A 57,671-nucleotide genomic window follows, 5' to 3' on the forward strand; every position below is an offset into this window, starting at 1 on the left:
AGGTCTGGATCATGGCGGAGCCGCCGGACGTGAGCACGTAGGCGTCCATGGTCAGCAGCGCCTTGAAGACCTTCGGCTCCACGTTGTAGATCTTGAGGTCCGGCTGCTCCGGCCCCGGCAGACCCATGTCGGCCACCAGCGCGGTCAGCCCGGCCCCGGTGGGCACGTTGAAGCCGCCGTCGATGTCACCGCCGCTGTAGCCCTTGCAGTAGAGGGCGGCCTCGGCGATGGTCCGCATGTTCACGTTGCTGGAATCCCGACCGACCGGACCGTACGCCTTCAGGTCCGCCCAGGTCGTGGGCCCGAAGTTGTCGGACAGCGCGGTGATGCCGAGTTCGTGCTGAAGTGCCCGGGTGAGGCAGTAAATCGTCTCCCATCCGGTCATTCCGTTCTCGGTGCACGGGTTGTACCCGGAAACACCCGAATACGTCGCGTTGACCCATTGCTGAGCCTTGAGAACCATTTGATCCACAGAGCGGCCCTTCTGATTGTCGATGTCCTGGCGTCTGCGAACAATTCGGGCGGACATGTGCACACCGGACGGTCCGGCGACACTCGAAGCAGCGAGGAAGACACCCCGCGCTCACAGGAGGTGCCCTCGCGCCACCTTCCGCGCAGCCCGAGCGCCGCCCCGTAGCCCCGCCGTCCCGGGTGCGTGCGCGGCGACGGCTACGGCGCCTCGCCGCGCCGCCAGGGCAAATGAATGGTCAATCTTTAATCATTCTTTGTTGAGCCATGAGGAATACCCGAAGCTTTTTCCTCATCACCATGCCCATTGAATTTATCTGTGAATCGGCTGTGGTCGGAGAAGTCTCCGATTCGCATCCCGAATGGCTCGAACGAAAATCACCCTACGACATCGCGGGTTCTCTTCGTAGCGATCAGGGGCAGCAATATCGGGCCTCCGTCTCCGATATGCCGAATTCCGCACGGCTTTGTCCCTGTTGCGACAGCGGTTCGCCGAACGCGCGTCGGCGACACGGCTCTCAAGGGGGAGATGGCGACGCGGGCGGAATGCCCGGGAGGACGGAGGGGACGAAGGGGATGAAGAGAAGGGCCGGGGCCGCCAGGACGGCGGCGCCGACCCGTGGGGGCACCGGGCGGCAGGGCGCCTTCAGGAGCCCTGGCCCAGCATGTCCAGCACCAGGGGGACGAGTTCGTCCAGGTCGGCCCCGGCGAGCGCCCCCAGGGTGCCGCCGTGGCGGCACAGCACGATGCCCACGAACGCAGCCACCGCCAACTCCGCCCGCAACCGGGGCCGGTCCAGTCCCTCGCGGGCGAAGCGCTCGCACAACGGGTCCACCAGCCGCCACTGAAGCTGCTCCAGGGCGGCGTCCCGGACGTTCGGCTCCTTCAGCGGGTCGACCGCCGAGCGGAAGATCGGCCCCGGGCCGCGAAGGTCCACACCGCTCACCAACCCGCGGTTGCGCTCGGGTTCCAGCAGGTCGGCCGGCCGGACCCCCGCACGGTCCAGGTCGAGCACCGCGAGGTAGAGCTGCGCCTTGCCCCCGAAGTAACGGGCGATCAGGGCCGGGTCCACACCGGCACGCTCACCGATCTCCCGCGTCGTACTGCGGTCGAAGCCGCGTTCGGAGAACAGGCCGGCAGCCGCCTCCAGCAGCAACTGGCGACTGCGGGCGGCGTCCCGCCGTCTGCCCTCGCTCACCGGAGGGGTCCGCCCGGTACAGCGGTCACGCTGTCCTCGGCGCCCTCGGCGTCCGCGATGCTCTCTTCCATCAACAGTTCCTCGTCCACGGTCCCGGCGCTCGCCCCGGACTCCCCTGCCCCGACCCGTCCGGGCAGGACGATCGTAACGATCCCGGCGACCACCCAGATCGCACAGCCCAGCCAGGCGGCGGCCTGGTAGCCGCTGTCCGTCGGCAGGATCCGGCCCGGGGCGGTGTGCGCCTCCAGGACGACGGCGCTGACGACGCTGCCGGTGGTGTAACCGATGGTGCGCACCACCTGGTTGAAGCTGATGGCGCTGCCGGTCTCGTGCGCGGGCACGGCGTTGACGATCAGGCCGGGCATCACGGCGAAGGTGCACCCGACTCCGAGTCCGGCGACGCCCATGATCACGAAGAGCTCCCACAGGCTGCCCCGGGCGCACAGGAACAGCACCATCGACACCAGCGAGATCCCGCAGCCGATCGGCAGCACCGCCGCCGTGGACGTCCGCCGGACCAGCAGCGGAACCAGCTTGTTGGAGGCCACGCTGGCGGCCGAGAAGGGCAGCAGCACCAGCCCGGTCACCAGGACCGACGTGCCGAAGCCATAGCCGGTGGAGGCCGGCGTCTGAGCGAAGCGGGTGATCAGCGACATCATCATGTACATCGCCACACCCGCGATGAGGCCGGCGACGTTCGCGGTCAGCACCGACCGGTTGCGCAGGGTCCGCAGGTCCACCAGGGGGTGGGCGGTACGCAGTTCGTGGAAGCCCCAGCCGGCCAGGAGCAGCAGCGCGAAGACCACCAGGCCCAGCACCCGGGCCGAGGTCCAGCCCCAGACCTCGCCCTCGCTCAGCGCGAGCAGCAGCGAGGCCAGTCCGACGGCGAGCATCGCCGCCCCGGGGGCGTCCAGGGGCCGCTTTTCCCGGCCGCCCGCCTGCGGTACGACCAGGGCGGCGGCCAGCAGGGCGAGGCCGCTGATGACGGCACCGAACCAGAAGGCGGCGTGGACGCCGATGGTCTGGGTGATCAGGCCGGTGAGCGGATAGCCGAGTCCGACGCCCGCCACGGTGGTGATGGAGAGCATCGCCACCGCGGAGCGCGACCGCCCTCCCGGCAGGGCGTCGCGCGCGGTGGCGATGGCCAGCGGGACGAGACCGAGGCCCACTCCCTGCATCCCGCGCCCGGTGACCAGGAAGCCGAAGCCGAGGGGAAGCGCGGCCAGCACGCTGCCCGCCAGCACCATCACGAGGGCTCCCAGCACCACCCGCCGCCGGTGGGGGCCGTCGCCCATGCGCCCCATCACGGGGGTGGCTATGGAGCCGACGAGCAGGGTGACCGTGAGCGACCACTGGGCGTCGGACAGGGACACGTGGTCCACCTCGGCGATGGTCGGCACCAGCGGGGCCCCGAGGCTGCTGATCACCGCGACCACCGTGCCGATGAACACCAGCACCGGGACCAGGGCCCGTTGCCGAAGGCCGACGGTTGTGTGTGGGGCATTCATCGGCGCGCTCTCCCGGGATCGTCATCAAGTGATGTCTTCAGATGATGACATGTGCCCACGGTCGGCCGTGAGCCGACGACCGCCACCACCGCCCGCCGCCACCACGGGGCCTTGCGGCGTAGGCCCCCGTCGAGCCCTGAAGCCACCCGCATCGCGCCAAGAAGCGGAAGCAGGGAGCCCTCGTTGCGAGGAGGGAGTCGGGAGCGATGGCACGCGCCGCTTCGGGCAAGAGCCGACGACCGCCGGAAAGGAGAGGGGAGCGCGCGGATCGCTCTTCCCCCATGGCGGGAACGGATCTCCCACGACCCGCCCATCACCCCTGCGCGACGCGGGAGTTTGTCCGCCTGGTCCCGGGCGACCGCACGGCCGGCCTCGGTCCGGACCCACCCGCTCCGTCCGCCCGGAACCGCAGTCATGAGCCGTCAGGCCTCGCCCTGGACCTTCGGACACCTCCGCCGCCACGCCTTCGCGGGGTGTCCACCGCACGCGAAATGGCCCCAGACACCACGAATCCCCAGGTCAGAACGATTCTGCCTGGGGACGCTGGGTGGGGCGGGTGGGACTCGAACCCACGGCCGACGGATTATGAGTCCGCTGCTCTAACCGGCTGAGCTACCGCCCCGTTTCGGCGTGGCGCGTACAAGTGTGCGCGCCGTCTGCCGCAGCATAGCCGGTCATACGATCTCTCGCTCCGGCTGGTCCACATCGCTTGATCTTGAGGACCGCGCTGCGTGCTGCCCGGTTCCGGACGGCCGGAAAGCGACCCGAACGTGTGACGGGCGAGGCGGCGGAGAGGCTCCGGACGGCCGGAGAGTGACGAGGACCACAACCCGGAAGCGGGATGGGCCCACAACGCGGAAGAGGACCCCGAAGGGTCCTCTTCCGTTGGCTCCCCCGACTGGACTCGAACCAGTAACCCTCCGGTTAACAGCCGAATGCTCTGCCAATTGAGCTACAGGGGACCGCGCTCCCCCGACTGGACTCGAACCAGTAACCTGCCGGTTAACAGCCGGCTGCTCTGCCAATTGAGCTACAGGGGATTGCTGCGTTGCCTCGAAATCGTACCTGCCTGGCTACTGCCGAGCGGCGCGCGTTCGCTGCGACACATACATTAGCGCAAGCAGGGGGGTGCTTCGCCAATCGGTATGTCCCGGGGTGATCTCGGGTGCCTCCGGGTAGGCGGGGAGCAGACGTCCCACGCAGGGAACGCGTCCCGTGCAGGGGACGTCCCGGGCAGTGAACGTCCCACGCAGAGAACGCCTCACGCAGCGAACGCAGAACGAAGGGTGACTGCCATGCGGTACCGGCTCACGTTCATCGCCGGCCTCGCTCTCGGCTACGTGCTCGGCACGCGGGCCGGCCGGGAGCGCTACGAGCAGCTGAAGAAGTCCGCCCGGCAGGTCGCCGAGAACCCCGCCGTGCGCAACACCGTGGAGTCCGCCGCGCAGAGCGGCCGGGAGTACGCGGGGAAGGCGTACCACTCGGTGAGCGAGATGGTCGGCGAGAAGGTCGAGGGCCGGGTGCCCGCCTCGGTGGCCGACCGGGTGCGGTCGCTCCGGGAGCGCGCCGGGCACAACGGCGTCGAGGACGACTGGGGTACCACCAACACCTGACCCGCCCCGCGCCACACGGCCCACCGCCTCGGGTCCCCGCACACCGCGGGGGCCCGAGGCGGTTGCGGGAAAGCCCACGCGATGCGGCAGAATCCGTACATGGGCATAGTCGCCGGCTTGGACAGTTCCGCCGCCTTCACGCACATCGTCGTCTGCGACACGGACACGGGTGCCGTGCTGCGGCAGGGGTACGCCGCACATCCGGTCGAACCGAAGGCCGCGGAGGTCGATCCGCAGGCGTGGCTCCTCTCCCTCGGTGAGGCGGCCTCCGGCGGGCTGCTCGAAAACGTCGAGGCGATCGGGGTCGCCGCGCAGCAGCACGGGCTGGTGGCGCTGGACCGGCAGGGCAACCCGGTCCGTCCGGCGCTGGTGGGCAACGACCGGCGGGCGCAGGTCGCCGCGGCGGATCTGATCGACGGGCTCGGCGGGCGGCAGCCCTGGGCCGAGGCGGTCGGGGCCGTACCGCAGGCTTCGCAGCCGGTGGCGAAGCTGCGGTGGCTGGCGCGTACCGAGCCGGAGAACGCGAAGCGCGTGGCCGCCGTGCTCCAGCCGCACGACTGGCTGGTGTGGCAGCTGCTCGGCCGTCCCGCCCGGCGGACCACCGACCGGGGCGGCGCCTCCGGTACGGGGTACTGGTCGGCGCGCACTTCTTCCTACCGGCCCGACCTCGTGGAGCTCGCGCTCGGCCACCAGGCCGCGCTGCCCGAGGTGCTCGGCCCGTCCGACGCTGCCGGGACGACCCCCGAGGGGCTGCTGATCTCCGCCGGTACCGGCGAGACGATGGCGGCGTCGTTCGGGCTCGGGGTGGCGGCCGGGGACGCCGTGGTGTCGCTGGGGGCCTCCGGTTCCGTGATGGCGGTGCACCACGAGGCGCTGGCCGACCCGGGCGGGATGATCACCTCCTTCGCCGACGCGACCGGGATGCACCTGCCGGTGGTGCACACCTCCAACGCGGTACGGGCCCTGCGCGGGACCGCCGACATGCTGGGGCTCGACGGTGGGCTGGAGGAGTTGTCGGCGCTGGCGCTGAAGTCGACGCCCGGCTCCTCGGGGCTCGTACTCCTGCCGTACCTGGAGGGTGAGCGGACCCCGCAGCTGCCGCACGCGGCGGGCACGCTCTGCGGGCTGCGGCGCGAGTCGATGAAGCCGGAGCACCTGGCGCGGGCCGCGTTCGAGGGGATGCTCTGCTCGCTGGCCGACGCGCTCGACGTGCTGCGGCGGCGCGGGGTGCACGTGCGGCGGGTGTTCCTGCTGGGCGCGGCGGCCGAGCTGCCCGCCGTCCGGGCGATGGCTCCGGCGCTCTTCGGTACGCAGGTCGTCGTGCCGCAGCCCGCGCAGTACGCGGCGCTGGGCGCGGCCCGGCAGGCGGCGTGGGCGCTGGGGGTCTCGCAGGGCCGGCTCGACCCTGCCTCTCCCCCGGCCTGGCAGGGTGCGGCGGCGCAGGTGCTGGAGCCGGGCGAGGAGCTGCCGGTGGGGCGGGCGGTGCGTCAGCAGTACGAGGCGACGCGCGACCAGATCCACCCGGGGGCGTTCGCGTCCGACGGGCCGGGCGCGGAGGCCGGTACGGACTGACGGCGGTCGTGAGCCCCGCGCGCGCTTCTTGACCTCTGTTTGGGGAAATCCGTTCGTCCCTTCGGAGGGCGGCACGGCAAGATGGTTCGGCCTCTGCCGTCGCCGACCCGAGAGACACGCGTGCTCATAAAACTGCTCAGGTCCTTCCTGGGCCCCTACCGAAGGCCGATCCTGCTGCTGGTGTTCCTCCAGCTCCTGCAGACCTGTGCCTCGCTCTACCTGCCCAGCCTGAACGCCGACATCATCGACAACGGTGTCGTGCAGGGCGACACGGGCTACATCCTGGAGTACGGCGGTGTGATGATCGCCGTCAGCGTCGTCCAGGTCGTCTGCAACATCGGCGCCGTCTACTTCGGGGCGCGGACCGCCTCCTCGCTCGGCCGTGACCTGCGGGCCTCGGTCTTCGACCGGGTGCAGTCGTTCTCGGCCCGTGAGGTCGCCCGGTTCGGGGCCCCCTCGCTGATCACCCGTACGACCAACGACGTCCAGCAGATCCAGATGCTGGTCCTGATGAGCTTCACGCTGATGGTGTCCGCGCCGATCATGTGCGTCGGCGGGATCATCATGGCGCTCGGCCAGGACGTGCCGCTCTCCTCCGTGCTGCTGGCCGTGGTGCCGCTGCTCGGGATCGCGGTGAGCCTGATCGTCCGGAAGATGCGTCCGCTGTTCCGCACGATGCAGAAGCGGCTCGACACGGTGAACCGGGTGCTGCGCGAGCAGATCTCCGGCAACCGCGTGATCCGCGCCTTCGTGCGCGACGGGTACGAGGTGGAGCGGTTCCGGGGTGCGAACACGGAGCTGACCGACGTGGCGGTCTCCACGGGCCGGCTGATGGCGCTGATGTTCCCGACCGTGATGACGGTGGTGAACGTGTCGTCGATCGCGGTGGTGTGGTTCGGCGCGCACCGGATCGACAGCGGCGGGATGCAGATCGGCGCGCTGACGGCGTTCCTGTCCTATCTGATGCAGATCGTCATGTCCGTCATGATGGCCACCTTCATGTTCATGATGGTGCCGCGCGCCGAGGTGTGCGCGGAGCGCATCGACGAGGTCCTGGAGACCGAGTCCAGCGTGGTGCCGCCGGTCGCCCCGGTGACGGAGCTGCGCCGCCACGGCCATCTGGAGCTGCGGGGTGCGGAGTTCCGCTATCCGGGCGCCGAGGAGTCGGTGCTGCGCGCGGTGGACCTGGTGGCCCGGCCCGGCGAGACGACCGCGATCATCGGGTCGACGGGCAGCGGGAAGTCGACGCTCCTCGGGCTCGTGCCGCGGCTGTTCGACGTGACGGAGGGCGAGGTTCTCGTCGACGGCACGGACGTGCGGACGCTGGACCCGGCGCTGCTGGCGAAGACGGTGAGCCTGGTCCCGCAGAAGCCGTACCTCTTCTCGGGGACGGTGGCGTCGAACCTGCGGTACGGGAACCCGGACGCGACCGACGAGGAGCTGTGGCACGCGCTGGAGGTGGCGCAGGCCAAGGAGTTCGTGGAGCGGCTGGACAACGGCCTGAACTCGGCGATCGCGCAGGGCGGCACCAATGTCTCGGGCGGTCAGCGGCAGCGTCTGGCCATCGCGCGGACCCTGGTGCGCAAGCCGGAGATCTACCTCTTCGACGACTCGTTCTCGGCGCTCGACTACGCGACCGACGCGGCGCTGCGCGCGGCGCTCGGGCGGGAGACGGCGGGGGCGACGGTGGTGATCGTCGCGCAGCGGGTGTCGACCATCCGCGACGCCGACCGGATTCTCGTCCTGGACGAGGGCCGGGTGGTGGGCACGGGTACCCATCGCGAGCTGATGGACGGCAATGAGACGTACCGGGAGATCGTTCTCTCCCAGCTGACGGAAGCGGAGGCGGCGTAATGGCCGGGCCGGGCGGACGGATGATGGCCGGGGCGCCCGCGAGCAAGTCCGCGGACTTCAAGGGGTCGGCGAAGCGGTTGCTGGGGCGGTTCAGCGCGGAGAAGTCCTCGCTGTACCTGATGCTCTGCGCGGGTGTGCTGAGCGTGGGGCTGTCGGTGGTCGGGCCGAAGATCCTGGGCGCGGCGACGGACCTGATCTTCGGCGGGGTCGTCGGGCGGAGCATGCCCGAGGGCACAACGAAGGCGCAGGCGATCCAGGCGCTGCGGGACAAGGGCGACGGCGCGATGGCGGACCTGCTCTCCGGGGTGGACTTCACGCCGGGGCAGGGCATCGACTTCACCGCGGTGGGCCATGTGCTCCTTGCGGTGCTGGCGGTCTACGTCGGTGCCGGGCTGCTGATGCTGGCGTCGACGCGGCTGTCGATCCGGATGATCAACCGGGTGGTGTTCCGGCTCCGCGAGGATCTCCAGGCGAAGCTGTCGCGGCTGCCGCTGTCGTACTTCGACCAGAAGCAGCGCGGTGAGGTGCTGAGCCGGGCGACCAACGACATCGACAACATCTCGCAGACGCTCCAGCAGACGATGGGGCAGCTGATCAACTCGCTGCTGACGATCGTCGGCGTGCTGGTGATGATGTTCTGGATCTCGCCGCTGCTGGCGCTGGTGGCGCTGGTCACGGTGCCGCTGTCGGTGGTCGTGGCGTCGCGGGTGGGCAAGCGTTCGCAGCCGCAGTTCGTGCAGCAGTGGAAGGTGACCGGCAAGCTCAACGCCCACATCGAGGAGATGTACACCGGGCACAGCCTGGTGAAGGTCTTCGGGCGCCAGGACGAGTCGGCGCAGCGGTTCGCGGAGGAGAACGAAGCCCTCCACGAGGCCGCGTTCAAGGCGCAGTTCAACAGCGGCATCATGCAGCCGCTGATGATGTTCGTGTCGAACCTGAACTACGTGCTGGTCGCGGTCGTCGGCGGGCTGCGGGTGGCGTCTGGTTCGCTGTCGATCGGTGACGTGCAGGCGTTCATCCAGTACTCGCGGCAGTTCTCGATGCCGCTGACGCAGGTCGCGTCGATGGCGAACCTGCTGCAGTCCGGTGTCGCGTCGGCCGAGCGGGTCTTCGAGCTGCTGGACGCCGACGAGCAGGAGGCGGATCCGGTGGACGCGGAGCGCCCCGCCGAGCTGCTGGGCAGTGTGCGGCTGGAGAACGTGTCGTTCCGCTACGACCCGGAGAAGCCGCTCATCGAGGATCTGTCGCTGACCGTGGAGCCGGGGCAGACGGTGGCCATCGTGGGGCCGACGGGTGCGGGCAAGACCACGCTGGTCAACCTGCTGATGCGGTTCTACGAGGTGACCGGCGGCCGGATCGTGCTGGACGGCGTGGACGTGGCGCGGATGTCGCGCGACGAGCTGCGGTCCGGGATAGGGATGGTCCTCCAGGACACCTGGCTGTTCGGCGGTTCGATCGCGGAGAACATCGCGTACGGCGCCGCGCGCGAGGTCACCCGGGAGGAGATCGAGGAGGCGGCCCGCGCCGCCCACGCGGACCGGTTCGTCCGTACCCTCCCCGAGGGGTACGACACGGTCATCGACGACGAGGGCACCGGGGTCAGCGCGGGTGAGAAGCAGCTGATCACCATCGCGCGGGCGTTCCTGTCCGACCCGGTGATCCTCGTCCTCGACGAGGCGACCAGCTCGGTGGACACCCGTACCGAGGTGCTGATCCAGAAGGCGATGGCGCGCCTCGCGCACGGGCGGACCAGCTTCGTGATCGCGCACAGGCTCTCCACTATCCGGGACGCCGACGTGATCCTGGTGATGGAGAACGGTTCGATCGTGGAGCAGGGTTCGCACGACGAGCTGCTGACCGCCAAGGGCGCCTACGCGCGGCTGTACGCGGCGCAGTTCGCCGAGGCGCTGGCCGAGGTCGACTGAGGGGCGTACGGCTCCGGGGGCGCTCCTGGACGGTCCGCACGGCCGTCCCGGGGCGCCCTCCGGCGTTTCGTGGGGGCCGGGGCCGGGGCCCGGGTGGCTCAGTCGAGGTAGCCGCGGAGCTGTTCGGCGTAGGCGTGGCCGCGGAGCCGGGCGAGGGTCTTGGCCTCGATCTGGCGGATGCGCTCGCGGGTCACGCCGAAGAGGGTGCCGATCTCCTCCAGGGTGCGGGAGCGCCCGTCGTCGAGGCCGTAGCGGAGCCGGACGACCCGGCGTTCGCGTTCGCCGAGGGTGGAGAGCACGGCTTCGAGGTGTTCGCGCAGCAGCAGGAAGGACGCCGACTCGGCGGGTGAGGCGGCGTCGCCGTCCTCGATGAGGTCGCCGAGGCAGGCGTCGTCCTCCTCGCCGACCGGGGCGTGCAGGGAGACGGGTTCCTGGGCGAGCCGCAGGACCTCGCGGACGCGTTCGGCGCTGAGTCCGAGTTCGGCGCCGACCTCCTCGGCGGCGGGCTCGTGGCCGCGTTCCTGGAGCAGCCGGCGGCGTACCCGCACGACGCGGTTGATCTGCTCCACGACGTGGACCGGGACGCGGATGGTGCGGGCCTGGTCGGCGAGGGCGCGGGACATCGCCTGGCGGATCCACCAGGTCGCGTAGGTGGAGAACTTGTAGCCCCGGGTGTAGTCGAACTTCTCGACGGCCCGGATGAGTCCGAGGTTCCCCTCCTGGACCAGGTCGAGCAGGGTGAGGCCGCGTCCGACATAGCGTTTGGCGACGGACACGACGAGCCGGAGGTTGGCCTCGATGAGGCGGCGTTTGGCGTTGCGGCCGAGGACGGTGAGCAGGTCGAGGTCGTGGGCGAGCCGGGAGTCGGGGCGGGGGCCGGTGGCGAGGCGTTCCTCGGCGAAGAGCCCGGCCTCGACGCGGCGGGCCAGTTCCACCTCCTCCGCGGCGGTGAGCAGCGGGACGCGGCCGATCTCCCGGAGGTACTGGCGCAGCAGGTCCGATCCGGTCCCGGTGTGCTCGGTGGTCCGGCCCGGGGGTGCGGCGGGTGCGGTCTCCTCGTCGTCCTGCTCCTCCAGCACGGCGTCGGGGGGCGCGGGCGGCCGGGCCCCGCTCTCCGGATGGTGCGCGGCCCTGCTCTGCGGGGGAATCCCGGGGGCGTACGCGGGGGTGTGCACGGGGGCGTGGTCCGTCGTACTCGTCACGGTCCGGGTCTGCACGGGGGCGACCTCCAGGTGATCGCTGCCGGAACGCGGGGACGGGGTCCGCCCTCGGTGGGCCGACGCGCTCCGATGACTCAGGCACCGCCGTCCAGTGTGGCGTACGGCACAACACCGCCACGAGGGGCGTGCGGCGGTTTTTTCGGTGCTGTCGTCCCGCCTGCGCGCCGGGGGGCCCGAGCGGTCGCGGGCGCGCCGGGGGTCTGTCAGAGCGCGTCGGCGCCGTGGCTGCGGAGCGCCTGGGCGTACTGCTGGAGGACCCAGACCTCGTTCTGCGCGGCGGCGAGGTGGTCGGGGGCGACCTGGGAGCCGAGGCGGGCGAGGCCGCTGTTGACGTCGGCGATCCGGCGGTCCACGGCGCGCAGCCGGACCTGGACGAGCTGCATGCCCGCGTAGGTCTCGTCGATGGACTTGCCGTGGAAGACCTCGACGGCGAGCTCGGTGACGAGCTTGCGCACCGAGTCGTGCGGGGTGGCCTCCAGGACGGCGGCCAGGTAGTCGCGGGGTTCGGCGACGCCCTGTTCCGCGCCGCCCGCCTCGGCGATGCACTCGCGCACCGCCGCGTAGGGCGGGGCGGTGAACTCGTCGGAGCCGTACGCGTCGAAGGCGGGCGAGACCAGGGCGGGCTTCTGGAGGGCCAGCTTGAGGAGCTCGCGTTCGGTGCGGTGGGCGGGGCTGCGGAGGTTGAGCGCGGGGCCGGAGGGGGCGACGGAGACGGGCGCCACGTCCTGGTGCCGGGCGCCGGGGCGGGCCGGCTTGCCGCCGTTGCCCTGGCGGCCTCCGTCGCCGCCCCGGCCGCGCGCCCACTGGGCGAGCTGGTGGACGCGGTGGACGACGTACTCCTGGTCGAGGATGCCGACGAGCCCGGCGAGCTGGACGGCCACCTCGCGCTGGACGCTGCTCGTCTTGATCTTCGCGACGACGGGCGCGGCCTCGTCCAGGGCGGCGGCGCGGCCGGCCGGGGTCTCCAGGTCGTAGCGCGCGACGATCTGGCGGAGCGCGAACTCGAAGAGCGGGGTGCGGGGTTCGACGAGGTCGCGGACGGCGTCGTCGCCCTTGACCAGGCGCAGGTCGCACGGGTCCATGTTGTCGGGCGCGATGGCGATGTAGGTCTCGGCGGCGAACTTCTGGTCGTCCTCGAAGGCGCGCAGGGCGGCCTTCTGGCCGGCGGCGTCGCCGTCGAAGGTGAAGATCACGCGGGCGCTGCCGTTGTCCATCAGGAGGCGGCGCAGGATCTTGATGTGGTCGTTGCCGAAGGCGGTGCCGCAGGTGGCGATGGCGGTGGTGACGCCGGCCAGGTGGCAGGCCATGACGTCGGTGTAGCCCTCGACGACGACGGCGCGGCTGGCCTTGGCGATGTCCTTCTTGGCGAGGTCGATGCCGTAGAGGACCTGCGACTTCTTGTAGATCGGGGTCTCGGGGGTGTTCAGGTACTTCGGGCCGTTGTCGTCGTCGCGCAGCTTGCGCGCGCCGAAGCCGACGATCTCCCCGGCGGTGTCGCTGATGGGCCACATCAGCCGGCCCCGGAACCGGTCGATCGGGCCGCGCCTGCCGTCCTGGGAGAGGCCGGAGGTGATGAGTTCCTTGTCGCTGAAGCCCTTGCCGCGCAGGTAGCGGGTGAGGTGGTCCCATCCGGCGGGGCTGTAGCCGACGCCGAAGTGGGCGGCGGCGGCCTGGTCGAAGCCGCGCTCGGCGAGGAACTTCCGGCCGATCTCGGCCTCGGGTCCGTCGAGCTGCTCGACGTAGAACTTCGCGGCGGCCTGGTGGGCCTCGATCAGCCGGATGCGTTCGCCGCGCTGGTGGGAGGGGTTGTAGCCGCCCTCCTCGTAGCGCAGGGTGATGCCCGCCTTCGCGGCGAGGCGCTCGACCGTCTCGGAGAAGGTGAGGTGGTCGATCTTCATCACGAACGCGAGGGTGTCGCCGCCCTCCTGGCAGCCGAAGCAGTGGAACAGACCCTTGGAGGGGCTGACCTGGAAGGAGGGGGACTTCTCGTCGTGGAAGGGGCAGAGTCCCTTGAGGTTTCCGCCGCCCGCGTTCTTGAGCTGGAGGTATTCGGACACGACGGAGTCGATCGGGACCGCGTCCCGTACCGCCTTCACGTCGTCGTCATTGATCCTGCCAGCCACGGGAGAAGTCTACGGGGGCGCGAGGGGTTGCTGCCCTGGCCGGGAGGCGCGGGCGCGGAAGGGGCCCTTCCTCGGGCGCGGAAGGGCCCCTTTCGCTACGGGCGGAGGGCACCGTCGCGCGGGCGGGGGACGCCCGTGCGCGCGCATGTGCGCCGGGCGCTTGACGGTGGCATGTCCCGTACACGGAGGTGCGGCACGTCTTCGGGTACGGGACGGGGGCCCGGACGGGTCCGGGAGGCCGCAGCGGCGGTCAGAGCAGGGATTCGAGCGGCACCGAGGGGTCGGCCAGGGCGTCCGGGTCGTGCTGGGAGCGGGCGGTGATCAGCGCCTGGACGGTCTCCGTGACGTCCCACACGTTGACGTTCATCCCGGCCAGCACGCGGCGGTCCCGCAGCCAGAAGGCGAGGAACTCGCGCTTGCGCGCGTCGCCCCGGATGACGACCTGGTCGTAGCTGCCGGGCGGCGCCCACCCCGAGTATTCGAGGCCCAGGTCGTACTGGTCGGAGAAGAAGTACGGCACCCGGTCGTAGCTCACCTCCTGGCCGAGCATCGCGCGCGCGGCGGCCGGGCCGCCGTTCAGGGCGTTGGCCCAGTGCTCGACGCGCAGCCGGGTGCCGAAGAGCGGGTGTTCGACCGAGGCGACGTCCCCGGCGGCGTAGATGTGCGGGTCGGAGGTGCGCAGCGAGGCGTCCACGGCGATGCCGCCGCCGTGCGCCCGGTCGGCGAGCTCCAGCCCGGCGGCCTCGGCGATGCCGGTGCGCGGGGCGGCGCCGATCGCGGCGAGCACGTGGTGGGCGGGGTGCTCCTCCCCGTCGTCGGTGCGCGCGGCGAGCACCACGCCGTCCTGGCCGACGATCTCGGTGAGGCGGGCGCCGAAGTGGAAGCGGACGCCGTGGTCGCTGTGCAGGTCGGTGAAGATCTGGCCCAGCTCGGGGCCGACGACGCCGTGCAGCGGGGTCGGCTCGGACTCCACGACGGTGACTTCGGCGCCGTAGCCGCGGGCCGCCGCCGCGACCTCCAGGCCGATCCAGCCTGCCCCGGCGATCACCAGGTGGCCGTTGTCCCGGCCGAGGGCGGAGAGCACACCGCGCAGCCGGTCGGCGTGGGCGAGGCGGCGCAGGTGGTGGACGCCGACCAGGTCGGTGCCCGGGACGGGCAGACGGCGCGGTTCGGAGCCGGTGGCGAGGAGCAACTTGTCGTAGTGGATCACGGTGTTGTCGCCGAGCTGGACCGAACGGGCGTACCGGTCGACGGAGGTGACCGGCTGGCCGAGGTGGAGTTCCACGTCGGCACCCGCGTACCACGCCTTCTCCTGGACGAACACGCTGTCGCGGTCCGCCTTTCCGGCGAGGTACCCCTTGGAGAGCGGTGGCCGCTCGTAGGGGTGGTCGCGCTCGTCGCCGATCAGGATCACCCGGCCGTCGAACCCCTGCGAGCGGAGTTCCTCGGCCGCCTTCGCGCCGGCCAGTCCTCCGCCGACGATGACGAACGTCCTGTGTGCGTCCACCACTTGCTGCCTCCTCAGTGCGTACTGCGCGGCGCCCTCACCCTGCGAGCCTCCCGCACGGAGGGTGAGGGCGAAAGAGGGTGTGCCCCTCCTGGCGCATGTCCCACGGTTGCGGGCCCGGCTGTGTGCCAGCACATCATCCGCCCCGCCGCCGGGGGCCGACCGCCGCGCCCCGCAGGTCACGGCGCGTCAGGGGGCCTGCCCCGTGACGTACCTGTGCAGGGAGCGTGCCGAGGCGTCCGTGAGGGCGGCGATCTGGTCCACCAGGACGCGCTTGCGGGCACGGTCGTCGGGCGCGGTCTCGAACAGGGCGCGGAACTGGGGTTCCAGGACGTCCGGCGCGCAGGCGGTGAGCGCGGCGGCGAGTTCGGCGATGACGACGCGCTGGTCGGCGCGGATCGCCTCCTGTTCGGTGCGCTGCATGACGTACCGGACGGCGACGGCCTTGAGCACCGCGCACTCGGCGCGGACCTCGCGGGGGACGACGAGTTCGGCTCCGTACCGGGTGAGCCGGCCGGGACCGTGGACCTCGCGGGTCGCGGTCTCGGCGGCCTGGCAGAACCGGCCGATGAGCTGGCTGGTGGCGTCCTTCAGCCGGGCCTGCGCCACGGCCGAGCCGTCGTAGGCGTGCGGCCACCACTCCTGGCCGGTGAGCCGGTCCAGCGCCTCGGCGAGCTCCTCGGGGTCGGTGTCCGGCGGGACGTACCGGCCGATGGCCGCCGCCCAGATCGCCTCCCGCTCGGCCGGGTCGTGCAGGCGGGCGGGGACGAAGTGGCCCGCGTGCAGGCCGTCCTCGAAGTCGTGGACGGAGTACGCCACATCGTCGGACCAGTCCATCACCTGGGCCTCGAAGCAGGTCCGGCCGGGCGGGGCGCCCTCGCGGGCCCAGGAGAAGACCGGCAGGTCGTCCTCGTACACCCCGAACTTGGCCGATTTCGGGTCGGTGGGGTGTCCGCCGCGCGGCCAGGGGTACTTGGTCGCGGCGTCGAGCGCGGCCCGCGAGAGGTTGAGGCCGACGCTGGTGGGCTCGCCGGTGAGCGGGTCGCGGACGAACCGCTTCGGTTCCAGCCGGGTCAGCAGCCGCAGCGACTGGGCGTTGCCCTCGAAGCCGCCGCAGTCGGCGGCGAACTCGTTGAGGGCCTGTTCGCCGTTGTGGCCGAACGGCGGGTGGCCCAGGTCGTGCGCCAGGCAGGCCGTCTCCACCAGGTCCGGATCGCAGCCGAGGACCGCCCCCAGCTCCCGGCCGACCTGCGCGCACTCCAGGGAGTGGGTGAGCCGGGTGCGCGGACTGGCGTCCCAGCCCACGCCCCGGGTGCCGGGCGTGACGACCTGTGTCTTTCCGGCCAGTCTGCGCAGCGCGGCGGAGTGCAGCACGCGGGCGCGGTCGCGCTGGAAGGCGGTGCGGCCGGGGCGTTTGTCGGCCTCGGTGTCCCAGCGCTCGGTGTCGGAGGGGGCGTAGCCCGGGGGCGGGTAGTACGAGGGCGAGCCGGCAACGGGTGCCGCGGGGTGCGGCGTCGAGGACGTCGGCGCGGCCGGCCGGTCCGTGCCGGGCTCGCCCGGGTCCTTCTCGTCCCGCGCGTCCCGGTCCGTGCTGTCGGTGTGTCGCGTCCCGTGCTGGTGTGTCCCGTGCGTACCGATCTCGTGTGTCCCGTCCATGGTGACGACCATAACGACCGGATCCGGCAGTTGACCGGGATCGTGCGGGAAGGAACCGCACGGACGGGCGGGGCCGGAATCAGACGGACGCGAGCAGCGGTTCGCCGGCCCGCGGGCCGCCGGCCGCCGGAGCCGCGCCCCCGCACGCCTGGTCGTAGCGGTGCAGCAGCAGCCGGACCATCGCGGGGTGGTCGCCGAGCGGGGACGCCGCGATGCCCGGGGCGGCCTCCGCCGCCGCCGTCGCGAAGCGGCCCGGGGCGGTGAAGTACGAGGCCACGGCGGTGCGGTGGTGCCCCCGGGCGGTCAGCGCGTGGACCGCGACGGGCACCGTGGGCGTGGCGGCGGAGGCGTACGCGGGCACCACCGGGACCCCGCCCAGCCGCTCGGCGAGCAGGCGGGCGGTGCGCCGGGTGTCGGCGGCGGACTCGGGGTCGCGGGACCCCGCGGCGGCCAGCACGACGGCGTCCCCGCGCCCGGCGGCCCAGCCCGCTTCGACGAGCCGCCCGTACAACGCCTCCACCAGCAGCGGGTGGGGGCCGAGCGGGGCGGCGACGCGGGTACGGACGGCGGGTGCGGCGGCGGCGAGCGCGGGCAGGTCGTGCTTGACGTGGTAGCCCCGGCCGAGCAGCAGTGGTACGAGAACGGCGGAGCCGCCCGCGAGACCGGCGAGCGTACGCGGCAGCAGCGGTTCGTTCAGCTCGATGTGGCCGAGGCGCACGTCGAGGCCGGGGCGCGCCTCCCGTACCCGGTCGAGAAGTCGCGTCACCGTCCGGAGCGCCCGCGGGTCCCGGCTGCCGTGCGCCACGGCGACCAGGGCCGGGGAGCCGTGGGCCTCTTCGAAGGTGTCGCCCGTGGGGCGGGCGGAGGGCCGGGTGCGCTGCATGGGCCTGCGGGTTCCGTTCCGGGAGGCGACGGCGGGGGACGGCGGGGCGCCGGGGTGCGGGGGCGCCGGCACGCCTGGTGCCGAGGAGCCCGTACCGTCCTGGCGCCAGCCTGCCGGACCGAGGTTGCCTCTCCGTTGCCGCGAGGGGTCCCGGGTGTTTTCGCCGTCCTCACGGGCGCCCGTGGGCCGTTGTCAGCTCCTCGGTACGGGGGTGACACGGGCGGCGGGGGTGGTCGGAACGTGGGTGACGACCGGGGTGACCGTGAACTCCTCCCCCGCACCGGGCTCCCCCGTGCCGAAGGATCCCGCACCGAGGGACCCCGCGCCGACGGCTCCGTACAGCTGCTCCAGGACCACGCCGACGCCGTCCTCCTCGTGCGTGAGCGTGCGGTACGGGGCGGCGGCGAGGACGGCGGGGTGGGCGTTGGCCATGGCGTAGCCGGCTCCGGCCCAGCGGAGGATGTCCAGGTCGTTGGGCATGTCCCCGAAGGCGACGACGTCGGCGGCGGTGAGCCCGCGCTCCGCGCAGAGCAGCGACAGGGTGCCAGCCTTGGTGACTCCCGTGGCGCTGATCTCCAGCAGCCCGCGCCCGCCGGAGTGCGTGTACTGGGCGAGTCCGGGCGCCGCCCGCTCGACCGTCGCGAGCAGGGCGTCGGCCTCGGTCCGGTCCGACCAGGCGAGCAGCTTGGTGATGGGGTGTGTGCCGGTGCTCCAGAGGGCTTCCCGGGACGGGACGACGGACGCCCCCTCGTCGTCGCCGGAGAACCGCAGCAGGAAGGAGGGCTCGAAGAGAACCCGGTCACCGGTCTCGATCCCGAAGGAGATCTCCGGCAGTTCCGCCGCGAACCGGTCGGCGACGAGCCGGGCGGTGGGCAGGGCCAGCGGCCGGGAGGCGGTGACCGTACGGGTGGCGATGTCGTAGACGAGCGCGCCGTTGCTGCACACCGCCGTGCCGGTCAGCCCGGTCGACTCGGCGAGCCGGTCGAGGTACCTGGGCGGCCGGGCGGTGACCACGACGACCTCCGCACCGGCGTCCCGCGCGGTCCGCAGCGCGCGCAGGTTCCGGTCGGAGAGGCTGCCGTCACGTCGCAGGAGGGTTCCGTCGAGGTCGGTGGCGACCAGGCGTGGGGTTCTCATCGCACGATGCTAAGGGCTCCCGCGGTGGCGGAAAACGGGAGGACCCGCCCCCGGTGAGGGGCGGGTCCTCGCGTCGGTGTACCGAGTGCGTGCCGGTCAGCGCGTCACTTCAGGGCGGGCGGAGCCGCGCTCACCGAGGTGCCCCACGTCGAGGGCTCCGTGCCGACCTTGTAGGTCAGCTCGCGGGTGTCACGGATGTCGGCCGTGGTCAGGTAGGTCTTGGCGTACGAGCGGCCGTCGGCCTTCGCGGACTGGATGTAGCGCGCCGAGTCCGAGGTGCCCGGAGCCTTCACGGTGAGCTTGCCGTTCGGGTAGTAGCGCTTGTCCAGCGTCAGGTCCACCCGCTCGAAGACCGGGGTGGAGAGGCCCCACGTGTCGGTGCCCGGCTGGACCGGGAAGATCCCGATGGAGGAGAGGACGTTCCAGGCGGACATCGTGCCGAGGTCGTCGTTGCCCGTCATACCGGTCGGGGTGTCCGTGAAGAGAGTCAGCGCGGCGTGCACCACGTCGGTCGTCTTCCAGGGCTCGCCGGTCGAGAGGTAGGTGTACGGGGCGATCAGGTCGGGCTCGTTCTGCGGGTTGTACTTGTCCGCGTTGTAGTACGCGTACGGGCCGTTGACCCACGTCTCACGGGCGGTCTTCGCCGGGTCCTGGACCAGCTGGTCGTAGGCGAAGAAGGAGTCGAGGCGGGCGTTGGCGGACTGGGTGCCGCCGATCAGGTCGACCATGCCGGGCAGGTCCTGGGGGACGAGCCACTGGTACTGCCACGAGGTGCCCTCGTGGAAGCCCACGCTCTGCGCCGGGTCGACCGGGCCGGTGAAGGCGCCGGAGGCGTCACGGGCACGGAAGAAGCCGGTCGAACTGTCGAAGATCTTGCGGTAGTTCTGGGCCCGCTCGGTGTAGCGCGCGGCGTCGGCCTTGTGGCCGAGGTCCTTGGCCATCTGGCCGAGCATCGCGTCGGAGAGCGCGTACTCCAGGGTCGCGGAGGCGCCGTGGTCGTAGTCCGAGTCACCGGGCTTCACGTGCGCGCGGTTCGCGATGTACGGGGCGAAGCCGTTCTCCAGGTACTCCTTGTTGGCCTCGCGGCCCACCGGAGCGGAGTCGGCGGGCGGCACGCCGTCCGCGTTCTTCTTCAGCGCCTTGTACGCCTTCTCCTCGTACCCCTTGAGGAGGCCCTGCTGGTAGGCGTTGGTGAGGAACGGGGTGACCGGGTCACCGGTCATGATGTTCGTCTCGACCGTGCCGTAACCCCACTTGGGGAGCCAGCCGCTCTCTTCGTCGATCTTGATGACGGAGATCGCCATGTCGCGGGACTCGCTGGGCGCGAGCAGCGACAGCAGCTGCGCCTGGGTGCGGTAGGTGTCCCAGAGCGACCAGTTCTGGTAGTACGTGAAGCCCTTGGCCCGGTGGATCTTCTGGTCCCAGCCGGTGTAACGGCCGTCCACGTCGCTGCCCACGTTGGGCGCGAGGAACGAGCGGTACAGCGAGGAGTAGAAGGTCCGGCGGACGGTCTCGCTGCCGCCCTGCGCCTGGACGTCCTCGAGCCGGTCCTCCCACGCGGCCTGGGCGGCCTTCGCGACGTGGTCGTAACTACGGCCGCCCTCGGAGCGGAGGTTGAGGGCCGCGCCCTTGGCGTCCACGTAGGAGATCGCGGTCGTCGCCTCGACGGTGCGGTCCTTGGTGGTGTCGAACCGCAGGAAGGCGCCGTTGCGCTCACCGGCGGCGGTGGAGGACGTGGAGCCCTCGGTGACGACGTCGCCCTTCCACGTGCCGGAGACCTTGAACGGCCGGTCGAAGCGGGTGATCGTGTACACCGTGTACGGCTTGGTGTCCTGGCAGAAGCCGCTGCCGGTGATGGCGGTGCGCACGGTGCGGTTGTCGAGGATCTCGACCTTGGTGCTCACCGTCTTGTGCAGCGACTGGCCCGCGTTGATGAGGACGTTGGCCTTGTCGGTGGCGGGGAAGGTGTAACGCTGCACCCCGGTACGGGCGGTGGCGCTCAGCTCCGCCTTGATGCCGGACTTCAGGCCGACTTCGTACGTGCCGGGAGCGGCCTTCTCGTCGTCGTGGCTGAACTCGGCGGCGTAGACGGCGTTGTCCGTCGAGGTGATGTCGCCGGTCGTCGGGAGCACCGGGAGGTCGCCGCCGAGGCCGCAGCCCACACCGGAGATGTGCACGGTGGAGAAGCCCCGGATGTGGTTCTGGGAGTAGTCGTACCCGGTGTTGTGGCCGGTGTCGGGCGAGAACTGCACCATGCCGAACGGCACGGCCGCACCGGGGTAGGTGTTGCCCTCGTTCTCGGACCCGATGAACGGGTTGACGAGATCGGTGAGCCTGTCCTGACCGTGCCGGCCGGAGTCGGCCGCGGCCGGCGCGGCGACGGCTCCGCCGAGGAGCGCGGCCGTGGCAGCCGCCGTCCCCGCGCCACGCATCCAGTGGGTCCATCTCATGGAAAGAACGCCTCTTCCGACGTAGACAACGTTGTCATACCGCAGTGCGTGATCATTCTTGGCCGGTCTTCGTGTACTCGTCAAGGGTCGTGCACGGTGAACTCCCGGCGCGGCGGGCCGAGGAGCCTGCCACTACGAATCCGCAACGGGGGCGCAACGGAAGAACCGCCACGCCGTGCCCCCGCACGGCCCGGGCCTACCATCCGACGCACGAGGACCATCCCAAAAGGTCCCGGACAAGGGGGAGTTCGGTGCCGACGGTCTCTGCAAGGCCGGTCTTACGGCGGTGGGCACGCATGTGGGCGGTCGGCCTGGCCCTGGCCACGACCTCCGGGTGCGGCGCCGACGACGTGGCCGTCACCGGCATCTCCGTGACGACCGACGGCCGGCTGCTCGGCGTCATCGTGGTCTGCGAGGACCACATCGACAACGTGGGCCTCCTGGCCAAGACTTCCGACCCGCAGGGAGGAGTCCGCGTCGGCGAGTGGACCCCCGATCGACGCCTGGAGGCCGGGCTGACCACCTGGTCGCTCGACTCCCCCACCTCCGGCTGGACCACGGTCAGGGATCCTGGGCCACTCAAGGACGGCACCGTCTACACCCTCTTCGGATGGACCGAGGACCACCGCCTGGGGTCCGAGGACATCGACTTCACCACGGCCGACCGGGATCGGCTCATGCCCGGAAAGGTCCTCTACCAGGAGTACACGGAGGACGGCGAGGAGGCCGTCCGCTTCGCCGCGCTGTCGGAGTTCGAGGCCACGGCGTGCCGCCGCATCTGAGAAACCGGCCTCGCACCGGGACCCGAACCCCGCCCCGGCCACGGCTGGTTGGAGTATCGCGACCCGCTCGGAGCAACCCGTAGGCTTCGGCCATGGCTGATCGGTGGTACGTCCTGATCGAGGAGGACACCCGCGGGACACGGCGGGCGGACGGCGTCGAACTGAGGCTGCACCACTGGACGTTGGTCGCGAGTCACCCCGTGAGCGGGACGGAGTCGGACGCGCGCGCCGTCGCCGAGGACGCGGCGCTGCACTTCGTACCGGGCATCCTGGCCCGCCACGCCCGTCCCGGGGAAACCCCGGGCCGCAGCGCCTTCCTCGCGGGCGACGGCTCCTGGCTGGTCCACGTCCGCCAGAACCACCGCGCGTGCCACTTCCGCGTGACCACCGCCCGCCTCGTGCACACGCGGGAGGAGCGGCAGGCCCCGCCGAAGTCCCTGAAGGAGAAGGTCCGTCACGCCCTGGACGGCCCCGAGCCGCTGCCGGCCCCGTGGACGCCCCAAGGATGAGACCGCCCTCGGTCAGCGACCGGTGAGCACGTCGTCGACGACGGCGGAGAGGCTGTCGTCCATGGGCAGGCGGGTCATGGCGCGGCGTTCGATGTAGCGGTCCACGAGCCTGGCGTAGGAGAGGGAGACGCGGGAGTAGCGGTCGTAGACGGTGCCGGGGAAATCGGTGACGTCGTGGAAGTGGGCGGTCAGGCGCAAGAACGCACCGTGCAGCCGGGTGCGGTGGTGCGCGTTCTCCCGTTCGCCCCGGTCGCGGCGGACACCGAAGTTGGTCGGTTCCTTCACGCCGACGCCGTACTGGTCCTTGGAGATGTCCATGCCGAGGGTCTGGGCCACCCCGGCGGAGACGAAGGCCGCCCAGTCGCAGTCGTCGAAGGAGAGGCGGAAGTAGTACGCGATCAGGTGCAGGACGGGCAGGGTCTCGGCCGCGTAGGTCCGCACGACGCTCGCGCGCAGGACGTCCGGCTCACGGACGTACGCCTGGATGGCGTCGAGGTGGCCCGGCGGTGCCATGTCCGGTGCGGCGGTGGACCACTTCTCGTAGAACTGGATCCGCGCGCTGAACAGCGTCTCCTGGTAGGCGTGGGCGAGCCACCGCGCGTCCCGGTCGCCGCCGAGCGCCTTCACCCGGTCCAGCACCTCCCCCAGGCTCTCGTCCCCGAGCCGGTGCACGCCGCCCGCCACGTCCTGCGGCGGGACGACGACGTCGTCCAGGACCGCCATCGACGCCACGGCCTTGGCGATCGCGTGCCACAGCGGATCCCGGCGATAACCGGCGAGCCACAGGGCGAGCCACTGCACGGCGTCCCGGACGATGTACCGGTGCACGTCCTCCAGTGACGTGTCGCCCTTGCGCGTGCAGATCAGCTCCGCCGGTTCGGCCCCGGCCAGCCACGCCGAGAAGGCACGCCCCTGCGTACTGCCCCGGTACGCCTCGTCGGTGGCGTCGAGCAGCGCGAGGCGGTCCCGGCGGCACTCGCTCTCGATCTCCAGCAGCTCCGCCTTGTCCAGCGGCTCGGGCTCGGCCTCCGGGAGGAACCGGGTCAGGCCCCGCAGCTGAGCGTCCCGCGCCCGCGCGGTGCCGAACAGGTCGATCTCGCTCAGGTGGAACTCCAGCATCGACGCTCCTGGTCAGCTCGGGTCTCGCGGCGTGCTCGGGTCTCGCGGAGTGACGGACATCGGCAGGGCATCGGGGTGGATCTGCGCGTCCGCCACCGCCCGGACCCGGTGCCCCGGAGCGGGGTGCAGATGCCAGCGCGTGGTGACGGCGGAGAGCACGGCGAGCATCTCGGCCCAGGCGAAACCGTCGCCGATGCACTTCCTGTTACCGGCTCCGAAGGGCAGGAAGGAGGCGCGCGGGAGGCTCTTCTCCGGCCGGGTCAGCCACCGGTCGGGATCGAAGCGCAGCGGGTCGGGGAAGCAGGCGGGGTCGCGGTGGAGCGTCGCGGCGCTGTAGATCACCTCGGCCCCGCGCGGGAACGCGTACCGCCCGACGCGCACGGGCTCCAGGGCCCGCCGCCCCATGAACCACAGGGGCTGGTACAGGCGCAGCACCTCCTGGACGAACCGCGCGGTGTACGGCAGGGCGGCGGGGGTGACGGCGCCCGGCCCGGCCGCCCGGGCTTCGGCGCTCATCCGCTCGGCCATGTCCGGGTTGCGGGCGAGCACGTGCAGGGCCCACGACAGGGAGGTGGCCGTGGTCTCGACACCGGCGACGAGGAAGGTGAGCATCTCGTCGCACGCCTCCTCGTCCGACATGCCGCCCTCGTACGCGAGCATGAGCGCGAGAACGCCGTGGCTCTCCGGGTTGCTGCGGGCCTGCCGTACGGCCGATTCGGCGAGCCGGCGCAAAGCCGCCGCCGAGGCCAGGAACCTCCGCCGCCCCGGGGTCGGTACGACGGCGAGCGCCGGTGGCAGGATGGTGGCCCGGAGCACGCCCCGCACGAGGACCCCGAGGTCACCGCTGACGCGGGCGCCCAGATCCTCGATGGCCCGCCCGGTCCCCGACCCCTCGGCGAACGGGAAGAGCGTCGGCACCAGCATCGCGACGGCCAGCTCGCGCATCTCCCGCTCCATGGCCACGATCCGCCCCGTCGGCCAGCCGCCCACCCGGGCCCCGGCGACCTCCGCGAACGTGTCCGCGTACCGGGCGACCCGCTCCCGGTGGAACGCCGGCTGCACCATGCGCCTCTGCCGGAGGTGGAAGGGCCCGTCGGACGACGCCAGCCCGTTGCCCATGAACGGCCGGACCCGGTCGAACAGCGTGCCCTTGCTGAACTTCCCGCTCTGCGCCACCAGCACGTCGTGTATGGCGTCCGGGGCGTTCAGTACGTAGAACGGACGCCGCCCCAGTCTCATCTCCACGACGTCACCGCACCCCCGCAGCTCCTGCAGATACGCCGCTCGCCCCCGCGCCAGCCTGAGCAAGTGCCCGACCACCGGCGCTCCACCGGGCGCGAGAGGAACCCCGCCCGCCGCTGTCGCGTCCAATCCGATCCCTCCTCGCCCCAGGGGCTGTCCCACCAGGGATGCGGGACGGTCCTCAGCCATGCCCGAACACCGTAGCGATCACGAGGCCCCGGGGGACACAGACGATTCAGCCGATCACCGGCGTCGCTTTTCTGTCCCGGAGTTCCCGCTCGGCCGAGTCCGGGGGTTCCGGACGCCCGGGGCTCCGGGGCTCCGGGCCCGGGAGAAGTTCCCCGGGTGCAGAACCCCGGAGCGCGCTCGTTCGTCCCCTGGTGAGGGGGAGGTGGCACGAACGCCGTGCGCCGCTCATCAAGGGGAGTTCCATGCGACGACCGAGACTGCCGAGAGCCCTGACGCCACCGGGACTGCGGCGGGTGCTGCGGCGGGTGCTGCGGCGGGTGCTGCGGCGGGTGCTGCGGCCGAGCGCGTGGGCCGCGCGGCTGCCGCGTACCCGGCGCGGTCAACGGCGGGCGGTCCAGGGGCTGATGGTGGCGTGTGCGGTGGCGCTGGCGCCGATGACCTGGATGTACACCTCGGTCGAGGCGCGTGTACGGACCACGGCCGACGCTCCGGCCGAGGGCGTGGCCGTGGTGTTCGGGGCCGGGCTGTGGGACGGGAAGCCGTCCCCGTACCTCGCGCACCGGCTGGACGCGGCGGCCGAGTTGTACCGGGCCGGCAAGGTGAAGGTCCTCCTGGTGACCGGCGACAACAGCCGTGCGGAGTACGACGAGCCCGACGCGATGCGGGCCTACCTCACCGCGCACGGGGTGCCCGCCGCGCGGATCGTCCGGGACTACGCGGGCTTCGACTCGTGGGACTCCTGCGTGCGGGCGAAGAAGATCTTCGGGGTGGACCGCGCGGTCCTGGTGAGCCAGGGGTTCCACATCCGGCGGGCGGTCGCGCTCTGCCGGGCCGCCGGGATCGACGCGTACGGCGTCGGCGTCGACGAACCGCACGACGCCACCTGGTACTACGGCGGTACGCGGGAGGTCCTCGCGGCGGGCAAGGCGGTCCTGGACGCCGTCCTCCGACCCGACCCGCACTTCCTGGGCCCCAAGGAGACCGGTGTCGCGGACGCCCTGGCGGCGGCGCGGGGGTGAGGGTACGGCGCCGGAGGTGAGGGCGCGGCGCCCGGGGGCCCGCCCGGCTCGTGGGCGAACGGCTCGTGAGCGAACTGTGACCGCCGCGGGCGGTGTCGCCGCCGGAGGCGGCGCATGGGGGCTTGGCCCGGCGGGAATCACGGCTGGGTGAAGTCAACGGGGTACGGACGGAACGGGAACCGCGGGCGGCTGCCCGTCTGGTTACGGGGACTGGTCGTCCTCGCGGCCGGGTGGGGGGTCTTCCTCTGCGGTCAGCAGATCGCCGACGGGTACGCGGCGACCATGGACTACCGCGACGCGCCGCTCTGCGCGGCCGGGGGCGGCAGTACGGCCGGGAGCACGGCCGGGGGCACCGGCGAAGGCGGCGGGGACGCGTGCGTGCGGCGCGAGGCGGGCACGGTGCTCGACAGCCGGACGGGCGAGCGGTGCAGCTACGACGGCACCAGCGGGAGTTCCGGAGGCGGTACGACGACCTGCACGACGTACTACGACGTCAAGATCGAACGGCCCGCCCGCACCGACTGGTTGGCGGTGGACTCGGGGACGTACGACAAGGCACGGGCGGGCGACCCCGCCGAAGTCCGCTTGTGGCAGGGCGAGGTCGTCGGGCTGAAGGTGCTCGGTCACACCTTCTCGTACGAGCCGTCCTCGCAGAGCGGGGTCCTGTGGCAGCTGGCGGTGGGCTGTCTGGCCCTGGCGGTCGGCGTCTGGGCGGCGCTGAGCGGACGCCTCTTTGAGCTCTTCGCCTTCCACAGCTTCGGCCTGCTCTTCGTGGCCTTCGGGAGCGCCTGGCTCGGCTCCCTGGCCCTGTTCGGCGGGCACTGGCTGACCTGGGCGTTCGCGAGCGTATGGACGGGGTTCGCGGTGTTCTGGACCGTGGGCGCCCGGCGGATGAGGTGACGGCCGGGGGCTCGCGCCGTGCTTGACACGACGACGCGTTCCCTCCCCCGGACCGGCCCCTGAGGTGGTGTCCGCCCCCGTGCACACCGGGTAGAACGTGCGCGGCGCCGGGTCCGGCATGGCGTCCGGCACCGACCTGTCGGTGTGCTCGGCGTCGGCGGTGTACTGCTGGTTGCCGTCGTCCCGCTTCCTGTCGAGGCCCCCGGGGCCCCCGAGTCCCTCGACGTGCGCACCGTCTCGGCGGAGTCCGTTTCGATTTCACGGGCGAACTCCCGGACTCCCGGACTCCCGCACAACCATCTGTGATCCCGGCTCGTCACACGAGGCAGCCGGTGCACCAACTCCGGCCGACAGAAGGGGAAATACCAGATGCCATCAGTCCATCGGCGCGCCTGGTCCACAGTGCTCGCGCTCACGGCCGCCGCCTTGTTCGGAACGGTCCTGGCGGGGGCCCCGGTTCACGCCGAGGACGGGCCCGCGCTGAAGTTCACGGTGGTGCGCTCCGAGGTGGGGCTGCCACAGCCCGCCGACCGGTCGGACCCGCCGCAGATCAGCTGGGGGCTGAAGGGGGACACCGACGGCGGTACCGCCGAGGACGTGGTCGTCACCATCGACGCCTCCGGCATCTCCGCGTTCACGGACCTCGACTCCACCTGCGTGGGCGACATCTGCACGTGGCCCGCGCACGACATCGCCCCCGACGGGTACCACGGCGGCGTCCTGGACATGAACGCCAAGCCGGGCGCCCCGCTCGGGACCACGGGCACGGCGCGGCTCTTCGCGACCTCGTCGAACGCGACCGTCGAGGAGATGACCGTCAAGGTCACCGTCGGTGCGGTGGATCTCGCCGTCGAGAGGATTCCGGACACCGCGGACGTCGAGCCCGGTTCGACGCTGAACACCCCGATCAGGGTGTCCAACTCCGGTTCGCTCGTGGCCGACCAGGTGGATCTCACGCTCGCCACGACGCGCGGTCTGGGCTTCGCCCAGCAGTTCTCCAACTGCAGCTACGGAACGAGCACGGACATCCCCTCGGGACACGGGCAGTCCATGGACCGTGCGGTCTGCCACCTCACCACTCCGGTCGAACCGGGCAGGGCCTACCGCCTCTCGTCGCCCGTCGGGATCGCCGTGAAGCCCACCGCGCTCTACGAGTTCGTCGACTACGAGATCGCCGCCGTGTCCACCTCCGTGCCGAAAACGGCCGCATCCACCGGACCGGTGCTCGAACTCGTCGAGGACGGCACGCCGCCGGTCGTGCGGACCGATCACGCCCAGTGGCAGATCGGGGCGGACAACACGGCCGACATCGAGGTCACCGGTTCCACCGCCGACGTCGCCCCGGGCAACGAGGCCGAGCTGACCGCGACGGTGCGCAACAACGGACCGGCGGACTTCAACCTCGTGAACTCGGACGCCCAGATCGGCGTCCTGGTCGAGATCCCCGAGGGCACCACCGCCGTGACGATCCCGCCGGAGTGCGGGGTGTGGACGGGCGGCGGCACGGGCGAGCCCACGCCCGGCGCCCCGGAGTACATCTGCGCGGTGGAATCGCCGTTCACCGTGGGCGAGTCGCTGGAGCTGCCGTTCGCCGTGAAGGTCGGCGCGGACGCTCCGGCCACGACCTCCGGCAAGGTCACCGTCACCACGGTGTACGGGGGCGGTCTGGACGCCGACACCGAGAAGGCCAACAACACGGCGGAGCTCGTGGTGAAGACGTCCTCCTCGGCCACCGCCGGTCCCGCGCCCACCGCCACCGCCTCGGGCACGGACACCCAGAGCGCGGGGGTCCGGAACGCGTCCGCCGACGGCAAGGCCGGAGCCGGCCCGTCGGGCTCGCCGACCGCCTCGGGGACGCTGGCCTCGACGGGCAGCGGCTCCGCTCCGGCGCTCGCGGCGGCCGGTGCGCTGATGCTCCTCGCGGGCGGCGCGGTGGCCGTCACGGCCCGCAGGCGCCGGACCCGGCCGGGGAACACGGCCTGACCCACGCTGTCCGTGGCGGCAACCACCGGTCCCGCGACCGGTGGTTGCCGCCCTTGCCGTTCCCGGAGCGCCCACGGCCGGCCTGGTAACATAACGCCTGTAATAAAACATGCGTTACGCAAAGAGGTGCACGGAATGCCCAAGCAGGTCGACCACGAGGAACGGCGTGAGGCGATCTCGCAGGCGGTGTGGCAGGTCGTCTCGGAGAGCGGTCTGGAGGGGCTGACCCTGCGGGCGGTCGCGACCGCCGGGGGGTGCACGACCGGCATGGTCACGCACTACTTCCGCGACAAGAGGGCGCTGCTGGCCCACGCCAGGGCCCTGATGCACCGCCGCATGGCCGACCGCATCGACGCGCTCCCCGCCCCGTCCGACCCGCGCGCCGCGCTGTACGCCGTGGCCGAGCAGGCGCTGCCGCTGGACGAGGTGCGGCGCCGGGAGGCCGTGGTCTGGTCCCAGTTCCTGCTCACCACGCGCAACGATCCGGCGCTGTTCGGCGAGCACACGCGCAGCCACGCCTCCTGGATCGACCGGCTGACCGCTCTGACGCGCGCCGCCTGCCCGGAGGACCCGGAGGCAGCCGTACTCGACGTACGGGTACGCGCCCTGGTCGCCTGCGTGGACGGTCTCGCCCTGAACGCCGTGACCGATCCCGACGCCTATCCGCCGGAGCTCCAGCGCCAAGTCCTGAAGACCCAGCTCGACCTGGTGCTCGGCCGGCCCTCGGCCCGCCCCTCCCCCGCCTCCGAGCCCGCACCCGCCCCCGGGGCCGCCCGAAAGCCCGCAAAGGACTGCCGCACATGACGACCGACGACCTGACCGTCACCGCCGCCGAGCCCGACGACCCGAGGGTCCTGGCCCTCGTCCGCGACCTCGACGCCGATCTCGCCGCCCGCTACCCGGACGAACCCTGCACGGGCGGCGCCCACATCCACCCCGGCATACGTTTCCTCCTCGCCGAGGCGGACCGTCGGCCGGTCGGCTGCTGCGCCGTGCAGCCCTTCCCCGCCCCGGACACGGCGGCCGAACTCAAGCGGATGTACGTCGTCCCGCAGGCGCGCGGCCGGGGCATCGCCGCCCGCCTGCTGGCCGAGGCGGAGCGGGTCGCCGCCGCGCTCGGGCACGGCGAGATGCGGCTGGAGACGGCGGTGCACCAGCCCGAGGCCATCGCGCTCTACACGCGCGCCGCCTACGCGCCGATCCCCAACTACCCGCCCTACCAGCACAAGAAGCTCAGCCGCTGCTACGCGAAGCCCCTGCCGCTGCCCCGACCCCTGCCTCCCGGGGACTCCGCCGGGCCCGTCGCGGCCGGAGTCGCGGACGACCGTCCGCGACAGGCCGGGCCGTGACGGAACCGGCCGCCGTCAGCGGTGGGAGGCGCCCAGTGGGTCTCCGGCCTTGCGGACGACCTTGGCGATCCAGGCCATGGCCTCGGGGACGTCGTAGTTCCCGGCGTGCGGCTGGTTCCAGGCGAGCCGGTAGTCGACATCCTCGACCTGCCGGTCCGCTTCGAGCGCCCGGTCGAGGTTGACCGACACGATGAACGAGGTGTCCCGGTCGCGGGTTCCGGCGCGGACGTACCAGTGGGCGGCGGTGTCGGCGGCGGTGCCGACGAAGTCCATCGGGTCGACGAGGTGGATCTGGTCGTCCACGGTGGTGGTGCGCTTCGCGGTGTACTGGTCCCAGGTGAGGCCGGTGTCGTCGATGCCGCTGCCGTCGCCGGGGACGTCGTTGTGGTCCCAGCCGTACTCGGTGTAGTTCATGTACTTCTGGTCCGCCGGGCCGAAGAGGTTGGTCTCGGTGCCGCTGGTGGTGTTCCCGTTGACGCCCACGGCGTCGAAGGCGGGGGTCGTCTTCAGGGTGGCCTGGGAGACGACGAACGCGAGGTACTTCTTCATGTCGACCGAGCGCACCGTGCGGGTCGCGGTGTCGACGTCGATCCAGTCGTTGACGTACGACTTGGTCGTCGGCGTCCCGCCGGGGAATCCGCCGCCGGACTGGAGGTCGAAGGTGGCTCCCAGGGCCGGGATCGTGTTCGCCGGGTCGGCCTTCAGATAGGTCTCGGCGGAGCGGACGACCTCTTTCCTGATGGTGTCGATCATGTTCGCGGCGGTGAGCTTCGAGCCGTCGGGGTTGCGGAGGCCGAGGCTCTTCTCGTACGCGGGGAACTGGGCGGCGATCGCGGCGGCGTCCTCGGGCGACGGGTTCTGGCCGGTGTCGGCGCGGGTGTCGAGGATGGTGTACAGCCACTCGTACGCCTTGTCGGCGTTGCCCAGGTCGGTGATCGGGCAGTAGGCGTTGACGGCGAAGACGTCGTCGCGCAGCGTGCTGCGGCCCTTGGCGTCGATGCCCGCGGCGCCGATCCGGGCGAGGTAGGGGGCGTACTCGGCGCTGTTGCCGGAGGCGCCCAGGATCGACACCAGCGCGCCGCCGCCGCTGGTGCCGTTGATGACGATGCGTTCGGCACTGCCGGGCATGGCGGCGTCGTTGAGGCGCAGGTAGCGCACGGCGGCCTTGGCGTCGACCACCGCGGCGGGCGCCTTGCCGGGGTTCGTACCGTCGGCACCGAGGAGTCCGCGGCTGCGGTTGGCGACGTCGACGAAGACGTAACCGGCCTTCAGCGCGGCGCCGACGTTGCTCGTCGTGCTGGAGTAGGACGCGCCGCCGGTGACGCTCGCCTTGATGTAACTGGCCATCCAGCCGCTGTTGTTCACCGCGAAGTAGATCGGCGCCCGCTGGTCGCCGAAGGCGCTCTCGGGGACGAACACGTTCATGGCCTGGTAGCCGCAGGCGGTGTTGGAGATCGTACTGCTGCCGAATCCGCCGGACTGCTGGGCCGCCGCCTCGACCGGGTGCGCGACGTAGCAGATCTCCTTGTACCAGCGGACGTTCATCGGCTGCCCGTCCACGGTGACGGTGATCGTCGTGTAGGCGGCGGAGTCGAAGGCCAGGGCGGCGTCCTCCGGGTCGACGGCGTGCGCACCGTGCGGGGCCGGGTTCTGGGTCCGGCTCGGGGCCTGGGGCGAACCGCTCGCCGCCGCGAAGGAGGACGGCACCGCGAGCGCCGTGAGGGCGAGCGAACCGGCGACCGCCACGCTTCTCAGCAGGCGCTTACGGGGTGCGGAGCTCCGCGTCTCCCGTACGGCGTCGGGGTGTTCGGGCGCGTCGTGCCCAAAGGGCGTCGAGAGCCGCTGCATGGGGTCTCCCCTCGTGGAGCACCACGCGCGCTCGCCGCACGTGACGCTGCGTCAGTACCTCGGGGCCGAGGCGGGACGCACGCTACGGGATTGTCAACAATATTCCCAGCGATCTCGCAAACATTTATGCCGGCCGTGTGAGTCCTGTGAGTCCCGGCGCAGGACGCCGCCGCAGCCGGCGCTCAGAGCAGGTCCCCGCCCCGGATGAGCTCCCGGTGCGACTCCTGCATGGCATCGGGGAGTTCGTCCACGTCGAACCACCTCGCCTCCAGGATCTCGAAGTCGTCGGTCTTCAGGGTGCCGCCGACCAGCCGCGCCTCGTAGGCGACTTCGAGGCGGAGCCGGTAGCCGCTCCTCAGCCGCACCAGACGGCCCGGCTCGACGTCGAGCCCGGTCTCCTCCTTCACCTCGCGGACGACGGTGAGCGGGAACTCCTCACCCTTGGCGGCGAAGCCGGTCGGCAGTCCCCAGGGATGCCGGGCGGACCACAACCGGTGCTTCAGCAGCAGGACTTGACCGGCGTCGTTCCGGACGACCCCGGTGACCCCCACGTTGAACTTGGCGTGGGCGAGCCAGAGGACCCGCCACTGGAGGGGGCCGCGTATGAGCCGCCAGAGCCGGGCGACGAGTCGATGCATGGGAAACCTTTCAGCGGCGGGTCATGGGTGATGCTGCCTCACCCCAACAGTCCCCCATGGCGGCTGCGAAGCCGCACCGGGCCCCGCACGGCGCTACTCAGTCGCCGGGGCGCCGTTCCGGGGAGGGCGGTGGCCGAGCCAGTCGCCGCCCGGGATGCGCGGACCGCTCGCGTGCAGGGTGCGGGTGACGGCGGCAGCCGCGAGGTAGATCCAGGCGCGGACGCTCCCGGCGCCGGGCACCTCGACGTCCCGGGCGACCCGTTCGTAGAGGTTGCGGGGGTCGTCGGGTCCCAGGTACGTCTCCAACCGGTCCAGGGCGACCAGCAGGTGACCGTACTCCTCGGGCGCCGCGGTGATCAGCGTGCCCAGGACCGTACCGTCCCCGTCGGTGGCGAACGGGTACCCGGGACCGTCGTAGAGCGCCCCGCCGCGCAGCAGCGCCGGCTGCTCACGGACGTCGAGGCCGCGGACGTACCGGTCGTGGTTGTGCTCGCCGGGGCGCAGGGTGCCGTAGACGAAGAACGGCAACGGCCCCTCGCCGACGGACACCCCGGGGACGGAGCCGGACCCGGGTACGGGTATGGGGCCGGGCGACCTGTCGGTGGTCGTCACAGCGCCACCGCCGAGGAGGTCTGGTCGGTCACCCAGGCGAGGTAGCGGGCGCTGCCCCGGACGATGGGGGTGGCGATGATCTCCGGGGTGTCGTAGTCGTGGGCGGCGCGCAGGTGTTCCTCCAGTTCGTCGTAGCGCTCGGCCCTCGTCTTGAAGAGCACCTGCCACTCCTCGGCGGTCTCCACGGCGTTCTGCCAGTGGTAGACGGAGGTGACGGGCGCGGAGATCTGCGCGCAGGCGGCGAGCCGGGCCTCCACCACGCCCCGGGCCAGGGCCTGGGCCTTCTCCTCACTGTCGGTCGTGGTCTGCACGGTCAGCCATGCGGCGGGCGGCGTCGCCATGGTCGCTCTCCTCGGGGCGCGGGGTCCGGGGCACGGCTTGCCCCGGGGGGTCCGGTTCCGATTGTCGGCCGGTACGGCCCCGGCTGCCGCCCGATTCCGGCCCTTCGGGGCTCTTCGGCGGAGGCTCAGGGGGCCAGCAGCCGGATCACGGGGTCGAGGAGCACCACCAGCCCGGCCTTCAGCGGCAGCACGAGGACCGCCGCGACCAGGGCCGCCGCGACGGCCGTACCCCAACGGGGGGTCCGGTGCCGGTGCGGCAGCACCCCGAGGACGAAGACGAGCCCGGCCACCACCAGCGCGGGCCCCGCCATCAGCAGCCAGCCGGGGACGGGGCCGAGCGCCAGCGGGGTGCGGGCCGCCTCCGTGGCGGCGAGCAGCCCGGCCGACAGGACCAGGCTCAGGTCGATCAGCCGGGGCACGGCCGGGGAGACCCGGGCCCGGTCGTCGAGGCTCCGGCGGAACGAGAACAGCATGATCAGCTGGAGGACGCCGAGGACGAGGAGTTCGAACCGGACGACGGCGCCGAGGCCGGGCGGGTCGAACCGGCCCGTGCCGTACACCCAGGTGATCACCGCCGCCGGAATCCCGAGCAGCACCGCCCACACCAGGGCGAGGCGGAGCACCACGGAGAGCGCGGGCGCCCAGGGGCCGCCCGGCCCGGGGGCGCGCGGCACCGCCTGCTGGGCGTGGGCGCGGAAGGCGGCGATCACCGGGTCGTCCGGGCTCCGGCGCTCGGCGTCCTCGAAGACGTCGGCCCGTCGGCGGAGCGCGGTGGGGCTGGTCAGGACGCGTTCGCGGTTGACGGCGGCGAGGTACCCGTAGAGGAGCACCACGACGACGACCGCGACCACCGAGGGAGCACGGCCGAGGACGCCGTCACCGGCGGGCGGGGCCATCCACGCGGCGGTGAAGCAGAGCAGAAGCACCGCGAGCAGGACCATCCCCCGGACCGTCTCGAAGGGCACCGCCAGAGCCGGTCTGCCGAGGCCGGTGACCACCCCGAACAGCACCCACAGGGTGGTGAGCAGCGCCCACTGGGTGGCGATGGCCGGCGGCAGTACGTCCGGCAGCTGGCCGGAGAGCACGCGACCGGCCGCGTCGGCGGCCTCGGCAGAAGAACTGGAGGAGACGGAGGAGCCGGAGCGGGGACCGGCCGAGAAGGCGTAGGCGAGGAGCAGCAGGGCGAACTGGAGCACCGCGAGCAGCCGGGTGCCGTCCGCCCATAAGTCCCCGGACCCGAGGGCGCGCAGGATGGCGCGCGCCTGGGTACCGACGACGAGCGCCAGCAGGATCAGCGGGAGGACGACCACACCGAAGGCGGTGTCCGGCTCCATCGCGGTGAGGTGCAGCGGGATGCCGAGCGCGTCCACGACGTGCTGGCCGAAGGAGATCACCGAGCGTTCCCAGTCCGGTGTCCCCTCGGGCGTCACGTCGGTGAGGACCGTGGCCGGTGCGGTGATCGACACGCGCTCCCCCTTCGTACGTGTGCGTACGCGCCTGCCGGCTCGCCCGCGCGGACGCACAGGCGGGCATACGCGCGGGCGGGCGTGCGGACAGGATGGCGCCGCGGGGGCGTGCGCCGGGCGGATGTCGGCAGTTGTTCGCCCGGCGGTGACGGTTCCGTGATGCCCGGGGCGGGAACGGGGCACGGCCGGACACGGGAACGGGAACAGGGGGCGGGACGGGACGGGAGCAGGGGCGGGACGGATGGATGCCGGGGCGGGCGGGTGGATGCGGGGGCGGGCGGGTGCGCCGTGGTGGGCACGGAGAGCCACCGAAAGCGGGAAGTCGCCCCGGACCCACCGGCCGCCGCCGTGCCACGAACTACCGTGGGCTTCATGATCCCTGCCTCGCCCGCCCCGTACGTCGAGTTCGACGGTCACCCCGCAACCCCCGACGATCTGCGGATTCCCGCCTTCTCCGGGTACGGCCACTTCACGGCCTTCCAGGTCAGGGCGGGCCGCGTGCGGGGCTGGGACCTCCACCTGAACCGGCTGCGCGCCGCGAACCAGGAGCTGTTCGGCCTGGACCTGGAGGCGGAACCGCTAAGGGAGCTGGTGCGCAAGGCGCTCTCGGGAGCGGGCGTACGGGACGCGTCGGTGCGGGTGCACGGCTACCTGCCGCCGAGCGCCACGCGGACCGTACTGATGGTGACGGTGGCACCGCCCGCCGCACCGCCCGGGAAACCGCTGAGTCTCCTCTCGGTGGCGTACGTCCGCGAACTGCCGCACCTCAAGCGGCCCGGCGACTTCGGCCCGACCTACTACGGCAGGCTGGCGGTGCGTTCGGGGTACGACCAGGCGCTGCTGACCGCGCCCGGCGGGGTGGTCACCGAAGGGTCGGTCACCAACATCGGTTTCTGGGACGGCGATCGCGTGGTCTGGCCGGACGCACCCGCACTGATCGGGATCACCATGGCGCTGCTGGAGGAAGGGCTCGCCCTCGCCGGGTCCCCGTCGGCCCGTCGGCCGGTGACGCTGGACGGCCTCGGTGACTTCCGGGCCGCGTTCGTCACCAACTCCCGGGGCATCGTGCCCGTCCACCGCATCGACGACCGTTCCTACCCGGTGGACACGGAGCTGATGGAGCTGCTGGAGCGGGTGTACGGGGACGCCCCGGCCGAGGCTGTCTGACGGCGGCCGGGTCTGCCCGAGCGGGGACGGGGAGGCGACAGGCCGAGCGGGGACGGGGAGGCGACAGGCCGAGCCGGTCCGACGACGGGCGGGTCTGCGCGAGTGGGCACCGGGAGGCGACCCGTCCCGGACGCGACAACGCCCTCACCGGGCCCGGGGGGGGGTGAGGCCGGTGAGGGCGGTTGCCAGGGGGCGGCGGGGGGGTGCCACCCCGTGGGGGGATATCCAGCGTGTGCCCGGCCCCCCGGCGAGCATGCATGTGACCTGCGTCACACGTGAATGCCGGTCGTCACTCGTTCGGCACCGGGGCGCCCCTCGCGGTCCACGCACCGGACCGGCACCGCCGTGACCTGCGCCGATCATGCGTGGCAAGGGTGCCTCGCCGGTCCGTACGGGTGACTTCTGAAGGCGTGTCAGCAGGCATGGCGGGCGGTGCGCCCGTTACCTCGGAGGCAGGACCCGTCCCGTTCCGGCCCGTCCGGTCCGGGCACGTCCCGCTCTGCTCGCGCCCGTATCCGGAGGACCTCCCATGCTCCGTCCACTCCGTTCCACGACCGGTACCGCCGTCGCGCTCGCCGCGACCGCGACGTTCGGCCTCGCCCTGCTCGCCCCGGCCGCCCACGCGGGCGACGCCGACCGGGAACGGGGCCGGCTGGAACTCACCCCGGCCACCGCCGTTCCGGGCGCCAAGGTCACCGTGAAGACCACCGCCTGCGGCAAGAACGGCTCGGGCGTCGGTGACGCGAACTCCCTGGACGCCGGGGACTTCGACCTCTACCCCGGCGACGGCAAGGACGTCGTGGTCGGGCACTTCACCGTGCCCCGCGACACCCGTCCCGGCACCTACGGCATCGCCGTGGCCTGCGACAACGGCAAGGACGCCAAGGGCGAGTTGCTGGTGACCGGTGGCGGCTCCGGGGACCACGAGCAGGGCCAGGACCAGGGTCAGGGCGAGGACGGCCGTCAGCCGTGGGGGCACGTCGAGACCGGGGTGGGCGGCAGTGTCGGCCCGGACAACACCCGGATCGCGGCGGGCTTCGGCGTGCTCGGCGCGGCCGGCGCGGGCGCGGTGTGGGTGGCGCGCCGGCGACGGGCGGCGGACTCCCGCTGACCGTACGCCGGCCTCCCGGAGCGGCTGCTCCCGAAGCCGCTGTTTCCGAAGGCCCCTCCCGCCGACCGTAGGACCGGCGGGAGGGGCCGTGCGGGGCCCCGTACCCGTACACCCGTGCACCGCTCCGGGGGTCCGGCCGACCCCCGCTCCCGCGAGAACTCCGAGGACGGCACCGTGTCCCAGACGGCACACAAGGGCAAGGCCTGGCTGATCGGCGTAGCCGTGCTGGCCGGGGTCTGGCTGATCCAGAACGGTGCGGACACGCAGGTGGTGCCGCCGCAGCCGTCGGCGGCGGAGGCGTTCGCCTCCGGACCGCAGCTCCAGCCGGGGTCGCCCGTCGCGGAGCCGCTGGCCCCGTCCACCCCCGTCCGGGTGCGCATCCCCGAGATCGACGTGGACGCGCCGCTGACCCGGCTCGGCCTCCGCCCGGACGGCAGCCTGGACGTGCCGCCGGAGGAGGACCGCGACCTCGCGGGCTGGTACGGCGACGGCACCCGGCCGGGCGCCCTGGGCACCGCGCTCATCGCCGGGCACGTGGACAACGCCAAGGGCCCGGCGGTCTTCTACGGCCTGGGTTCGCTGGGGCGCGGCGACCGGGTGGAGGTCGTCCGCGAGGACGCGCGCACCGCGGTCTTCTCGATCGACGCGATCGAGGTGTACGAGAACGACGACTTCCCCAGCGCCCGCGTCTACGGGAAGGCGCCCTACGCCGCGCTGCGGCTGATCACCTGCGGCGGCGGCTTCTCGAAGGACACCGGCTACCAGGGCAACGTCGTGGTCTACGCCCACCTCACGGACGTACGGGAGACGGCCTGAGCGGCCCGCCGAGGCCGACCCGACCCCGCCCCGCCCCGCCCCGCCCCGGCCCGGCCCGGCCGGGAGATCATCCCGAGAACTGGTCGAAGCCCAGCTTGGCGACGAGCGAGAACACCACGACCAGCAGCACGCCCCGGACGAACCCGCTGCCCCGGCTGAGTGCCATCCGCGCCCCGGCCAGCCCGCCCGCGAGATTGAAGACCGCCATCAGCGCGGCGAGCTGCCAGAGCACGGTGCCCTGCGCGGCGAACATCGCCAGCGCCCCGGCGTTGGTGCAGACGTTCACGATCTTGGCGGTGGCCGAGGCGGTCACCAGGTCGAGGTGGAGCACGGCCGTCAGCGCCAGCACCAGGAACGTGCCGGTGCCCGGCCCGAAGAGCCCGTCGTAGAGGCCGATGCCGCCGCCGACCAGCACGATCGCGGTGATCGTACGGGCCCGGGTCGCCCGCCGGTCCGTGCCGTCCCCGGCCGCCGCCGTGCCGAACGAGGGCCGCAGCAGGACGAAGGCGGCGACGGCGAGCAGTACCACCATGATCACCGGGCGGAGCACGTCACTGCTGATCCCGGCCGCGAAGAACGCCCCGGTCATCGACCCGGCGAGCGCCATCAGCCCGATCCGCAGCGCCGTGCCGACCCTCACCGGCGACCGGCGCGCGTAGGTCACGGCCGCGCCGCTCGTCCCGACGATGGCGACGGCCTTGTTGGTGCCGAGCACCTGGGCCGCCGGGAGGTGCGGCAGTCCCAGCAGCAGGGCGGGCAGGAGCAGCAGCCCGCCCCCGCCCACCACCGCGTCGATCCATCCGGCCGCGCAGGCGGCTATGCAGAGCAGGACGACGGTGGTCAGCGTGATGTCAGGCATGCACAGGACATTAAGCGACGGCTCCGGAGGGCCCCGCACCCGCCCCGACCTGCGTGGTTGTCCGCGAGGTGGTTCGGCGCCGGCCGCCGCGCCCGCCCTCACACCGGCCGCCGGCCCGTGCTGAGCGCAAGGTTCCTCCCGGGAAACAGCCGGGATGCGGTCGGGTAACACCGGCCGCCCATCGTCGGGGCCATGACGACGAGCGGCCGGTGCGGTCCGGCCGCGTCCGGCAGGGGCTCCCAGGCGGCTCCCGCCGGTGCGTCCCCGCTCCACCCGCCCACCGACGACGGAGGCCTCTGAGATGCCGGTGTCCCCTTTCCCGACTTCACCCGCCACCGCCGTTTCCCCGGCTGCCGCGACCACCCCCGCGCAAGCGGCCTCGGCGATCACCCCGGCGCACACGATCGTCGTCGTCGGCCACGGCATGGTCGGCCAGCGTTTCCTGGAGGCGCTCGTGGACCGGGGCCTGACCCCGGCGGCCGGCGGCCCCCGGGTGGTCGTGCTCTGCGAGGAGCCCCGCCCCGCGTACGACCGGGTCCACCTGACCTCGTACTTCTCCGGCACGTCGGCCGACGAGCTCTCCATGGTCGAGGCCGGGTTCATGGAGACCCACGGCATCGAGCTGCACGTCGGCGACCCGGCCGAGTCCGTCGACCGCGAGGGCCGTACGGTCACCTCGCGGTCCGGGCTCACCTTCGGGTACGACACGCTGGTACTGGCCACCGGCTCCTTCCCGTTCGTCCCGCCGGTGCCCGGCAAGGACGCGGAGGGCTGCTTCGTCTACCGCACCATCGAGGACCTGCTCGCCATCGAGGCGTACGCGAAGAACGCGCGGACCGGCGCGGTGGTCGGCGGCGGGCTGCTCGGTCTGGAGGCGGCCGGGGCGCTCAAGGGGCTCGGCCTGGAGACCCACGTGGTGGAGTTCGCGCCCCGGCTGATGCCGGTCCAGGTGGACGAGGGCGGCGGCGCGGCGCTGCTGCGCACCATCGAGTCCATGGGGCTGAGCGTCCACACGGGCGTCGGCACCCAGGAGGTGACCACCGGGGAGGACGGCGCCGTCGACGGCATGGCGCTCTCGGACGGTTCGACGCTCGCGACCGACCTGGTGGTGTTCTCGGCGGGCGTCCGGCCCCGCGACCAGCTGGCCCGCGACTGCGGTCTGGAGGTCGGTCCGCGCGGCGGGATCGTCGTCGACGAGGAGTGCCGCACCTCCGACCCGGCGGTCTTCGCCATCGGCGAGTGCGCGCTCGCCTCGGACGGCCGGGTGTACGGGCTGGTGGCGCCGGGTTACGAGATGGCGGTGACCGCCGCCGGGGTGATCGCGGGCCGGGAGGCGGCGTTCACCGGGGCGGACCTGTCGACCAAGCTGAAGCTGCTCGGCGTGGACGTGGCCTCCTTCGGTGACGCGCACGGCGCCGCCGAGGGCTGCCTCGACGTGGTGTACGCGGACTCCCGCTCGGGGGTCTACAAGAAGCTGGTGATCGGCGCGGACGGCACCCTGCTCGGCGGGGTGCTGGTCGGGGACGCCGAGCAGTACGGCACGCTGCGCCCGATGACGGGCACGGTCCTGCCGGTGCCGCCGGAGCAGCTGGTGCTCCCGGCGGGTGCGGGCGGCCCGGTCGCGCTGGGCCCGTCCGCGCTGCCGGACGAGGCCGTGATCTGCTCCTGCCACAACGTGACCAAGGGCGCGATCTGCGAGCACACCACCCTGCCCGAGGTGAAGAAGTGCACCAAGGCCGGTACGGGCTGCGGGAGTTGCGTCAAGGTCATCGGCCAGCTGCTGCCGCAGGCCCAGGACGCCGGCCTGTGCGGTTGCTTCGCCCGCACCCGCGGCGAGCTGTACGAGATCGTGCGCACCCTGGGCATCACCACCTTCGCGGAACTGCTCGACGCGCACGGCCGCGAGGCGGCGCGCGGCGGTGACGGCTGCGAGGTCTGCAAGCCGACCGTCGGTTCGATCATCGCCTCGCTCGCCCCCACGGTGGGCGCCAGCGGCTATGTGCTGGACGGTGAACAGGCGGCGCTCCAGGACACCAACGACCACTTCCTCGCCAACCTCCAGAAGAACGGCTCCTATTCGATCGTGCCGCGCATCCCGGGCGGCGAGATCACGCCGGAGAAGCTGATCGTGATCGGCGAGGTGGCCCGCGACTTCGGGCTGTACACGAAGATCACCGGCGGCCAGCGGATCGACCTGTTCGGCGCCCGCGTCGACCAGCTCCCGCTCATCTGGACGCGCCTGGTGGACGCCGGGTTCGAGTCGGGGCACGCGTACGGGAAGTCGCTGCGGACGGTCAAGTCCTGCGTGGGGCAGACCTGGTGCCGGTACGGCGTGCAGGACTCGGTGAAGATGGCGATCGACCTGGAGCTGCGCTACCGGGGCCTGCGCTCCCCGCACAAGCTCAAGTCGGCGGTCTCCGGGTGCGCCCGCGAGTGCGCGGAGGCCCGGGGCAAGGACTTCGGGATCATCGCCACCGCCGGGGGCTGGAACCTCTACGTCGGCGGCAACGGCGGAGCCACCCCGCGCCACGCGGACCTGCTCGCCCAGGACCTCTCGGACGCCGAACTCGTGCGCCTGATCGACCGGTTCCTGATGTTCTACATCCGCACGGCGGACCGGCTGGAGCGCACCTCGACCTGGCTGGACCGGATCGAGGGCGGCCTCGACCACGTGCGGGACGTGGTGGTCCACGACTCGCTCGGGCTCTGCGACGAGCTGGAGCGGATGATGGCGGACCACGTCGCGGGGTACCGCGACGAGTGGGCCGAGACCATCAACGACCCGGAGCGGCTGCGCCGGTTCGTGACCTTCGTGAACGCGCCCGACGCCCCGGACCCCTCGGTGCGGTTCGTGTCGGAGCGCGACCAGGTCAAGCCCGACCTGGACATCCTCGCGGGCCCGGTGCTCGCCATCCGTACGCTGGAAGGGACCGCATCCTGATGACTGCGACGACCACGGCCCACGCGCCCGCCCCGGACCTCACGACGGTGGTGCAACTCGCCTTCGAAGGCGGCTGGTTCACCCTCTGCGAGCGTTCCCTGCTGGACCCCGGGCGCGGGGTGGCGGCGCTGCTGCCGGACGGGCGGCAGGTGGCGGTGTTCCTGGACCGGGCGGGACGCGCGTACGCGATCGACAACCGGGACCCGTTCACGGGGGCGTACGTCCTCTCGCGCGGGCTGGTCGGTTCGGCCGGGGGGCGGCCGTTCGTCGCCTCGCCGCTGCTGAAGCAGCGCTTCGACCTCGCGACGGGGGCCTGCCTGGACGACGACGAGGTGGCGGTGGAGGCGTTCGAGCTCCGGGAGGCGTAGACGGGGGCCGGTGGATCGGGGCCGGGGGCACGCCGGCGAGGTCCGGCGGATCGGGGCCGGGGCGGCGACCACCGGTGCCCCGTCCGGCCCTGGCCCGCCGGGCTCCAGCCGCGCGCCCGGTGTGCGTCGGCCCGTTCCGCCGGTCGTACCCTGGGGCCCATGATGCAGGGCTGGAACACGCGCGACATCCCCGACCAGACCGGCCGCACGGCGGTGGTCACCGGGGCGAACAGCGGTCTCGGCCTCGTCACCGCACGCGAGCTGGCCCGGCACGGCGCCCGGGTGCTGCTCGCCTGCCGTGACGAGGAGCGCGGGGAAGGCGCGGCGGACCGCATCCGGCGGGCGGTGTCCGGGGCGGACGTGGCGTTCGTGCCGCTGGACCTGGCGGACCTGGCCTCCGTACGGGAGTTCGCGGCCTCGCACGCCCCGGACCGGATCGACCTGCTCGTCAACAACGCGGGCGTGATGGCGTTGCCGTACGGGCGGACCGCCGACGGCTTCGAGACGCAGTTCGGGGTCAACCACCTCGGGCACTTCGCCCTGACCGGACTGCTGCTGCCCGCCCTGCGCGCCGCCGGGAAGGCCCGGGTGGTGACGGTGTCGAGCGGGCTGCACGCGCTGGCCGACATCGACATGGGCGACCTCAACAGCGAGCACGACTACCGGCGCTGGATCGCCTACGGCGCGTCCAAGTCGGCCAACCTGCTCTTCGTCCACGAGTTCGCGCGGCTGCTGGCGCGGTCCGGTTCGCCGATCGTGGCAGCCGCCGCCCACCCCGGGTACGCCTCCACCAACCTGACGAAGGCGGGGCCCCGTCTCGAGCGGCGCCCCTTCAGGGAACGGGTGATGGGGCTCGGCAACCTGCTGCTCGCGCAGACCGCCACGGCCGGGGCGCTGCCCGTGCTGTACGCGGCGACGGCGCCCGGGGTCCGCCCCGACTCCTTCACCGGACCGGGGCGGCTGGGGTGGCGCGGTGCGCCGGCCCCGTCCTGGCGGGCGCGGCGCACCCGCGACGACGTGGCGGGCGAGCGGCTCTGGTCGGCCTCCCAGCAGCTCACCGGGGTGACGTACCCGGGGCTCTGACAGCCCCCGGGAGCGTCAGGAGCGCTCGGCGACGGCGGCCGGGTCCATCCACATGACCTCCCAGACGTGGTGGTCGGGGTCCTGGAAGGAACGGCCGTACATCGTGCCGTAGTCCTGGGTCCCGCCCGCCGGGAAGCCTCCGGCGGCCAGTGCCGCGTCGACGGTCTCGTCCACCTCGGCGCGGCTCTCCGCGCTGAGACAGAGGATGACCTCGGTCGACTTCTCGGCGTCCACGATCTCCTTGGTGGTGAAGTCCTTGAAGCGCGGCTCGGTGAGCAGCATGGCGTAGATCGCGTCGCTGATGACGACGCAGGCGGCGTGCTCGTCGGTGAAGCCGGGGTTGCAGTGGTAGCCGAGCTTCTCGAAGAATGCCTTGCTGACGTCCAGGTCCTTCACCGGAAGGTTCACGAAGATCATCTTTTCCATGGTGGTCCCACTCCTCCGTCGCGACGCCGCCGGGGTTCGGCGGCGGTCCGTCCGGCGCGCGAAGCCCTTTCGACGGCCCCGCCGCCCCGGCTCCGCTTCCGCGCGCTTGTGAAGAGGTAGACGGCCCACACGCCGGTAACTCATCGGCCGGAGCCGGGGATCGTCGCGAAAAGAATGAACTTTGCAGACTGTGCACTTTTGCATAGCATGCATCTTCGTGACCCCCTCTCCCCCGCCGCCTCCCGGCCTGCGCGAGCGCAAGAAGCGCGCGACCCGCGAAGCGCTGGCCGACACGGCCCTGCGCATGGCGGCCGAGCACGGTCTCGACCAGGTGACGGTGGAAGCGGTCACCGCGGCGGTCGGAGTCTCGGTACGGACCTTCTTCAACTACTTCGCCCACCTCGACGACGCGATCCTCGTCCCCGACCCGGACAGCGGCGTACGGACCCGCGCCGCGGTGCTCTCGGCACCGGCCGGCCTCGGCCCGCTCGCCGTGCTCCGCCGGGTGCTCGGGGAGGAACTGGCCCACATCGAGGACGCGCCGGAGCGGTGGGAGCTCCAGTGCACCGTGCTGGACCGCACCCCGGCGCTCTTCCCCCGCTTCCTCGCCGCGCGCGGCGCCGACGAGGAAGCGCTCATCGCGGCCGTGGCCGAGCGCCTCGGCCAGGACCCCAAGACCGACCTGCGCCCCCGGCTGCTGGTGCACGCCACCATCGCCACCGTCCGGGCCGCCGTGGAGATCTGGACCGCCACCGGCCGGTCCCGCTCCTTCCTGACCCTCTACGACGAGGCGTTCGACAAACTCACCGCCGGCCTCGGCGAGTGACGGGGACGTCGAACCGTCACGCCCCCGGCGGCCCGCCCCGGGCCGACCCGCTCCTTCCGCACCCGCCGCTCCCCCGGAGACGGCCGCACCATCAGAAACAAGAGGTACGCCAGCCGATGTCCGCTGCCGTGACGCCCGAAGCCCGGTCGTCCTCATCCATGAATCATCGCCAGATCATCCAGGCCATGTCCGGTCTCATGGCCGGTATGTTCGTGGCGATCCTCGCCTCGACGGTCGTCGCCAACGCGCTGCCGCGCATCATCACCGACCTGCACGGCAGCCAGTCCTCGTACACCTGGGTGGTCACCGCCGAGCTGCTGGCGATGACCGCGACCGTGCCGGTCTGGGGCAAGCTCTCCGACCTGTACGACAAGAAGCTGCTGATCCAGCTCTCGCTGTCGATGTTCGTCGTCGGCTCGCTCGTCGCGGGCTTCTCGCACAGCGTCACCGTGCTCATCATCAGCCGGGTGCTCCAGGGCATCGGCGCCGGTGGTCTCACCGCGCTCGCCCAGGTCGTGATGGCCTCGATCATCCCGCCGCGTGAACTCGGCAAGTTCTCCGGCGTCTTCGGCGCCGTCTTCGCGGTCGGCACGGTCGCGGGGCCGCTGATCGGCGGCGTGCTCGTCGACACCTCGTGGCTCGGCTGGCGCTGGTGCTTCTTCATCGGCATACCGTTCGCGCTGCTCGCCATCGTCCTGCTGCAGAAGACGCTGAAGCTGCCCGTCGTCCGCCGCGAGGCGAAGATCGACTACCTCGGCGCCTTCCTCATCATGGCCGGGGTCAGCGCCCTCCTGCTCTGGGTGACCCTCGGCGGCTCGGAGTTCGACTGGGTCTCCGGCCCGTCCGCCGCGCTCGTCATCGGCGGTGCCGTCCTGATCGCGCTCGCCGTCCTGGTCGAGTCGAAGGTCCAGGAACCGATGATCCCGCTGAGCATCTTCCGCAACCGGACCGTCTCCCTGACCACCGTGGCGAGCTTCCTCGTCGGTGTGGCCATGTTCGGCGGCACCGTCTTCCTCTCGCAGTACTTCCAGATCTCGCTGGGCAAGTCCCCGACGATCGCCGGGCTGATGAGCCTGCCGATGATCCTCGGCCTGATGGTCTCCACCACCGTCGCCGGGCAGATCATCAGCCGGCGCGGCAAGTGGAAGGCGTTCCTGGTCTCCGGCGGCGTCATCATGACGGCCGGCATGTGCCTGCTCTCCACGATCGGCGCCGGTACGTCCTTCCTCGTCATCGCCCCCTGCATGGCCGTCCTCGGCATCGGTGTCGGCATGCTGATGCAGAACCTGGTCCTCGCCGCCCAGAACGACGTGCCCGCCGCCGAGCTGGGCTCGGCGACCTCCACGCTCTCCTTCTTCCGCAGCCTCGGCGGCGCGGTGGGCACCAGCGCGCTGGGCGCGGTGCTCAGCCACCGGGTCGCCTCGGAGCTGGAGAAGGGCTTCGGCGGCGCCGCCTCCGGCGGTGACTCCGGCGGCGCGATCCCGGACCTCGCGACCCTGCCCGAATCGGCCCGCGTGATCGTGGAGAACGCGTACGGCGTGGCGACGGGCTCCGTCTTCCTCGCCGGTGCGCCCTTCGCGCTCCTCGCGCTGGTCGCCGTCCTCTTCATCAAGGAGAAGCCGCTCAAGACCAAGAGCGGTCTGGAGCGGCTGGCCGACGAGGGCGAGGAGCAGCAGCCGCCTGCCGTGCCGGTGCACTGACACGTACGCCGGTACGCCCCCCCGGTCCCGCGACACCCGAGGTCCGGTCCGCCGATTCGTTTCGGCGGGCCGGACCTCCGTCGTCCTCCGGGCGCCCGGCCGCGACGACGACCCGGGCCCCCTTTCCCCCGCGACGACGCCCCGGGCCCCCTTTCCCCCGCGCCTGCCGCACGGGAAAGGGGGCCCGGTCACCGGACGGCCCGACGCCGGGTCAGCCGTCCTTCTCCGTTCTCAGGTACCTGCCCCAGATCCGCGCCTTGCGGTACGGGCCGGCACCCTCACTGTCCATCTGCGGACGGTCGAAATCGACCCAGTACGCCAGCTCCCCGTCGGCCGCCATGGCGTGCTCCACGGGAGCCGGGGGCTCCGGGCCGTCCACCGTGCCCCAGAACTCCACCGGCCAGGGGCCGTCCCAGGCGGGGTCCTGGACGACCCGGACCCGGGTTCCCGGGGGCCAGGCGTCCTCCGGCCAGCCCGTGGGCAGCCCCTCGTGCTCCGGTTCCGTCATCGCCCCGCCTCGTCCCCTCGCGCGAACCGGCTCACTGGGAGCGGTCCTTGTACTTGAAGTCCTCCGCCTGGCGGGTCTTCGTGTTCCACACGTAGTGGATCTCGACCTCGTCGACGGTCTGCTCCATCTTGACCCAGCCGTCCTCCGCGGGCCAGCGTGGATCCTTCATGACGGTCGGCAGCTGGTTCCCGTATTCGGGGTACTCCTTGACGAGGTCCATGGCACGGGCCTCGTTGGAGCCTCCGGCCGAGGTACGGCCGGTGGAATTGCCCGCGTTCCGCAGCGCGGTCCGCAGCCCCTCGTCGAAGCGTTCGATCCCGTCGGAGGCTCCGTACGCCCCGGCGACCACCAGACCCGACCCCGCGGCGATCGCGGGCGCACCCGCGAGGCAGCCGATCCCGGTGATGCAGATCGCGCCACCGGCGATGGCCGTGTCCGCCCCGAAGCCCATGAGGAAGATGGACCCACCGGTCTCCGCGGCCCCGATCCACAGGTCGGGACTGGTGAAGATGGCCTCTCCGTAGTCGACGACCTTGCTGGTGGTGTCCTCCAGCCAGTCGGGAATCCAGTCGTTGTCGTCCGGCTCCTCCAGCGGGTGGTCGGCCAGGTACTGCTTCTTCAGCTTCTCCCAGCGGGCCGTCTCCTCCTTCTTCTTCTCCACCGCGGCGGTGAGGGCGTCGGCGAACGCCTTCTGGGCGGCCTTCTTGTCCTCACCCGCGGCCAGCTTGGACGCGCGTGCCTCCTCGGCGGAGGCGTTCGCCTCCGCCGCCGAAGCCTGGGCGATCTCCGAAGAACGCTGGGCGTGCGCGGCGGAGTCGACGGCACGCGTCACCGCGCTGTTGGCCTCGGCCTGTGCCTGACGCGCCGTGTTCGCGGAGTTCCGTGCCTGCGTCGCGGACGCCTCCGCGGCATCGGCCGAGCGGTTCGCGTCCTCGGCGTACCCTTCGGCCTTCCTCGCCGACTCCTCCGCGTCGTCGGCGGCGTCCTGCGCCTCCTGGTACGACTGGCGGGCGTCGGCCGCGGCCTCTGCCGCGAGGAAGGCGTTCTGCTGCGCGGTCGCGGCGATCTGCCACGCTCCCGCGATCACACCGTCCACCTGGGACACGTGGGTCGCCGCCAGCTGGTCCTTCTGCGCGGCCATGAACTGGCCGGTCTGGATGAAGGTGTGCAGCAGCGAGTACGGGCCCTCCAGGGCGATGCGGGCGGCGGACCGCACCTCGGGACCGCCGGTCTCGATCAGCTGGGCGGCACGGACTCGTTCGTCCTCGCTGCGCGCCTCGTACTGACCGGACGTCACGAAGTCACGCAGGGCGTCGGTCGTGCCCGCGTTCAGGGCCGCCCGCCCCCTTTCCGCGACGACGGGGCCGCCCGCGGAGACGAGCTGGGCGGTGTACACGCGCAGCTTCCCGGCGACCGCCTCGAACTGGCCGTCGGTGAGGAAGTCGGCGATGTCGGCGTCGGTGCCCGCCAGGCTCTCCTCGGCCGCCGTGCGCAGGTCCGGGGAGGGCGAGTTGACCCACAGCTCCTCGACCTCGGCGCGGGTGTCCATGCGCTCGGCCTGGGTCCAGCCGGTGCGCAGGTAGGCGAGGACGTCCTCCTCGTCGCCCGCGAGAGCCGTGGAGGCCGCCGCGCGGCTCCAGGGGCCGCGGATCTTCATCGCTTCGACCGCCATGACGCGGCCCTGCTGGGTGACTGCCGCCAGGTCCGCGCCGGGCGCGTCCGCCGAGGCGGCGAGTTCCCCGGCCCGGGTGCGCAACTGGTCGGTGCGGTCGGCCAGATCGGCCTGCTCGGCCTTGCTCTGGTCCTCCTGCTCCTTGAGGTCCCTGGCGTGGTCGATGCCGTCGTTGGTACGGGCGGCCAGCTCCTCGGCCTCGATCTGGCGAGCGAGGTCGTAGGTGTCCTCGGCCTTCTCCACCGCGGCGGTCGCCGCGTCCGCGGCCTCTTTCGCCGCCGCCGCGTGGGCGGCGGACTCCTTGGCCGCGGTGGCTGCCTCACCCGCGTGCTCCGCCGCCTCGTCCGCGGCGTCGGCCGCGTTCTCGGCGTGCTCGGCGGCGGACAGCGCAGCGGCGCGGGCTTCGCCCGCGGCGGCTGCCGAACGGTTGGCGAGGGCCTCCGCCGCGTTCGCGGCCCGGGTGGCCTCGCCCGCGTGACGGCGGGTCTCGGCCGCGGCCCGCGCGGCCTCGCCGGAGTGTGCCCCGGCCTGGTCGGCGTAGGCGTTCGCCTGGTCGGCGGCGTCGGCTGCCGCGTCGGCGTTCGCGCCTGCCCCCGAAGCGGCCCTGGCGGCGATTCCGGCCTGGGTCGCGGCGGTGCCCGCCTGGCCGGCCGCGTCGGCGGCCCAGCGGGCGCCCTTGGCCGCGTCGCGGGCCTGCTCGGCGGCCTCACGTGCGGCGGACGCCTTGCCGGCGTCGGTCGCGGCGTCGGCCGCCGCGTTCCGCGCCTTGGAGGCCGCCTGTGCGGCACCCGCGGCAGCGGCGGCGGCCTGGGCCGCGGCGTTGGCCGCGACCCGCGCGGAGGTGTTGGCGGCCCGGGCGGCGCTGATCGCCTGCTGCGCCGCTGCCGCCGCCTGCTTCGCGGCGGACGCGGCACGGGCCGCGGCCGAGGCGGCGTGCAGGGTGTCGTTCTTGGCGGCCTCGGTCTCGGCGGCGGCCTTCTGCGCGGCCTTCTTGGCCAGTTCCGCGGCAGCCGCGGCACGGGCAGCGCCGTCCTCGGCCTTCTTGGTCTCGGACGCGGCCAGCCGGCCCGCCTTGTCCGCCTGGTCCGCCAGTTCCGCGACGGAGGCCATCTCCTGGTCGCGTGCCAGGGCCACGAACTGGCCGACGGTCAGGAACTCGTGGATGTCGACGGCCGTGCCCCTGAGCGCGAGCCGGGCCGCCGCCTTCACGTTGGCTCCGCCGGTGCCGTAGAGCTGCGCGACCTCGACGCGTTCGTCCTGTTCCTGCTGGACGTACTGCTGGTCCTCCAGGAACGCCTGACGGTCCTCCGCCGTACCGGCCAGCGCCAGTCGGCCCTTCTCCTGGACGTTGGGTCCACCCGCGTCCACGATCTGGGCGATCGCCACCCGTTGGTCCTGCTCCAGCGGAGCCTGCCAGCCGTCCGCGAGGAAGGCCGAGAGCTGCTCCGCGTCTCCCGACAGGGCCGTACGGGCCGCGTCGAGCAGGCTCTGCCCTCCGATGCTCGCGACCTGGGCCGTCGCGACCCTCTCGTCCTGGACCGTGGTCTCCGCGGCGTCGACGTCCAGGAACTGCTGGACCTCCTCGTCACTGCCGGTCAGCGCGACCTCTGCCGCTGCCCTGGTGCCGGGACCGCCGGTACGCCACAGCTCGACCACGCGGGCGCGGTCGCTGCCGGGCAGGTCGCCCGGCTGCGCCCCGTCGTCCGCCGTCGCCGCCCAGGCGGGCGAGGTACCGCACAGGGCGGCGACGAGGGCCAGCGGCAGTACGGACAGGCCGAGCCGTCGTACGCCGCTGACACCCCACCCCGTCCGAGGGTGCCGGTCTCTTCTTCTCATGCTCCATCGCTCCTTGTCGTGGGGGGTTCGACGAGCGCGCGGAGTGCGGCCGTGAGCCGACGCGGGTCCACGGACCAGGGACGGTCCGGCATCCCGCGCCGGTCCGTCCCCGAGGTGCGGGCCCGGTCGGCGCGCGATTCCGGCACACCGCGCACAGAGGGCGCCGAAAGGCCGGAGACCGTGTGCGCGAATTCCCCACATCCCTTACCGGTCATCGGTCTCCACGGAACGGCACCCCCATCACCGAAGTTTCGGCTTTGACCGCCGAACGCCAGGAGAGCATAGCTTTCGCCTCCCCATTCCAGGGAACTTAAATTCACCGGGGCAGGCGACAAAAAAGTCATGGGCCCACATTGCACGTATTGACAGTCCTTGTGCAGCCGAATGCCATTTTTCGATTCGATTCCGACCCGGCACCCGGAAAGGAATGCGGATCCGCACGCCGCGTCCGCCAGTCCGGAAAATCCCCCTTCGGGCGGCCATGCGGCCCGTCCGGCATCACCGACCCGCAGACCGCCGACGGCCGACCTTCCACGCCGATCAGCATTCATACAGACATTGCCGACACCACCCCGATGAGGCATACGTCACCAGAGTCCGCTTCTCCCCGTTCCGCGCCGCACCGCCCCCGCATCACAGGAACGGCGCGCGCCCACGCTCCCCCGCCCCACTTCCGTGAATTCCCGCAGAGTCCATGCGGGGTTCACCCCGCATCAACCCCGGCGTCCAAAAGACCCGAACGAAGGGCAACCCAGGACGGTTCACCACCCGACGAACGTTCGATTCCGAGGCGATTCGCCGGCCCGGTCCACGGCATTGCGCGCGGCGCGCGCATACGCGATCCACGCGAAACCACACTGCACATCCATGGAATACCCATCCAGTTCCACGGTGCCGGGGAAGCCCCACCCGAAAGCCCCGCCTCTCCGTCGCCCACACCCTGCGGTTACGTCCCCTTTGTCACATGCATCCACATTGACGGAATGCCGGTCGCAGCGGCTCCATCGCGTGGGCCGGCACGGGACGCACGCGCACCCGCCCCGGATTCCCCGCGGTCAGGAACTGCACAGAGGCTCCGTTCACGCCACATTCCCGTTCCCCAGGACAAGCGGCATGGGCATCCCTGAATTCACCGCCCAATTCCACGGTGAGGATTCCACTCCGCACCATTCCAGCAACTCGGACCGTCTCCTGCGCGCCCTCACCCACGAAAAAACCCGGTGTATTTGCACGAGATGTGCGCGTTTCCGATTTTCTCCGTCCCGCGGAAGAAAGACAGCACCCCGGCTGTGCGTGCTCGTGGGCTGCCGGTCCCCCTGTCGCCGGAACGACGACGGAGGAGGTCCGGCCCGCCGGTTCGTCCCGGCGGCCCGGACCTCTCTCGCTGCCCGTTCCTCGTTTTTTGCCCGGCCCTCCTACTTCTTCGTACGGCCGGACTTCGCCCCCGACGAACCGGGCGCGGCCTTCCCGCGCCCGGCTCCGCCCGAGGGTCGGCCCCACCCGGTCGATCTCGAAGGGACCGGCCCTCGGGCGTTCCCAGCGACCGTGCGCCTCGCCGGCCGGCCCGGCAGACCTCTCCAGCGCTCGAATCGGGGCAGCGAGGCGGGGCACGGCTCGACGTGTGGAAGACCTGTCCCGGTTCGCATCCTGTTCGCCTCGTGGAAGGGGCGAAGGCGGCCGACGAACGTGCCGAGGTCCGCGCCTGCGTGCACTCCACACGTCCGTGGGTCGTCGAAGGCCGTCAACCGCGTCGGCCCCTCCACCCGATATGCGGGTGGAGGGGCCGACGCGGTCATTCCGGTGGCTATTGCCGGAAAAGCAAGGTGCCATCGGTACGGGACTTCCCGATGGCGGCGGGCGCTCCGTCCACGGGATAGGACCAGACGCTGAAGCCGACGCAGGCCACGAAGCTCTCCTCGGACTCCGGTTCCAGTGTCAGGCATCGCACCCGCTGCGCTTGAGGTCGTCCGGCCACGCCGGTGAAGCGCAGGATCTCGGCAGCACGGGCATCGCTCGCCTCGGCGAGAACGACGCTGTCGTAGGCCGACTTGAGTGTCATGCCTATGACACCGCGGAACACCAGCTCGACGACATCGTCATCGTTCGGACGAGCGACGCTGCGCAGCACCAGTTCCGTGTGGCTCACACCGAACCGCCAGGGGCGGAAGCGGCCCGCCAGGGAGAACGGCAGCCCGTCGGCAGACCTGTCACTGGAAGGGATTAGGTTCATTCGCCACCCCGTCTCGGTACCAGGTCACGCGGTCCCAGCTCTCCGGGTGATCCCGGATGTAGGCGAGCTCCCACCCCGTCGAATGTCCGTCCATGATCGGGTCGCTACCGGCACCCATCCGGGCGGCTTCCCTGGGGTTGTCGATACCGGAGAGATTGAAGTGTATCTCCGTGGTTCCATCGGTGACGTAGCCCTTGAACTCCTCTACCCACCTATCGCCCATCGAGGGCCAGTCGTGGTACGACTTCGTCCCTGTCGAATCCGCGAACTCCAGCAGGACCATGGGATCGTCGTCCAACTGACTGAGTCCAAGGGCGATACCCCCGCAGGAACTGTTGTGGACCAGTACCGGCACGTCGCCCGCCAGCACGTAGTACGTATGGAGACCGCTGACGGTGAGGTTGTACGTGCGGGCCGACCGCTCGAAGGCCCGGTTGGCGATCACCTTCACCGTGCTGTGGTCACTGCTGAGCAGAGTGGTGCCAGGAGTCAGCTCGCTCGCCGCCGTCCAGGCGTGTTCCGACGGGCTCCAGAAGGGGTGCGCGTACGTCGCGGTGAGCTTCTCCCGGCCGTCGGGGCCGGCAATCGTCAGTTCGTTGAACTTCTTGTCGTCCTCGGTCACGATCCGGCGCGTGACCCGACGCCCACCAGTCTCCCCGGTGAGCGGGTCGGTCGCGACGACCTCGTCGCCCACCCAGACGTCCTCAATGGCCTTTCGTGAGGAGTCGGCCATCAGAACCTGGGTTCCGGCGAGGAAGCACTCGGTGCACTTCGATACCCGCATCAGGTCGGCCAGCGCGTCGGCCGTACGGGCAAGCATCTTGAGCTTGGTGTTGAGGAGCGTGTCCTGCCCAAGCTGTAGGCAGGCCATCACATCGTAGTTGGCGCAGTCCTCCAACGAGCCGAGGCCGAGGACGTCCTTCTCGAACTCCCATGCCTGGGTGGCAGCCTCGTTGATGGCCGGCCCTCTGGAGAGGATGTCGCAGTAGACCTCGTTGTGCTGGCACCAACGGCCGGGGTTCTCGATCGCCTCGCAGCCCAGGATTCCGCAGCGGTACAGGTCACGCGCCTGCTTGCCCGGATCAGCGGCGGCCAGTGCCGCCTGTCGCCGGGCTTCCTCCTCGGCAGCGGCCTTGGCCGCGATGATGTCGACCGTGTCGGCGAACGCCTTCTTGGCAGCGGTCGCGTCCTCCCCCGCCTCATGCGACGAGTCGGCCGCCGCGTTCGCGTGCAGCCAGGCATTGCCCGCGTAGCGCTTGGCCAGACCCGCGGACTCGGAAGCGTCGACCGCCGAGACAGCGGCGCGCTCCGCTGCTTTGTCCGCCGAGTTCGCGGCGTCCCGAGCGGAACTCGCCGACGCGGCAGCCCGTGACGCGGACGTCTCGGCGTCCTTCGCCGACTGGGCGGCCTGCTCGGCGTAGCCACTGGCCTCGGTGGCGGATGCCTGCGCCTGCTGGGCGTATGCCGCAGCCTCGGCCGCGGCCTTCCGCGCCGTAGCGGCGGCCTTGCCCGCCTCCGCCGCGTTCTTCTGAGCGGTCGCCGCTGTCTTGGCCGCCTGCAGGATGATCTGCTGGACCTGCGCGACGTGAGTGGCGGCAAGTTCGTCCTTGCGCACCGCGGTGTACTGACCGGAGACGATGAAGGTGTGCAGGAGACCGGTCGGCCCCTCCAGCGCGACGCGGGCGGCGGACTTCAGTTCGGGGCCGCCGAGGTCGATCAACTGAGCCGCTCGGACCCGCTCGTCCTCGGCGCGGGCTGCGTACTGCCCGGTGGTGATGAAGGCCCGATACGCCTGGACGTCCTCGGTGTCCAGCGCGGCGCGTCCGCGCTCGCCGACCACCGGCCCCCCTGCGGAGACGATCTGCGCGATGTACACCCGCAAGTCCTCGCCGGCGACCTGGTACTGCCCCTGCTTCAAGAAGAACGACACTTGTTCGGGCGTACCGTCGAGTGCGGTGGCCGCGGCCTCACGGACCGATCCCAGTGCGCTGTCGATGGCGAGGGTGTGGACGGCGGTCCGTTCGTCTTCCTGAGCCGCCCGTACCCAACCGGTACGCAGATAGGTGAGGACCTCCGCGTCGCTGCCTGACAGAGCGTGCTCGGCTGCGGCCACGCTCCAGGCGCCCCGGCTCTTCATCGCGAGCAGGGCGGCCTCGCGTCCCTCGGCGGCCACGGCTGCGGACTCCGTGTCCGGGGCGTCAGCTTCGGCCGACAGACGTGTCATCTCCGTCTCGAAGACAACGGATTCCTGCGCCTGTGCGTCCGCCTCGGCGTCTCGCTGCTCCTCCTCGGCCTTCAGGGTCCTGGCTTCCTCGATTCCCTGGTTGGTCCGGGCCGTCAGTTCCTCGGCTTCGATCTGGCGGGCGAGGGCCTGTGTGTCCTTCGCCTTGCCGACAGCGGCGACCGCCACGTCCGCTGCTTCCTTGGCGGCTGCGGCATGTGCGGTGGACTTCGTCGCCGCGGTGGCGGCGTCCCCTGCGTGATCGGCTGCCTCGTCGGCGGCGGCGGCTGCCTTCTCCGCATGGTCGGCGGCGGAGTTGGCGGCGTCGCGTGACTCGGCGGCGGCCTGCGCGGCCTTACGGGCCAGCCCCTCAGCGGCGGCGGCGGCCCGGTTGGCCTCCGCCGCGTGGCGGCGTGTCGCGGCGGCTGCGTTGGCGGCCTCGCCGGAGTGCACCCCAGCAGCGTTGGCGTATGCGTCGGCCTGTGTGGCCGCGTCGGCGGCGGCATTGGCGTTGCCGCCCGCGCTCAGGGCGGCCTGCGCCGCTTCGATCGCGGCCGTCGCCGCGACGCCGGCCTGCTCGGAGGCGTCAGCGGCGAGCCGGGCTCCCTTGGCTGCTGTCCGTGCATCCTCGGCGGCTTTGCGCGCGTCTGCAGCCTTGCCCGCGTCGGACGCCGCGTCGGCGGCCGCGCTACGTGCGCGAGAAGCGGCTTGCGCGGCGCCAGCGGCGGCGGAGGCCGCTTGGGCCGCGGCATTGGCTGCGATGCGGGCCGAGTTGTTCGCGGCGCGGGCGGCGTCGATGGCCTCCTGCGCCGCTGTGGCGGCCTGCTTCGCGGCCGAGGCGGCCCTTGCCGCCGAGGACGCGGCGTGCAGCGCGTCGCCTTGGGCGGCCTCCGTCTCCGCGGCGGCCTTCTGCGCGGCCTCCTTGGCCAGCTTGGCAGCGGAAACCGCGCGCGCGGAAGCGTCCTTGGCGGCTACGGTCTCCGCGGCCGCCCGCTTACCCGCGAGAGTGGCCTGGGCGGCGAGTTCGGCCACGGTGGCCTGTTCCTCGTCGCGGGAGCGGGCCACATACTGGCCGACTTCAATGAATTCGGTGATGTCGTCGGCGGTGCTGCTCAGCGCGAGCCGGCCGGCCGCGCGTACGTTGGTCCCTCCTGCGCTGACGATCTGCGCCGCCTGGACACGCTCGTCCTGTCTGCGCCAGCTGTACTGGGTGTCGTCAAGGAACTTGGCCACGTCCTCGGCCGTCCCGTTGAGAGCGGTACGGCCGGCCGCCTGGATGTTGGGGCCCCCAGCATCGATGACCTGGGCGGCGCGCACCCGCTGGTCCTGCTCGAAGGGGGCCTTCCAGCCCGTCTCCAGGAACACCTGCAGGTCAGCCTGCGTCCCGGAGAGCGCCTCGCGCGCCGCGTCCTGAAGAACTTGGCCGCCCAGCCCCGCGATCTGGGCCGCGGAAACCCTGCTGTCCTGATAGGAGACGTCTTCGGCCACGTCGTCGAGGAAGTGACGGACCTGCTCGGGGCTGCCGGTGAGAGCGACCTCGGCAGCCGCCTTGAGTCCGGGACCGCCGGACTTCCACAACTCGACGACTTTGCCCCGTGACGTCAGGGGAATGTAGGCGTCGGAGTAGGCCGAGTCGGCATCCGCGGTCGCCGAGGCGCTCGGTGCGAAGCCGAGCAATCCCGCCGCGAGTGCCAGCGACACCGTCGCCACCGACACTGTCCGTACCGCGCGGAACGGCCACCCCGCTCCGGCCCTGTCCTTCATGCCTGGTTTCTTTCGCAAGACGCACCTATCACATCGTGATTCATTTCGGAAACTACCGCCCAGGGCACAAAGAAGCACAGGAAATGGGACATCCCTTGGAAGCCCACGTACACCGCATTGTGGACAGACAGCTCGAAAGCGCCTGCCACGAGCGCGTCACCCACCACACGAAACCCGCATACCGGATTGCACATGCATCCACCAGACGACCCCTCGGACCAATATCGGTAGCGCCTGACGCCCAGATGCACGAAAGCAACCCATCACCCCCAGGACTGGTTGAGCATAGACACTCCGAGACCGCACTTACGAGGAATTTTCGAAGCCTGGCCAAATTTCACTGTCCGCATCCGCCGACGATGCGGTGAGTTCAGAAAAATTGTCCGGTCCATCCGGCCACCACCTCGGCCCACGCCTTTCGATACCGACGGCCGGTCAGCACCAGGAACAACCGCGTCGACACAGGACGGAATCCAGGGTCCCGGGGCACGAATGTGCCGGACGAAGGAGGTGTCCATGGGCGCCACCCCCGTACACACCGGACGCCAGCATTGCACTATGCACCGTTTCGCGAATACTTCACCTGCACCTGGCCAGAATGGCCGGATGGCGACACATGGGTCCGTCGGCAACGATTGCGAGATTTCCCCCGAGTTGCCACCCGCCTGAAACTACACCCAGTAATCCAGCCACCCGATTTGTCGCACTCTCAGCACCCTTGCAGAGAATGACCGGCACCTCAGAATTTCATTGACGGCCACTTCGCGTACGTGTAGCCTCCACAAAGTCTCCATGATCGAGAACAGTGCAGGACTGAGATCACGTCCAACACTCGGGGCCTTGGCCGGGCGGCGAACACAACCATTTGACCGACCATGATGTGGCAGGCGAGAAAATCGACCCACACAGGCCCGGAAATTTGCATACTCTTGCCACGCCTATGGCCAGGAACTCGTGAATAAACATCCTGCTAGGCGTTCGACGACTCGAAGTCTCCTCATCTCGAAGAAAAGGTGCCGCCATGGTTTTTCG

General features: G+C 71.8%; 43 protein-coding genes and 3 tRNA genes (2 of these 46 cut by a window edge). 20 read left to right on the forward strand and 26 right to left on the reverse strand.

What is annotated here, in order from left to right; translation table 11 throughout:
• The 6 genes from ACFWEE_RS11685 to ACFWEE_RS11710 all read right to left on the reverse strand — a co-directional run.
• On the reverse strand, positions 1–385 hold the start of the coding sequence (locus ACFWEE_RS11685; RefSeq protein WP_386888419.1) for a glycoside hydrolase domain-containing protein. 1,892 nt of this gene lie to the left of the window's left edge; the window shows 385 of its 2,277 coding nt (coding positions 1–385); it begins with the start codon at positions 383–385; its stop codon lies off the left edge, out of view.
• 729 nt (positions 386–1,114) lie between these two features.
• Positions 1,115–1,666, reverse strand: a complete 552-nt coding sequence (locus ACFWEE_RS11690) for a TetR family transcriptional regulator (RefSeq protein ID WP_386888420.1) — start codon at positions 1,664–1,666, stop codon at positions 1,115–1,117.
• Positions 1,663–3,174: an MFS transporter gene (locus ACFWEE_RS11695; protein ID WP_386888421.1), complete on the reverse strand. Its 1,512-nt coding sequence runs from the start codon at positions 3,172–3,174 to the stop codon at positions 1,663–1,665. The genes ACFWEE_RS11690 and ACFWEE_RS11695 overlap by 4 nt, the downstream gene beginning before the upstream one ends.
• Before the next feature lie 548 nt (positions 3,175–3,722).
• Positions 3,723–3,796, reverse strand: a tRNA-Ile gene (locus tag ACFWEE_RS11700).
• 264 nt (positions 3,797–4,060) lie between these two features.
• Positions 4,061–4,136 (reverse strand) — tRNA-Asn (locus ACFWEE_RS11705).
• A 5-nt stretch (positions 4,137–4,141) separates the two neighbouring features.
• Positions 4,142–4,214 (reverse strand) — tRNA-Asn (locus ACFWEE_RS11710).
• 255 nt (positions 4,215–4,469) lie between these two features.
• On the opposite strand from ACFWEE_RS11710, the gene ACFWEE_RS11715 reads away from it, so the two are divergent.
• From ACFWEE_RS11715 to ACFWEE_RS11730, 4 genes are all read left to right on the forward strand, one after another.
• Positions 4,470–4,787 carry a YtxH domain-containing protein gene (locus tag ACFWEE_RS11715; protein ID WP_386888422.1) on the forward strand — a complete coding sequence of 106 codons (318 nt, stop codon included), beginning with the start codon at positions 4,470–4,472 and terminating at the stop codon, positions 4,785–4,787.
• Positions 4,788–4,886: 99 nt separating this feature from the next.
• The gene (locus ACFWEE_RS11720) at positions 4,887–6,359 is read left to right on the forward strand and encodes an FGGY family carbohydrate kinase (protein WP_386888423.1); all 1,473 of its coding nucleotides are present in this window, start codon (positions 4,887–4,889) and stop codon (positions 6,357–6,359) included.
• Positions 6,360–6,479: 120 nt separating this feature from the next.
• Positions 6,480–8,213 (forward strand): ABC transporter ATP-binding protein, encoded by a 1,734-nt coding sequence (locus ACFWEE_RS11725; RefSeq protein ID WP_386888424.1) that lies wholly within the window; start codon positions 6,480–6,482, stop codon positions 8,211–8,213.
• Positions 8,213–10,138, forward strand: coding sequence for an ABC transporter ATP-binding protein (locus ACFWEE_RS11730; RefSeq protein ID WP_386888425.1), 1,926 nt, complete (start codon positions 8,213–8,215; stop codon positions 10,136–10,138). The genes ACFWEE_RS11725 and ACFWEE_RS11730 overlap by 1 nt, the downstream gene beginning before the upstream one ends.
• A gap of 98 nt (positions 10,139–10,236) precedes the next feature.
• Here ACFWEE_RS11730 and ACFWEE_RS11735 read toward each other — a convergent pair whose 3' ends face one another.
• The 7 genes from ACFWEE_RS11735 to ACFWEE_RS11765 all read right to left on the reverse strand — a co-directional run bounded on the left by ACFWEE_RS11735 (position 10,237) and on the right by ACFWEE_RS11765 (position 21,114).
• Positions 10,237–11,436 (reverse strand): sigma-70 family RNA polymerase sigma factor, encoded by a 1,200-nt coding sequence (locus tag ACFWEE_RS11735; RefSeq protein ID WP_386888465.1) that lies wholly within the window; start codon positions 11,434–11,436, stop codon positions 10,237–10,239.
• Positions 11,437–11,561: 125 nt separating this feature from the next.
• Positions 11,562–13,481 (reverse strand): DNA primase, encoded by a 1,920-nt coding sequence (gene dnaG / locus ACFWEE_RS11740; RefSeq protein ID WP_386888426.1) that lies wholly within the window; start codon positions 13,479–13,481, stop codon positions 11,562–11,564.
• A gap of 250 nt (positions 13,482–13,731) precedes the next feature.
• Positions 13,732–14,991, reverse strand: a complete 1,260-nt coding sequence (locus tag ACFWEE_RS11745; RefSeq protein ID WP_386888427.1) for an NAD(P)/FAD-dependent oxidoreductase — start codon at positions 14,989–14,991, stop codon at positions 13,732–13,734.
• A 186-nt stretch (positions 14,992–15,177) separates the two neighbouring features.
• Positions 15,178–16,644, reverse strand: coding sequence for a deoxyguanosinetriphosphate triphosphohydrolase (locus ACFWEE_RS11750; protein WP_386888428.1), 1,467 nt, complete (start codon positions 16,642–16,644; stop codon positions 15,178–15,180).
• A 79-nt stretch (positions 16,645–16,723) separates the two neighbouring features.
• Complete coding sequence (locus ACFWEE_RS11755; RefSeq protein WP_386888429.1) at positions 16,724–17,599, reverse strand: sirohydrochlorin chelatase; 876 nt, start codon at positions 17,597–17,599, stop codon at positions 16,724–16,726.
• A 120-nt stretch (positions 17,600–17,719) separates the two neighbouring features.
• Positions 17,720–18,664 (reverse strand): HAD family hydrolase, encoded by a 945-nt coding sequence (locus ACFWEE_RS11760; protein ID WP_386888430.1) that lies wholly within the window; start codon positions 18,662–18,664, stop codon positions 17,720–17,722.
• A gap of 104 nt (positions 18,665–18,768) precedes the next feature.
• The gene (locus ACFWEE_RS11765; RefSeq protein WP_386888431.1) at positions 18,769–21,114 is read right to left on the reverse strand and encodes a GH92 family glycosyl hydrolase; all 2,346 of its coding nucleotides are present in this window, start codon (positions 21,112–21,114) and stop codon (positions 18,769–18,771) included.
• 296 nt (positions 21,115–21,410) lie between these two features.
• On the opposite strand from ACFWEE_RS11765, the gene ACFWEE_RS11770 reads away from it, so the two are divergent.
• Together ACFWEE_RS11770 and ACFWEE_RS11775 are read left to right on the forward strand one after the other, a co-directional pair.
• On the forward strand, positions 21,411–21,896 hold the full coding sequence (locus tag ACFWEE_RS11770) for a hypothetical protein (protein ID WP_386888432.1): 486 nt from the start codon (positions 21,411–21,413) through the stop codon (positions 21,894–21,896).
• Between the two features lie 92 nt (positions 21,897–21,988).
• Positions 21,989–22,405, forward strand: coding sequence for a hypothetical protein (locus tag ACFWEE_RS11775; RefSeq protein ID WP_386888433.1), 417 nt, complete (start codon positions 21,989–21,991; stop codon positions 22,403–22,405).
• Between the two features lie 12 nt (positions 22,406–22,417).
• Here ACFWEE_RS11775 and ACFWEE_RS11780 read toward each other — a convergent pair whose 3' ends face one another.
• A complete protein-coding gene (locus ACFWEE_RS11780) occupies positions 22,418–23,524 on the reverse strand; it encodes a hypothetical protein (protein ID WP_386888434.1) in 1,107 nt (368 codons plus the stop codon).
• 12 nt (positions 23,525–23,536) lie between these two features.
• Positions 23,537–24,955 carry a cytochrome P450 gene (locus ACFWEE_RS11785; RefSeq protein WP_386888435.1) on the reverse strand — a complete coding sequence of 473 codons (1,419 nt, stop codon included), beginning with the start codon at positions 24,953–24,955 and terminating at the stop codon, positions 23,537–23,539.
• A 242-nt stretch (positions 24,956–25,197) separates the two neighbouring features.
• Here ACFWEE_RS11785 and ACFWEE_RS11790 point away from each other — a divergent pair, with 242 nt between their 5' ends.
• The 5 genes from ACFWEE_RS11790 (at position 25,198) to ACFWEE_RS11810 (ending at position 30,206) form a co-directional block, all read left to right on the forward strand.
• Complete coding sequence (locus tag ACFWEE_RS11790) at positions 25,198–25,974, forward strand: vancomycin high temperature exclusion protein (protein WP_386888436.1); 777 nt, start codon at positions 25,198–25,200, stop codon at positions 25,972–25,974.
• Between the two features lie 147 nt (positions 25,975–26,121).
• Complete coding sequence (locus ACFWEE_RS11795) at positions 26,122–26,874, forward strand: hypothetical protein (RefSeq protein WP_386888437.1); 753 nt, start codon at positions 26,122–26,124, stop codon at positions 26,872–26,874.
• Between the two features lie 369 nt (positions 26,875–27,243).
• Complete coding sequence (locus ACFWEE_RS11800) at positions 27,244–28,857, forward strand: LPXTG cell wall anchor domain-containing protein (protein ID WP_386888438.1); 1,614 nt, start codon at positions 27,244–27,246, stop codon at positions 28,855–28,857.
• A 135-nt stretch (positions 28,858–28,992) separates the two neighbouring features.
• Complete coding sequence (locus ACFWEE_RS11805) at positions 28,993–29,661, forward strand: TetR/AcrR family transcriptional regulator (protein WP_386888439.1); 669 nt, start codon at positions 28,993–28,995, stop codon at positions 29,659–29,661.
• On the forward strand, positions 29,658–30,206 hold the full coding sequence (locus ACFWEE_RS11810) for a GNAT family N-acetyltransferase (RefSeq protein ID WP_386888440.1): 549 nt from the start codon (positions 29,658–29,660) through the stop codon (positions 30,204–30,206). The genes ACFWEE_RS11805 and ACFWEE_RS11810 overlap by 4 nt, the downstream gene beginning before the upstream one ends.
• A gap of 15 nt (positions 30,207–30,221) precedes the next feature.
• Here the strand turns inward: ACFWEE_RS11810 and ACFWEE_RS11815 are convergent, their stop codons facing one another.
• The 5 genes from ACFWEE_RS11815 to ACFWEE_RS11835 all read right to left on the reverse strand — a co-directional run bounded on the left by ACFWEE_RS11815 (position 30,222) and on the right by ACFWEE_RS11835 (position 35,111).
• The gene (locus tag ACFWEE_RS11815) at positions 30,222–32,054 is read right to left on the reverse strand and encodes a subtype B tannase (RefSeq protein ID WP_386888441.1); all 1,833 of its coding nucleotides are present in this window, start codon (positions 32,052–32,054) and stop codon (positions 30,222–30,224) included.
• Positions 32,055–32,236: 182 nt separating this feature from the next.
• Positions 32,237–32,692, reverse strand: a complete 456-nt coding sequence (locus tag ACFWEE_RS11820; protein WP_386888442.1) for an NUDIX domain-containing protein — start codon at positions 32,690–32,692, stop codon at positions 32,237–32,239.
• Positions 32,693–32,785: 93 nt separating this feature from the next.
• A complete protein-coding gene (locus ACFWEE_RS11825) occupies positions 32,786–33,274 on the reverse strand; it encodes a gamma-glutamylcyclotransferase family protein (RefSeq protein ID WP_386888466.1) in 489 nt (162 codons plus the stop codon).
• A 26-nt stretch (positions 33,275–33,300) separates the two neighbouring features.
• A complete protein-coding gene (gene cutA, locus ACFWEE_RS11830) occupies positions 33,301–33,645 on the reverse strand; it encodes a divalent-cation tolerance protein CutA (RefSeq protein ID WP_386888443.1) in 345 nt (114 codons plus the stop codon).
• Positions 33,646–33,770: 125 nt separating this feature from the next.
• Positions 33,771–35,111: a hypothetical protein gene (locus tag ACFWEE_RS11835; RefSeq protein ID WP_386888444.1), complete on the reverse strand. Its 1,341-nt coding sequence runs from the start codon at positions 35,109–35,111 to the stop codon at positions 33,771–33,773.
• Positions 35,112–35,483: 372 nt separating this feature from the next.
• Between ACFWEE_RS11835 and ACFWEE_RS11840 the strand changes: the two genes are divergently transcribed.
• The 3 genes from ACFWEE_RS11840 to ACFWEE_RS11850 all read left to right on the forward strand — a co-directional run bounded on the left by ACFWEE_RS11840 (position 35,484) and on the right by ACFWEE_RS11850 (position 38,205).
• A complete protein-coding gene (locus tag ACFWEE_RS11840; protein WP_386888445.1) occupies positions 35,484–36,278 on the forward strand; it encodes an aminotransferase class IV in 795 nt (264 codons plus the stop codon).
• Positions 36,279–36,807: 529 nt separating this feature from the next.
• Positions 36,808–37,389 (forward strand): hypothetical protein, encoded by a 582-nt coding sequence (locus tag ACFWEE_RS11845; RefSeq protein ID WP_386888446.1) that lies wholly within the window; start codon positions 36,808–36,810, stop codon positions 37,387–37,389.
• 174 nt (positions 37,390–37,563) lie between these two features.
• Positions 37,564–38,205, forward strand: coding sequence for a class F sortase (locus ACFWEE_RS11850; RefSeq protein WP_386888447.1), 642 nt, complete (start codon positions 37,564–37,566; stop codon positions 38,203–38,205).
• 67 nt (positions 38,206–38,272) lie between these two features.
• Here the strand turns inward: ACFWEE_RS11850 and ACFWEE_RS11855 are convergent, their stop codons facing one another.
• Positions 38,273–39,064: a TSUP family transporter gene (locus ACFWEE_RS11855; RefSeq protein ID WP_386888448.1), complete on the reverse strand. Its 792-nt coding sequence runs from the start codon at positions 39,062–39,064 to the stop codon at positions 38,273–38,275.
• A 301-nt stretch (positions 39,065–39,365) separates the two neighbouring features.
• Between ACFWEE_RS11855 and nirB the strand changes: the two genes are divergently transcribed.
• From nirB to ACFWEE_RS11870, 3 genes are all read left to right on the forward strand, one after another.
• Complete coding sequence (gene nirB / locus ACFWEE_RS11860) at positions 39,366–42,005, forward strand: nitrite reductase large subunit NirB (protein ID WP_386888449.1); 2,640 nt, start codon at positions 39,366–39,368, stop codon at positions 42,003–42,005.
• Positions 42,005–42,373 (forward strand): nitrite reductase small subunit NirD, encoded by a 369-nt coding sequence (nirD, locus tag ACFWEE_RS11865; RefSeq protein WP_386888450.1) that lies wholly within the window; start codon positions 42,005–42,007, stop codon positions 42,371–42,373. Before nirB ends, nirD begins: the two co-directional genes overlap by 1 nt.
• A gap of 159 nt (positions 42,374–42,532) precedes the next feature.
• Positions 42,533–43,456, forward strand: a complete 924-nt coding sequence (locus ACFWEE_RS11870; RefSeq protein WP_386888451.1) for an oxidoreductase — start codon at positions 42,533–42,535, stop codon at positions 43,454–43,456.
• A gap of 15 nt (positions 43,457–43,471) precedes the next feature.
• Here ACFWEE_RS11870 and ACFWEE_RS11875 read toward each other — a convergent pair whose 3' ends face one another.
• Complete coding sequence (locus tag ACFWEE_RS11875) at positions 43,472–43,882, reverse strand: VOC family protein (protein WP_386888452.1); 411 nt, start codon at positions 43,880–43,882, stop codon at positions 43,472–43,474.
• Positions 43,883–44,099: 217 nt separating this feature from the next.
• On the opposite strand from ACFWEE_RS11875, the gene ACFWEE_RS11880 reads away from it, so the two are divergent.
• Together ACFWEE_RS11880 and ACFWEE_RS11885 are read left to right on the forward strand one after the other, a co-directional pair.
• Positions 44,100–44,708 (forward strand): TetR/AcrR family transcriptional regulator, encoded by a 609-nt coding sequence (locus tag ACFWEE_RS11880; protein ID WP_386888453.1) that lies wholly within the window; start codon positions 44,100–44,102, stop codon positions 44,706–44,708.
• Between the two features lie 116 nt (positions 44,709–44,824).
• The gene (locus ACFWEE_RS11885; protein WP_386888454.1) at positions 44,825–46,408 is read left to right on the forward strand and encodes an MDR family MFS transporter; all 1,584 of its coding nucleotides are present in this window, start codon (positions 44,825–44,827) and stop codon (positions 46,406–46,408) included.
• A gap of 211 nt (positions 46,409–46,619) precedes the next feature.
• Here the strand turns inward: ACFWEE_RS11885 and ACFWEE_RS11890 are convergent, their stop codons facing one another.
• The 4 genes from ACFWEE_RS11890 to ACFWEE_RS11905 form a co-directional block, all read right to left on the reverse strand.
• The gene (locus ACFWEE_RS11890) at positions 46,620–46,916 is read right to left on the reverse strand and encodes a ferrous iron transport protein A (RefSeq protein ID WP_386888455.1); all 297 of its coding nucleotides are present in this window, start codon (positions 46,914–46,916) and stop codon (positions 46,620–46,622) included.
• Between the two features lie 31 nt (positions 46,917–46,947).
• Entirely contained in the window at positions 46,948–50,424 is a 3,477-nt protein-coding gene (locus ACFWEE_RS11895; RefSeq protein WP_386888456.1) for a chemotaxis protein, read from the reverse strand.
• Between the two features lie 1,804 nt (positions 50,425–52,228).
• Entirely contained in the window at positions 52,229–52,654 is a 426-nt protein-coding gene (locus ACFWEE_RS11900) for a hypothetical protein (protein ID WP_386888457.1), read from the reverse strand.
• Positions 52,632–56,639 (reverse strand): polymorphic toxin-type HINT domain-containing protein, encoded by a 4,008-nt coding sequence (locus ACFWEE_RS11905; RefSeq protein WP_386888458.1) that lies wholly within the window; start codon positions 56,637–56,639, stop codon positions 52,632–52,634. Before ACFWEE_RS11905 ends, ACFWEE_RS11900 begins: the two co-directional genes overlap by 23 nt.
• Before the next feature lie 1,021 nt (positions 56,640–57,660).
• On the opposite strand from ACFWEE_RS11905, the gene ACFWEE_RS11910 reads away from it, so the two are divergent.
• A protein-coding gene (locus tag ACFWEE_RS11910) for a hypothetical protein (RefSeq protein WP_386888459.1) crosses the window boundary here: on the forward strand, positions 57,661–57,671 show its 5' portion. 514 nt of this gene lie beyond the right edge of the window; 11 of the gene's 525 nt are visible here — the first part of the coding sequence; the start codon lies at positions 57,661–57,663; its stop codon lies beyond the right edge, outside the window.

The organism is Streptomyces sp. NPDC060184 (assembly GCF_042728795.1).
Taxonomy (GTDB): domain Bacteria; phylum Actinomycetota; class Actinomycetes; order Streptomycetales; family Streptomycetaceae; genus Streptomyces.

What these genes read in the sequence shown, in the direction of transcription:
- ACFWEE_RS11805 (WP_386888439.1), top strand. Translation starts at nt 28,993, where the DNA reads ATGCCCAAGCAGGTCGACCACGAGGAACGGCGTGAGGCGATCTCGCAG.
- ACFWEE_RS11855 (WP_386888448.1), bottom strand. Translation starts at nt 39,064, where the DNA reads ATGCCTGACATCACGCTGACCACCGTCGTCCTGCTCTGCATAGCCGCC.
- ACFWEE_RS11895 (WP_386888456.1), bottom strand. Translation starts at nt 50,424, where the DNA reads ATGAGAAGAAGAGACCGGCACCCTCGGACGGGGTGGGGTGTCAGCGGC.
- ACFWEE_RS11770 (WP_386888432.1), top strand. Translation starts at nt 21,411, where the DNA reads ATGTGGGCGGTCGGCCTGGCCCTGGCCACGACCTCCGGGTGCGGCGCC.
- ACFWEE_RS11775 (WP_386888433.1), top strand. Translation starts at nt 21,989, where the DNA reads ATGGCTGATCGGTGGTACGTCCTGATCGAGGAGGACACCCGCGGGACA.
- ACFWEE_RS11870 (WP_386888451.1), top strand. Translation starts at nt 42,533, where the DNA reads ATGATGCAGGGCTGGAACACGCGCGACATCCCCGACCAGACCGGCCGC.
- ACFWEE_RS11785 (WP_386888435.1), bottom strand. Translation starts at nt 24,955, where the DNA reads ATGGCTGAGGACCGTCCCGCATCCCTGGTGGGACAGCCCCTGGGGCGA.
- ACFWEE_RS11810 (WP_386888440.1), top strand. Translation starts at nt 29,658, where the DNA reads ATGACGACCGACGACCTGACCGTCACCGCCGCCGAGCCCGACGACCCG.
- ACFWEE_RS11820 (WP_386888442.1), bottom strand. Translation starts at nt 32,692, where the DNA reads ATGCATCGACTCGTCGCCCGGCTCTGGCGGCTCATACGCGGCCCCCTC.
- ACFWEE_RS11760 (WP_386888430.1), bottom strand. Translation starts at nt 18,664, where the DNA reads ATGAGAACCCCACGCCTGGTCGCCACCGACCTCGACGGAACCCTCCTG.
- cutA (WP_386888443.1), bottom strand. Translation starts at nt 33,645, where the DNA reads ATGGCGACGCCGCCCGCCGCATGGCTGACCGTGCAGACCACGACCGAC.
- ACFWEE_RS11780 (WP_386888434.1), bottom strand. Translation starts at nt 23,524, where the DNA reads ATGCTGGAGTTCCACCTGAGCGAGATCGACCTGTTCGGCACCGCGCGG.
- ACFWEE_RS11750 (WP_386888428.1), bottom strand. Translation starts at nt 16,644, where the DNA reads ATGGACGGGACACACGAGATCGGTACGCACGGGACACACCAGCACGGG.
- ACFWEE_RS11875 (WP_386888452.1), bottom strand. Translation starts at nt 43,882, where the DNA reads ATGGAAAAGATGATCTTCGTGAACCTTCCGGTGAAGGACCTGGACGTC.
- ACFWEE_RS11720 (WP_386888423.1), top strand. Translation starts at nt 4,887, where the DNA reads ATGGGCATAGTCGCCGGCTTGGACAGTTCCGCCGCCTTCACGCACATC.
- ACFWEE_RS11840 (WP_386888445.1), top strand. Translation starts at nt 35,484, where the DNA reads ATGATCCCTGCCTCGCCCGCCCCGTACGTCGAGTTCGACGGTCACCCC.
- ACFWEE_RS11695 (WP_386888421.1), bottom strand. Translation starts at nt 3,174, where the DNA reads ATGAATGCCCCACACACAACCGTCGGCCTTCGGCAACGGGCCCTGGTC.
- ACFWEE_RS11815 (WP_386888441.1), bottom strand. Translation starts at nt 32,054, where the DNA reads ATGCAGCGGCTCTCGACGCCCTTTGGGCACGACGCGCCCGAACACCCC.
- ACFWEE_RS11845 (WP_386888446.1), top strand. Translation starts at nt 36,808, where the DNA reads ATGCTCCGTCCACTCCGTTCCACGACCGGTACCGCCGTCGCGCTCGCC.
- nirB (WP_386888449.1), top strand. Translation starts at nt 39,366, where the DNA reads ATGCCGGTGTCCCCTTTCCCGACTTCACCCGCCACCGCCGTTTCCCCG.
- ACFWEE_RS11800 (WP_386888438.1), top strand. Translation starts at nt 27,244, where the DNA reads ATGCCATCAGTCCATCGGCGCGCCTGGTCCACAGTGCTCGCGCTCACG.
- ACFWEE_RS11890 (WP_386888455.1), bottom strand. Translation starts at nt 46,916, where the DNA reads ATGACGGAACCGGAGCACGAGGGGCTGCCCACGGGCTGGCCGGAGGAC.
- ACFWEE_RS11715 (WP_386888422.1), top strand. Translation starts at nt 4,470, where the DNA reads ATGCGGTACCGGCTCACGTTCATCGCCGGCCTCGCTCTCGGCTACGTG.
- ACFWEE_RS11765 (WP_386888431.1), bottom strand. Translation starts at nt 21,114, where the DNA reads ATGAGATGGACCCACTGGATGCGTGGCGCGGGGACGGCGGCTGCCACG.
- ACFWEE_RS11885 (WP_386888454.1), top strand. Translation starts at nt 44,825, where the DNA reads ATGTCCGCTGCCGTGACGCCCGAAGCCCGGTCGTCCTCATCCATGAAT.
- ACFWEE_RS11790 (WP_386888436.1), top strand. Translation starts at nt 25,198, where the DNA reads ATGCGACGACCGAGACTGCCGAGAGCCCTGACGCCACCGGGACTGCGG.
- ACFWEE_RS11905 (WP_386888458.1), bottom strand. Translation starts at nt 56,639, where the DNA reads ATGAAGGACAGGGCCGGAGCGGGGTGGCCGTTCCGCGCGGTACGGACA.
- ACFWEE_RS11730 (WP_386888425.1), top strand. Translation starts at nt 8,213, where the DNA reads ATGGCCGGGCCGGGCGGACGGATGATGGCCGGGGCGCCCGCGAGCAAG.
- nirD (WP_386888450.1), top strand. Translation starts at nt 42,005, where the DNA reads ATGACTGCGACGACCACGGCCCACGCGCCCGCCCCGGACCTCACGACG.
- ACFWEE_RS11900 (WP_386888457.1), bottom strand. Translation starts at nt 52,654, where the DNA reads ATGAACCTAATCCCTTCCAGTGACAGGTCTGCCGACGGGCTGCCGTTC.